We start from the raw sequence: 57,671 nt of genomic DNA on the forward strand, positions 1-57,671 counted from the left end.
TGATTACCTTGCGTCGGGAGCCAGATCTTCGGCCCACTCCAGGGCTTCCTCGATAGTCGTGACCGGCGGCGAGCAGGTGAAAGATCGACAGGTGTAGATCGTCGGCGCTCCAGATTCTGCCGTGCGGTCGTGCCAGATCGGCGGCGCTTCGTCCAGCTCCAGCGTGTCGAGCCACTCGGCCAGCCCGTCGGCCGTCGGGGGCCGTCGCGCGAGGATCCGGTTCGGCTGGTAGGTTTCTGCGAGGCGCTCGCACCACTCGTCCGGCAGCGAGTCGGCGGCGACGGTGAGTTCGAGGTCCCCGGTCCGCCGTCGATCGGCGGCCAGCGCCAGCGTCGTGTGCTCCAGCGGGCTCGACTCGATATGCTGGCCCTGTGTCGAGAGGACCGTCCCCGCGATCTCGTCGAACCGGTCGTGATCGACGAAGGGGTCGAGCGACAGCAAGACGTCAACGGCGACGCCGAGGCTCGACGGCGTCGACTGGTCGCGGCGCTCCTGTGGCCGGGTTACCAGCGACTCGCCGCTTTCCGGCGTGTAGTAGATCGTCTTCGCCGACTCGTCCCAGAACTCGGCTTCGATCGTCCGGGCGAGATCGAGCGCGAACGCGAGGTGGTCGACGTCACCGGTCGCCTGATAGCAGTCGAATGCACCGCGGGCGAGGAAGGCGTAATCTTCGAGATAGCCCTCACCCTTGATATCGCCGCCGTCTTCGGTAGGTTTGTACCGGCGGGCGAGTTCGCCAGTGTCAGCGTTCCAGAGCTGGTCGCGTACGAACGCAAGCGCGTCCTCCGCAAGATCGGTCCAGCGCTCGTCGAGAACCAGCCCACCCTCGGCGAGTGCGGAGATCAGCAGCCCGTTCCAGCTCGCGAGGATCTTCTCGTCACGTCCCGGGCGGATGCGCTCTTCGCGAGCCGCGAACACCTGCTCGCGTGCGTCAGCGAGACGACGCTCGACGGAGCTTTCGCCGAGATCGTACTCTTCTGCGAGCGACTCGACGCTCCGGGCGAGCGTCAGCACGGTCTTGCCCTCGAAGTTACCCGACCGGGTGATGCCGTATCGATCGCAGAACAGGTCGGCATCATCGTCGAGGATCTCCTCGATCTGGCGGGGCGTCCAGACGTAGAACTTGCCTTCCTCGCCGTCGCTCTGGGCGTCGAGCGTGCTGTAGAAGCCGCCGTGCTCGTGCTCGCCCACACCCTCCGCGTGAGTCAGCTCGCGCTCGACGAACTCGAAGGTCTCCTCGACAACGCGGGCGTAGCGATCGTCGCCGGTGAGCTGATAGCCCGCCAGATAGGCCCGCGGGATCTCTGCGTTGTCGTAGAGCATCTTCTCGAAGTGGGGCACGATCCACTCGCGGTCGGTCGCATAGCGGTGGAAGCCGCCGCCGACGTGGTCGTAGAGCCCACGGTCGGCCATCGCGTCGAGCGTTTCGATGGCGGCCTCGCGGAACGTCTCCCGGCCGGTACGCTCGTAGGCCCGCATGAGCAGGTGAATCCGTGTCGGCTGGGGGAACTTCGGGCCGTCCGGGCCAAAGCCGCCGTGGTCGCGGTCGGCCGCCCGGAGCGCCGTGTTTGCTGCGTCGGCGAGCACCGAATCGCCGACCTCGGCGGGCTGACTCGGTGTCTCCTCTAGCTGGCCTTTCGCGGCCTTCGTCCACTCCTCGGCGCGCGATTCCATCTCACCGCGTGAATCCTCCCACGAGTTTGCGATGTTGTCGAGCAGGTCGAGAAAGCCGGGCATCCCCTGGCGGCTCTCCCGCGGGAAGTACGTCCCCACGTAGAAGGGCTTTCCTTCGGGCGTGAGCCACACTGAGAGTGGCCAGCCCCCGCGTCCGCTCACCAGCTGGCAGACGGTCTGGTAGACGCTATCGAGGTCGGGCCGTTCCTCACGGTCGACCTTGATCGGCACGAAGTTCTCGTTGAGTTTCTCGGCGACCGTCTCGTCCTCGAAGCTCTCCGCTTCCATGACGTGACACCAGTGACACGCCGAGTAGCCGACCGAGAGGAAGATCGGCTGGTCGCGCTCCTCGGCGGCCGCGAGGGCCTCCTCGTCCCACGGCTGCCAGTTGACGGGGTTGTCCGCGTGCTGTCGGAGATACGGGCTCTGTTCCTCGTCGAGGCGGTTTCGACGGGTGGGATCGGTCATACCCCTCGTACGGGCTGGCGACCCTAAAGGGCGTCCTTGGCGACAGACGGGCACCCGCCTCACCGACGACGACCGCGGACCGAGAGTGCCCGCACCGGAGTCGTCGGCGGGGCCAGCACTCGACCGACGACCCGACAACCGGGCCGAGAGCACGGCCCGCGCGATAGCGTGGGCTCGTGCTCGACGGGGAAGGGCAGGCGTTGTGACGCCAGCAGAACACCTCTCCCGACGCTATCCTAACAGTGACCACGACGCCCTCGCCGATGTTACAATGTTACATTGTATACAAAGTCACAATCAGTACAATGTGACAGTCACAATCAGTACACTGCAACAGCCGTTCTCCCACCGTCGACCCACACAGCGATCCGTCTAGCGCGTCCCGGCGACGACTGCCCAGATGGCGACGAGCGTCACGCCGAGGGTAAGCGCCACCGCGAGCACGTACCCGTTCGTATAGGCGACGCTGGCGGCTCCGAGCGGCGGCATCGCCAGCGCTCCCACCCCGCCAGCGACGTTGAAGATCCCGACGATTGCCGTGTCCTTCTCGGGGTCGTAGACGCTCAACAGCAGTGGGATGTACAGCGTCGCCGAGCCGCCAAGCCCCATCCCGAGCAGGAAAATCGCCGGGGCGAGCATCGGTAGCTGTGGTGCAAACAGCAAGGCTACCCCTGCGGCCGCACAGGCAAGCGAGATGAGAAAGCCGCGTCGCGCCCCGATCCGGTCGGCAGCGTAGCCGCCGCCGATCCGCGAGATGATGCTCACGCCGCCGATGAGGCCGAAGGCGGTCGAAGCCGCCGCCTCGGTCAGTCCACGCGCGGCGAAGAGGTCGACGGCGTACGCCGCAAGCAGCTGATACCACGCAAAGGCAAGCGCCATGCCGACGAACAGCAACTGAAAGCGTCGCGTCCACACCAGCCCGCGGACCCAGCCACCGATCTCGCCGAGTGTCGACGCCGACGTGCCCGTCCAGGTCGGTCGACCGCAGACTACTCCGGCCGCGAGGAAGGTCACCGCCGAGACGCCCACGATGGACAGGAACGCCCGTTCGATTCCCACCGCATCGATCGCGTACTGCCACAGCGGCGGCAGGACGAACAGCCCCAGTCCGTTGCCCACGAAGATCAGGCCCGTCGCCGCCCCGCGACGCTCGTCGAACCAGCGCGGGATAACCGATGCCAGAACCACGAACACGGTCCCGAGCGCAAGTCCAAGGACGGCGAACACCACGAGCAGGCCAACAATCGAGTCGACTAGCAGGATCGTCGGCGCAAGGAGCCCTGTCGTCACCGCGCAGACCAGGACGATCCCGCGTGCCGGAAGCCGTGCCGCAACGACGCCGATCAGCCCAGAACCGATAAAGAACGTAAACAGCATGACGGAGAAGACGACCGACAGCTCGATAACGGGAACGCCGAAGGCGTCGGACAGCGGCGCTCTGAGGATGCCATAGGAGAGCGGTGTCCCGAAGGTAAACACCATCGCTACCGCGCCGACGACGGCAACGAACCAGCTATATCGGCTGTCGGGCGTCGCTCCGCGAGTGTCTGTCACTACAGATGAATTGTCCGCCAGATGCGAAAAAGATCCCGTCTTTCAGTGCTGCTCGAACAGTCCGTAGCGCTCCTGAAACGCGATCGTCACGCCGTTCGTCCAGCCGAAGCCGTCCTGTAACTCGTACTCGCCACCGCCGCCGAGCCGACCGTCGGCCGTCACGTCGTACTTTTCGACCATGCGTCCCGTGCGCTCGTAGACGGTACGGGCATGATCGACCCAGCGGGTAGCGATTTCACGCGCCAGCTCGTCGTGGCCGGCGCGTTCCAGTCCGAGCACCGCGAACCAGTGCAGCGGTGCCCAGCCGTTGGGTGCGTCCCACTGCTCGCCGCTCTCGGTGAGCGTGGTGAGGAGGCCGCCACGCCGGAGGAACTGTTCTCGGAGGTGGTCGGCGACGGCGGCCGCCTGCTCGTCGCTCGCGAGACCGGTGTACAGTGGGACAGTGGCCGCGAGCGTCCACTTGGTGGTCTGTTCGTCCTCGACGAAACTATAATCGAAGTAGAAACCAGCCTCGTCGTCCCAGCAGTACTGATCGATCGCTGCCGCCCGTTGCTGTGCTGCGGTGGCGTATGCCTCGCTCGCGGCGTCGTTTCCGACGGCGGCGTGCCAGTCGGCCAGATCCCGCTCCACGCCGTACAGCAGGGCATTCAGATCAACCGGTACCAGTTCTGTCGTGCGAATGGTCTCCATCGACGCATCCCGGTACCAGCGACTGCTGAAGTCCCAGCCTGATTCCGCGGCCGCACGGATGTCCCGGTAGAGTGTTTCCCGGTCACGGTCGGGGACTCGTTCGGCGAGTTCGACGTCCTCGTCGTAGGATTCCCGGCGCGGGCCGGCCGATTCGTCCCAGTAGCGGTTGAGTACGGCGTCGCCGAGGTCCACGACCCGCCGTGTCGCCGTTCCTGCCCCGTCGAGTTCGTCCCGGCCGTTCATCCAGAACTCGTATTCGGCGTCAAGGACGTCGAGGTACGGCTCCACGGCCTCGATCCCGCGCTCCCGTTCGAGAATCGTCACGGTTTCGGCGAACAGCGGCGGCTGTGTCCGGGAGGTCTGATACTCGCGGGTGGCGTTTGGAACGTAGCCAAACTCCTCGACGGCCCACGCGAAGTTCTCCACGATGTTTTCGACATCCTCGAGGCGATCGCTGGCCGCCAGCCCCTCCGCGGTGAAGTAGCTGTCCCAGTAGTAGAGCTCCCGAAACCGTCCGCCGGGCGTGACATACGGCTCCGGCGTTCCGATCAGCGAGCCGTATTCGATCGCCCGCTCGTCGTCGGGATGGTCGACGAGTCTGGGCCAGAGCCCCCGGATGTGCGCTGCCATCGATTCCGGCGTCGGCTCCGGGTCGTACGCGGCCCCCTCGCTCCCGTCGGGAACCTCGAAGTGCTCCTCGACGAACGCGCGGAGATCGAACGCCGGGTCGTGGCGCCGTTCCTGGAACCGCTCGTGGATCCGGTCGGGATCCATACGGGGGACGCTGTCGACGAAGGTCTTCGAGTCCGCGAAGATGTCGCTCCGCTGGACCGCCTCGAACAGCGGACCACGGAGTGGCGGAGAGGTGGTCATACTAACACAGTACGCCAAGTACGGTGTTTACTCTTTCGACTAATTGTGTATAGGTGTTGTAAACTGTCCGTCCGTCAGGGAGGCCGCGAGAGTACGGACAGCCACTGTACCGAGAACAGCAACTTTTACACTGTGCTGTAGCGGTGTTTCGGGTATGTCAGAAACCGTGCTGCTGGTCGGCGGTGGGGGTCGCGAACACGCTATCGCCCGCGCGCTCGAAAACAGTGACGCGACCCTGTACGCCTGTGCGGGGAACCGAAATCCCGGGATCAACGAGATCGCCGCCGGGTTCGAATCACTGGAGACGACCGACGCCGAGGCCGTCGTCGAGTACGCCGAGTCCGTCGACGCGACGCTTGCCGTCGTCGGCCCGGAAGCACCGCTGGCCGCGGGCGTCGCCGACGCGCTGGACGAGGCCGGTGTCTACGCCTTCGGCCCACAGGCCGAGGAGGCACGCATCGAGACGGACAAGTCGTTCCAGCGGGAGTTCATGGCCGAACACGATGTTCCCGGCTGTCCCGACTTCGAGGTGTTCGAGGATGGCGAGGCGGCCTGCGAGTATATCGACGAGTACGACGGCGATCTCGTCATCAAGCCCGCCGGGCTGACGGGCGGCAAGGGCGTCAAGGTGATCGGCGACCAGGTCACCGCCGAGGAGGGGAAAGCGTACATCCGTGACTCGGAGTACGACCGGATCGTCCTCGAGGAGCGCCTCGTCGGCGAGGAGTTCACGATCCAGGGCTTCGTGGCGAACGGCTCGCTCCGGATCACGCCCGCGGTGCAGGACCACAAGCGCGCCTACGAGGGCGACGAAGGGCCGAACACGGGCGGAATGGGCAGTTACAGTGACTCCAGCTTCCAGTTGCCGTTCATGACGAAAGCCGACTCGGCCGAGGCGCTCGATATCATGCGCTCGGTCGTCGACGCACTGGCTGGCTACAAGGGCGTCCTCTACGGACAGTTCATGCTCACTGCCGAGGGGGTCAAGGTCGTCGAGTTCAACGCCCGCTTTGGCGATCCCGAGGCGATGAACACCCTGCCCGTCCTCGAAACCGACTTCCTCGACGTGCTGACGGCGGCCCGCAATGGCAAAGCGCTGCCCGAACTCGCCTTCGACGCGCAGGCGACCGTCTGCAAGTACGCGGTGCCCGACGGCTACCCCACCGATCCCGATGCGGGCGCACTGGTGACCATCGACGAGGATTCTGCGGGCGATGCCCTGCTGTACTACGCCAGCGTCGACGCCCGCGAGGACGGCATCTACACGACGACGTCGCGATCCTACGCCGTCGTCGGCGTCGCCGATACGATCAGCGAGGCCGAGGAGATGGCCGAGGACGCCCTCGAACGCGCCGGAACCGAGGGACTGCGTGTCCGTCACGACATCGGCAAGGAAGATCTCGTCCAGCAGCGGATCGACCACATGGACGAGTTGCGCAGCGAGTAAGGCAGTTCGACGAGCGCCTGTTTTCAATCCGCCTGCGGGAGCGAGTACGCGCCGAGCGCGAAGAAGACGACCGCGAGGACCGAGAGCACCGCGAGATCGGCGAGCGGGTCGCCGCCGGTCGAGAGCGCCCGGACGCCGCGTGCGAAGTACGTGAGTGGGGATAGCTCCATCAGCGGCCCGAACCACTCCGGCAGGAGGTCGGGCGGGACGAAGGTATCCGAGAGAAAGAGGAGGGGAAGGCCGATCGAGTTCGAGGCCGCAATCGCGCCGTCCTGTGATTCCGTGTAGCTGCCGAGCATCGCGCCGACGCCACAGAACAGCACGACGCCAGCGACGATGAACGGAACCAGCAGTGGCGAGAGGGGAAGCGTCGCCCCCGTGAGGACGGCGACGAGCACGAGCACGAGCAGGCTGGCAATGCCGATAATCACGACGTTGACCAGCGTGTGTGCGGCCAGCCACTCAGTTTTCGAGAGCGGCGTCGTCGCCAGCTTCTCGAAGCGGTTCCCGTCACGGTGGCGGGCGACCGTCGAGCCGAGCCGGGAGAGGGGTGTAAAGAGGACGACGACGGCGACGTAGCCGGGGACGTAGTACTCCGCGGGCTCGGTGAAGAGCCCGCCGCCGCCCGGATCGGTCCGGACGAGCGCGCCGAAGATGATGATCAGCAGAACGGGGAAAAAGAAGGTGAAAAAGACGGCTGTCCGGCGGCGCAAAAAGGAGTGCCAGGAGGCGTGAAACTCTGATCGGATGCGGGTGAGTGTGCTCACACGTCACCTCCCACGGCTGGTGCTCCCCGTGACCGAACGTCATCTCGCGCTATTCCACCTTCTTCGTCACCCGCGAGGGTCATGTAGACATCTTCGAGGGTCGGTTCGCGCCACGTCAGGGCGGTGTAGGAAAGCCCCTCGGCGTCCAGCACGTCCACGACTCTCCCGATCTCGGTGGGCGCGATCCCGTGGACGGCGACGCCACGATGGGTCGTCGTGGCGTCGAACCCGCTCTCCGCGAGCATCGACGCGACAGTCTCCGCTTCGGCGTCGAGATCGATCTCGAGTCGGCTCTCACCGCCGTATTCGGCGAGCAGTTCGTCGGGAGTCCCGACCGCAACGAGTTCACCATCGGCGAGCAGTCCAACTCTGTCGGCGAGCGCTTCGGCTTCGGCCATGTCGTGGGTCGTCAACAGGACGGTCGTCCCGCCCGCGGCGAGCGTCTCGACCCGCTCGGCGACGGTGCGGCGACCCGCAGGGTCGATTCCGGTCGTCGGCTCGTCCAGAAAGAGCAGGTCGGGATCGTTGACGAGCGCGCTCCCCAGACAGACTCGGCGTTGTTGCCCCCCAGAGAGGTTCTCGTACCAGGTGTCGCCGGCGTCGCGCAGGCCGACCGTCGCCAGCACCTCCTCGGGGTCGAGCGGGTCGTCGTACAGTCCGGCGTAGTAGGTGAGAAGTTCGCGCGCAGTGAGCCGGTCGGGCGGGGAGAAGCTCTGTGGCAGGACGCCGAGGCGTCTCGCATCGATGTCTGCGGGCGACTCGCCGAAGACGGTTACCGTTCCGGCGGTGGGTTCGACCGTCCCCGTGAGCGCCCGGACGAGGGTGGTCTTGCCCGCGCCGTTCGGGCCGATCAACGCGAACACCTCGCCCTCACGGACCGACAGCGAAACGCCGTCGAGTGCCACGAGATCCCCATAGGACTTCGAGACGTCGTCGGCCGACAGCAGTGCGGTCATACTCGTTCTCGGCAGTCCGCCGGAAAACCCCCTTCGGTTCCCGATTGTGTGCACCCGTCTGCCCGCTGGTCTGGCCGTACTGTGGACCACAACTGGACCATTTCGCCGCCGATCGCCCGAGGAAGGTACGATATAGACGCCACAACGCCTATATATCGGGAGTAGCTTAGATTCGGATATGTCACGGTCTGCGCTCGTCGGCAACGTCGCGGCGATGCTCGAAGACGCAGGCTTCGCAGTGAGTGACCGCTGTGCAACACGCCCGCGAAGTTTCGATGTCGCGGCCCGCCGTGGCGACGAACTCGTGCTGTTGAAAGTGCTCGGTAACGTCGACGCCTTCGACGCCGAAACGGGCGAGGAGATGCGCCGCATCGGCGCGTATCTGGATGCCACGCCACTGGTAATCGGGCTCCGAACCAGAGACGAGGAGCTGAAACCCGAGGTCGTCTACTTCCGCCACGGGGTTCCCGTGCTGAGCCCCGACACCGCGATGGATCTATTTGTCGAGGGCGTCCCACCGCTGATCTACGCCGCGCCGGGCGGCCTGTACGTCAGCATCGACGGCGACATCCTCGCGGACAAACGCGAGGAGCGCGGCTGGAGTCTCGGCCAGCTCGCAAGCGAACTCGGCGTCTCCAGACGAACCGTCTCGAAGTACGAGGACGGAATGAACGCGAGCATCGAGGTCGCGATGCAGCTCGAAGAGCTCTTTGACTCCGGCCTGACAAGCGACGTCGACGTGCTCGATGGGGCCGAGGACGTACGGGACGCCGACCCGACCCCCGACGCGCCCGATGCCGACCCCGACGACGAGCGGATCGTCACGGTGATGACCCGCGCTGGCTACGAGGTCCATCCTACCCTGCGCGCGCCGTTCAAAGCCGTTAGCGAGGAAGAAGACGACGCCGATCCTGTCGAGGGGACGGTGCTGACGGGCCACTCGGAGTACACCCGGACCGCCGAGAAACGCGCCCGGATCATGGGATCGGTCGGGCGCGTCGTCGGCACGCGGTCGGTCTACTTCGTCGATAGCGCCAAACAGACCTCGATCGAGGGGACTGCGCTGATCGAACGCGAGGAAGCAGAAGCGATCGACGATCCCGACGAGTTCCGCGATCTCATCCGCGAGCGCGGCGAGTACGAAGAAGAACCTGCCTAAAGTGTTTTCAGGGCTCGGACCCAGTCACCAGTGCACCCGACTGCCCGGCTCTCTTGAAATCCTCAAGCGGTGATTGGTTTCCTGCGTCGTGCTGTATACAGAGGATGAGTTCAGCACGGGGACTTCGTCTGTTTCGTACTGGAGACCTTGAACCAACTGCTCAGTAAACCTGCGGGCTGTTCGGTGAAGAGTATGACAGATAAGGATTCTATTTGTACTGGTATACAAGATAGAGGCGCATAGTCAGCAGCGAAGCCGACCGATAGAGAGTTAGGAGTTTCTTTTCTCGTCATATCGGTAATTGTCTACCTGATTTTGATGGAGGATTATTACACCCCCGTCATTTGGCATTAACTATCGAAGTTCGATCTTGCAAAGCACATTCACGAATGACGAACTTGGCGACAATGCAGGAAGTACCGTGATTATAGTGTGAGAGAGACCCTTATGACGCCTGCAAACAAATAAATTATAATACAGAAGTGTGTGAATTGATCCATGGACGATCAAACTGCCGTTAAGTATTTTGAAATAATAACATCTGCGTTCATAGCACTTTGCGGAATGGTACTAATACTTACGTGGATGATATTAGAATACCCAAATAATACCCTGATTTCCATTAGGGTTATTTCAGGTACAATATTCTTGTGTATAGGTGTTATAGGGTTAATCAAGTTATTCAGTGACGGTTAGATGAGGGACCTCCTTTATTGACCGATCTAATCAGGTAGCTTTCCGCGAAGCCTCTCTGCAAGACTCGCGCCCTGTATTCAGCACACCGTTCGTGTCAGTTTTAAATGATTTCAACAGAGCCGACTGCCCGAGTCGTATCGACTATCCGCAGTGTGAGGGATACGAGACCTAGTCGTAGTGTTCTTCAAGGTGGGCGACGATATCATCGCTTTCGGGCATCCCGTGGACGCCCTGAGCCTCGTCGATCAATACCGGCACGCCGGTCTGGCCACTGACCTCTTCGACCTCGGTTCGCTCGGAGTGGCTTCGCGGCACCTCACGGGACTCGTACTCCAGGTCGAGTTCGTCTAGTTTCGACGTTACTTTCGCACAGAACGGACAGCCCGTGAGTTCGTACAGTATCAGGTCCGACATTCACCCGTAGTTGGGGAGTGACGAGTAAGAAAGCGTTGGTGGTGTGCGTTGGCGACGCCTCAGAGGATGAACCCGCCAGTCTGGAGCACGTAGTAGGCGATCAGCAGCACCGCAAGCACCCACTGGCCGAGCCGGACGTCCGGACCTTCGCCCATCGCGGCCTTGACGATTGGGTACGCGATGATCCCGGCTGCAAGACCATCCGCGATAGAGTACGTCAGAGGCATGATCGTGATCGTGAGCGTGCCCGAGATGGCCCACGCGGGGTGGGTCCAGTCGATGTCGGTGACGCCCTGGAACATGATGACGCCGACGACGACCAGCGCGAGGAACGAAGCGTAATCGGGGATGACTGAGACGAGCGCGACGAATGGAAGCGCCAGCACGAAACAGGCGGCGACTACGAGCGCTGTGAACCCGCTGCGACCGCCTTCCTCGATCCCAGTCGAGGACTCGATGTAGGTCGTCACGGTCGAAGTACCGACCATCGCACCGAAGGTCGTACCGACTGCGTCAGCCATGAGGGGTTTTTCCATCTCCGGTAGCTCGCCTTCGTCGTCGAGGAAGTCACCGAACTGGGCGACACCGATCAGCGTCCCTGCTGTGTCGAAGAAATCCACGAAGAAGAACGTCAGCATCACAAAGAGGAAGGTGACTGGATCGATGTCACTCAGACCATCAACGAACGCCCCAGCGAGAGGAGTGATGTCATACTGGACGGTGACTACCAGCTCCCAGAGGCCTGTCAGAATACCGTCCTGGCTGAACGTTGTGTACAGTCCTTCATCGACCACGTTCTCGGGATCCGTGAGGTTCGCCGCAGCGACGAGCCATCCAGCGACAGTTGTCGCGAGGATACCGATAACGATCGATCCTGTAACGTCACGCGACCAGAGGATCAGCGTAAAGGCGATCCCCAGCACGCCCAGAATTGCGAAAGGATCCGAGGCAATGTCACCGAGCTGAACGAGGGTCTCCGGCTCGGAGACAATGACATTCATCTCCTGAAGTCCAATAAAGAGCAAGAAGACGCCGATACCGGCCCCGACAGCATATTTGACCGGTTCCGGAAAGAGATTGATAACGTACTTTCGTGCACCGACTGCCGTGAGGATAATGAACAGAATACCCTCAACAAACACCGCTGCAAGTGCTGTCTGCCATGGAATACCGAGACCGACGACAACCGTGTAGGTAAAGAACGCGTTCAGACCCATCCCCGGGGCGAGTCCGAACGGTCGCTTGGCGTACAGCGCCATAACGAGCGTCGCCACCACCGACGCCAGGATTGTCGCGATGGCAATCATCTGGAAAATCTGTGTTTCGCTGTAGTTTTCTATCTCGATAGCAGTCGAGAGAATTGCTGGATTGACGACGATAATGTACGACATCGCCAGGAACGTCGTCACGCCAGCCAGTATCTCGGTTCGTATGTCTGTGTCGTGCTCCTCGAAGCCGAAGAAGTTCGCTACTTGATCCACTGCCATTGGATGATTGTGCAGTCGGCGAAGACACAACTTAAATATTTTCTTCTCGATTGGACGTTACTATACACGTTCATGCCCAACAGTTCGGTCTGACACCGACCCGACGAGTGGACATAGGAATCAGTATGCGGACACAGGCCGGTGAGGAAATCTGAACCGCTCGCTCGTCACGTTGTCTCGGCTTCACCTCCGTTCACCGAAGCGGCGAGCCGCTTCGAGCCAGCGCTTAGACCGTAGGTGATAGCTTCACAGAAACAAGCCGGTGGGGGGATTTGAACCACCTGAACGTCGGTCGCATTGCTCCCTCGTTCCGTAGTTCAAATCCCGCACATGCCTCTTTCGTCCTCACTGTCGTTCGGACAGAATAGAGCCGGTGGGGGGATTTGAACCCCCGGCCTAATCCTTACGAAGGATTCGCTCTAGCCAGTCTGAGCTACACCGGCGCTCACTCAATGGTACGACGCAAAACCCCAATAAGGGTTGCGAATTACGCCCGGGTCAGTCGGACGTCGAGACAGACGTTGAGCTCGTGGGGCGCGTAGGATCGGACCCTCTGGGTGTGCCCGACCGTGACGTCGTACGCCGGTTCTGCGGCCGCACGGATCGCCCGCTCGCCGGGCCCGTACGGGTCGTCCTCGTGTTGAATGTCGTAATAGTGGATCACGCAGTCCTCCCCAGCGAGTTCGACCGCAGTATCGAGGAACTCGTCCGCACTGTGGGGGAGATTCATCACGATACGATCGGCCCAGTTCTCGTACTCCGCGGCGACCTCGCGGACGTCACCCGCAATCGCCGTCACGCGCTCCTCGACGCTATTTCTGCGGGCGTTCTCGCGGAAGTACTCGATCGCGCGCTCGTTGATGTCCGTACCGACAACCGTCGCACCGCGGGCCGCCGCGGGGATCGCGAAGGGGCCGACGCCCGCGAACATGTCGAAGACCTGCTCGTCGGGGGCGATTTGCTCGACGACGCGATGGCGCTCGGTGGCGAGTCGCGGTGAAAAGTAGACCGCGTCGAGATCGAGCGCGAACTCACAGCCGTACTCGCGGTGGACCGTCTCCGTACTCTCGCCGACCAGCACCGTCCAGTCGCGGATGCGCTGTTCGCCCTTGATCTTCGAGGCACGGTCGAGCACCGTCTCCACGGGGAGGGCGGACTCGTCGACGGCGTCGGCGATCTCGCGGGCGCGCTCCGGGTCGTCCTCGTCGAGAATCACGACGTCGCCGAGCCGTTCGTAGCTCGGTTCGTAGCCCAGTATGTCGGCGGGCATCTCCGGGAGCGATCGCTCGGGGAGATCGCGCACAACGAGGTCGTACTCCGCGGGGACTCCCTCGGGCTCGACGACCGGGATGTATATCGCACCGTCCTCGGCGACGATTTCGACGTCCTCGGCGACCAGATCAGCCTCGGCGAGCGTGCGACGCGTCTCCTCGCCGCGCTCTCGGGGGACCCGCACGCAGTGGGCATCCATGGGCTATCGTGGACGCGCCCCGGAAGTAACGGCTTCGCTTCTCACTCGATGCTGACGGGGCCGTCGTCGCTCTCGCCGGGTTTCCACTCGAGCTCGAACTCGATGCTCAGCTCCTCGTTTGACTCGGTACCCTCACGCTCGGCTTTGATCTCGAAGGTCGGATTGGCTGGCGGGTCCATATCGACGGACTGGTTGCCCGCCGAGAGAGTGATCGATTCGCCGGCGTCCAGTTTGTCCGCGACAGCGCGGAGGGTGTCGGCGATCTCGGCACGGCTCTGCTTGCGTTCGGTCTCGAATAACACTTCTTCAGGCATGCATGAGAGTACGGGCCGCAAGGATATAACTCTCTGCGTGGTGTGGGCGATCAACAGACGTGTCATATTATTAGTGAGTAGATAGTATGAGTTCGGTATCTTCAGATATCACTGTTTCGCCCGGCATAGCACGGTCTAAACGGTATTACCCAGAAGGCGACACACTTATTTTCATCTGCCAGTTAGTACTAAATCGTTATACGATGTACGATCTAACAGGATTCCAACGTGATCTACTGTACGTCATCGCCGGGAAAGACGAGCCCCACGGCCTCGCAGTCAAAGACGAATTGGAGCAGTACTACGAGTCGGAGATCCACCACGGTCGACTCTACCCCAACCTCGACACGCTCGTCGACAAGGGCCTCGTCGAGAAAGGCGAACGCGACCGACGGACGAACACCTACTCGATCACGCGCCGTGGCCAGCGCGAAATCGATGCTCGAGAGGAATGGGAAGCCCGCTACACCGAGGAGTGAGGGTGGCGCTTAAGCGGCTGTAAGGAGTAGCGCAAGCGGTGCTCGAACACGTCGAGGTCGTGAGTGTCGTGGTTGCTTCCGCAACACCGCAGCCACTGGTGATGTCGTCACCACTCGACAGCACGGTCTTTCGGATCGCGCTCGCCGCTGCACTGGGGCTGTTTCTCGGCCTCGAACGGGAGTGGTCACAGAAGTCCGCAGGAATCCGGACCTTTTCGTTGATTAGCCTGCTGGGTGCGGTGTTTGTCGTCCTCGATCAGGTCGCCCTGCTCGTCGTTGGCGGCGTTCTCGTGATCGCTCAGGGCGTGTTGCTGGCCGTCGAGGGACTCGTCGAGGACAACGAGGAAGGGCTGAGCCTCACGACGTCCGTCTCGATGCTGGTCGCCTACGGCGTCGGCGCGCTCGTCGCCTCGGGCTTTCTGATCGAGGGCGTCACGGTGGCCGTGCTCTCCTCGCTGTTGCTCGTTCTGAAACGGGAGCTACACGATATCGCGTGGGGGCTCTCCCGTGAGGAGCTACGGTCGGCGACGGAGTTCGCCATTCTCGCGTTCGTGGTCTACCCGCTCTTGCCCGCCGATCCGATCGATATCGACCTCGGGACGACCACCGTGGCCTTCGAACCGCGTGTGGCCTGGCTGATGGTCGTCCTCGTCGCCGGAATCGGCATTGTCAATTACGCTGTTGTCGAGACCTACGGCGGGCGGGGCATCGCAGTGACGGGCTTTTTCGGCGGGCTCGCCTCCTCGGCGGCAGTGGTCGGGACAATGATCGACCACGTGAGCCAGCGCCCCGAGGCCACGGCGTACGCGGTTACTGCCGTCCTGCTGGCCAACGCGGCGATGGCGCTCCGGAACCTGGGGATCGCGGTCGTCTTCACCATCGACGGGGGGCTGCTATACGGCGCGATCGTCCCGCTCGGTGCGATCGTGATCGGATCAGTGCTGATCGCGCTCGTCGTTGCCGACTGGTCCGGCGAGGTCGAACTGGAGCTCGACAACCCCTTCTCGCTGCGAAACGCGCTGGCCTTTGGCGCGGTGTTTACGCTCGTATTGCTGGCCGGAGCCGTCGCCGAAGTCGAACTCGGTCGGCTCGGCTTTTACGCTACCGCGGCGGCGACCGGGCTCATCTCCAGTGCAGGTGCAACGGCCTCGGCCGTCCTGCTGTACCGCGTCGGCGAGATCAGCGCGGACACCGCCGTCATCGCCATTCTGCTTGCGACAGCAGCGAGCGTGCTCGTCAAGGTCGGCCTCGCTGCCGCCGGGCCGAATCGAGCGTTCGCGGTCCAGGTTGCAGGCTGGAGCGCGGTACTGCTGGCGGCCGCAGGCGGGGCAACCGCCGTTGTCGTGCTCGTCTAAATACCAACCAGAAATTTGCCCGGTTGCTTTAACATGCCATGAAGATAAGGTATAATTATGGACAGAGAGACAGCCGAGCCCGTCGTTACTGACATCCCCGGTGATCGGGCAGACCAGTGGGTCCAGTATCACCACGAGTTTGCCGCGCCGAGCACGTACGTCTACGAGTTCGTCTGGGACGTGACAGGCGAGTCGATCGGACCCTTCTGTACCGATGTCGACGGCAACGTCCTGCTGGATTTCACCGCTCACGTCGCCGCGTCGCCGCTGGGCTACAATAACCCGAAGATCACGCGCGCGATGGAGGGGTTCGATATCCCGGAACCGACGAAGATCGCCGGGCAAGACTTCTACGCCAGCGGCGGCTGGCCGCCCGAGGATCCCGAGTTCCCCGGCCCCACTCAACTGATGGAGCGACTCGTTTCTGCCTCGGACGGACTCGATCAGGTGTTCCTCTCGAACACGGGCGCGGAGGCCGTCGAGAACGCCATCAAGATCTGCTATGCCGACCGGGGCCATCGTGGCGTGACCTTCGATGGAGCCTTTCACGGTCGGACGCTCGGGGCGCTCTCGCTCAACCGCTCGAAGGCGGTCCATCGCAAGGGATATCCCGAGGTGCCCGGCATCATCAGCGTCCCCTACTGCACCTGCGAGGAGGAGTGTACCTGTGGGTGGGTTACCGACGGTCCTGCTGGCAACGCCCTGGGCGACAAACTGCATCCGGAGCACGGCGTCATCGACCCCGAGGAAGTCGCCTACATTATTCTGGAGCCGATTCAGGGCGAGGGTGGCTATCGGATCCCCTCGGATCGGTTTCTGGAAGATATCGCCGAAATCCGCGACCGGTATGGCATCCACGTCATCGCCGACGAGATCCAGTCAGGGCTGGGTCGGACCGGCGAGTTCTGGGCGATCGAGCACACGCCGCTCGAACCGGACGTCATCGCCAGCGCGAAGGGCCTGCGCGTCGGCGCGACCGTCGGGCGCGCGGAGGTCTTCCCCGACGAGACGGGACGGCTCTCCTCGACGTGGGGTGCGGGCGATTTCCTCTCGGCACTCCAGGGCGTCGCGACGATCGACGCCATCGAGGAGTACGACTTGCAGGAGAACGCGACCCGACGCGGGCGACAGGCAAAGGAACTGCTCTCGGATGCCTACCTGCCGGGTGTCGAGGACATCCGCGGGCGCGGCCTGATGCTCGCCGTCGAGTTCGACACGAAAGAGAGGCGTGAAGACGTGGTGCGTGCCGCGCTCTCTCGCGGCCTGCTGACGCTTGGCTGTGGCCACAAAACCCTTCGATTGCTACCTCCGCTCGACGTCACCGAGCGCGAGATCGAGCTGGGCGTGGAGTTGCTCGCCGCGGCAACACAGGACGCGGCCTGAAACTTCCCCACTCGTTCACCCGGTTTCGGCAGCTTATTTATTAGATAGTTACTCAAGACGTCCGTATGGTTACCGCTCCCCTCGGCAGCCTGATCTTGCTGCTTGCCTGGCTGGTGTTCGTTCTCTACTCCGTCTCGATTCTCACCTGGCTGGGACAGGTGTTCGTTCTCGGTCGAAACCAGCTCGTCTCCGAGGAGGAGCTGGCCTACGATCACGAGGACGTGCAAGTACGGATCCTCACCATCGGGGCCGAAGCCGTCGTCCAGGCGACGGTCGATTCCGTCCCCGACGAGGTCAAGGACGTCCACGTGATCGCCGAGCGCGACATCGATATCGACGGGGCGACTGTCCACGTAGTCCCCGAGGAGTTCGAGTGTACGGCCCGACACAAGGGGCGCGCGCTCGAATGGGCGCGCCGGCACGTTCCCTGCACGCGCGAGTTCGTCCTCTATCTGGACGAGGATACGATCGTTCAGAATTTCCGGGGCCTCCCCGATGCTGACATCGTCCAGATTACGGAGAAACCGCTGTTTACCGGCTCGTGGCTTGCCTTTTTCGCCGAGACGTTCCGGATCGGCTACCAGTACGAACAGCGCTCGTTCGGCTGGTTCAACTACCCACTGTACGCGTGGGGCGGCGGAATTGCGATCAGGAAATCGCTCGAAGACGAACTGACCTGGGACGCCGAGACGATTACCGAGGACACGAACTTCGTCTGGCGTGCCGCGGAGTCCCGTGATCTCGATTTCCGCGTATTGAATCTGAAGTTCCGGAATCAGGCCCCGCCGTCGATTCGGGGGATGTTCCGACAGCGCCGTCGCTGGTTTGCCGGAACACAACATTCGACAGGTCTGCTCCCAGCGCGATACAAACTTTTGTTCGCGTTTCGGATGTTCACGTGGGCGCTGTCACCACTGATTCCGCTGCTCTCGCTCGTCCTGTTTGCGTTTCCACAGTTCGTCCCCGAACCAGCCTACTATCAGATCGGCTCACTCACTCTCTTCGCGACGCTCTTTTTCATCACCTTGCTCGGGACGGTCGTCTATCTCCCCCGCGAGCGCATCACGTTGCTTGCGATCCCGCTCACGCCGCTGGTGGTCGTGTTGAACACCGCCGGCGCGCTGTGGGCACTCGTCTCCCCGGTGCACACCTTCGCCGTGACGGAGAAAGTCGCACCGGTCACCGAGCACGTCGATCCCGAAATCATCGAACAGGTGCATCCACAGCTCGAAGACGGGGCGTTCTCGGGTCACGACGGAGCCGGGCGGCTGATCACCGATGGTGGGGAGGATATAGCCACGGATGGCGACGAAACAGGAGACGATGACTGAGACGCTCGCCACACAGTCTTTATTCGATAGCCCCGCCTACTCCGATCCGTGATCGTATGCCGGTCGATCAGTCCCGCCGTCGGCACCTCCTCGTGACTCTCGGAGCCCTCGCCGGAAGCGGCTGTCTCATCGACGATGGTGGGGACGCCGCACCACCAGTGGGAGACCCCGAGAGGTGGCGACTCGTCGTCGACGAGCAGTGGGAGCGGTTCGACACCGACCGGTGGGCCGTCGGCTTCATCGACCGCGAGGAGTGGATTCCCGATGACGACGCGACGGTGAGCAGCGATCACGTCACCGTTCGCGACGGACAGTGTCTCCTCGAGGTCGAGTCGACGGGGGCCGGTCCGGAGGGCTGTTTTCAGGGCGTCATCAATTCGAGCGCTGGGGGCGAGCCACACCACCCGGGTGCGGGGATTCCGATCGATCCCGTCCCGGGGCAGTACGTGGAAGCGAGCTTCAAGCTTCCGGATCGTCGGGGCGTTCTCCCGGGGTTCTGGATGCATCCGGCGAACATGCACTGGCCGCCCGAGATCGATATCATCGAGTTGCTGCCCGACGGGGAATCGGGGCGTGGTGCCCACGTCGACGTGCACTGGAGTCGATCCGGTGAACCAGCCGACATGGAGACCCACGAGCATTCGCCCCAGTCAGTTGACGTCGATTCCACCGTGTCCGAGGAGTTCAACACCTACGGCTGTGCGTGGTTCGAGGACCGCATCGAGTGGTACGTCAACGATCGGCGAGTCCGAACCCTCTCCGGTCCGCCCGCGATGCTTGAGTCACTCACTGCCTCGGCGGCGCGTCCGTTCGGTCTGATCTTCTCCAATCACGTGAATCGCCTTGGCCAGGCACCGCTGGACAAGGAATGGACCGAACAACTGGTGATCGACTGGGTGCGGGTGTGGGAACGGACAGGATAGTTCGCTTCCCGCAGACAGTACGCGTGACCCGGCTCCTCCAGAACCGTCTCTTCGTCATCCTCGTAGTAGTTCGAGAAGACGCCGCGCTCGGCGTAGAGTCACGTCCACGACATCACGGTGTGGCAGGTGCCGTATCGCCAGCCTCTGGATCGAACGGGAGATTGATGACGAGTTCGTCGAACCAGACGACAGGCCGCTTGCTCTGGCCGTCTTCCTCGAAAAAGATGATGCCCAGCCGGGCGAGCCGACTGAGTTCCTCGTGGACGTTCTTCACGTCCCGCTCGACAATCCGAGCGGTCTCATTGATGCTGGATGGTGCTTCCTGGCGAACCGCTTCGATGAGGTCGAGGACACGCGGCGTCAGCGTCTCCATGAGATCGTCGTAACTGGTGAACGAGAGCGTCGGCGGGGAGTCCACTCCGTCGCCCTGTTTGAGCGCTTCGATGCCCTCACTGACGTCGTCCTGAAACTCACTGGACGACTTCACAGTCACGATAAGGGTTGATTCGGCCCGTAGCTGTTCGCGCTCCATCGGGTGCAGCGGTGGGGTAGTGTCGTTCATGGGTATCACCGTAGTGTGATGGCCTCACTCGACCTCGAACTCGGATTTCGGAATCTCGCTCCAGAACCGTTCCCAGCGTTCGAACATTCCGGGAAACTCGAGTATCTCCGGCTCGGGGTCCGGTGCGACGTGCAGTTCATGCCCTTTTGTCTTCTCGTGTGAGTTGTCGTACCGACGAATCGTTCCATCATCAAGCGTGCTGGGCGGGTCCGGCTCCGTCGCACCGTAGTGGAGCTTGTAGGCCCACCCGGACGGGTACGCATCACGGTCCGTCCGCATGCAAAACACGCGGACAACGGTCCCGTCAGAGTACTTTCGGGCCTCGCTCACGCCATCGAGGTCGTCCGATGAGGCCATCCTCGACTATTGGTACACAGACCAACGCAATAAGAGCATTGGTCAGGAGACCAATGCCACTCTCAATACCCTGCGTTTGTCCACCTATGGCACTCACTCCGCGTCCCGCAGACAGTAGGCGTGGCCCGGCTCCTCCAGAACCGTCTCTTCGTCATCATCGTAGTAGTTCGAGAAGACGCCGCGCTCGGCGTAGTAGACGCGGCCGTCGACCGGCACCGCCGCGCTGGTGACCCGACCGCGGTTCCGGACGCGCCAGCAACGCTCGCCGGTCTCGCGATCCAGCGCGTAGAGGTGGCTGTCGTACGAGCCCACGAGTACCTTCCCCGCCGTCGCGGTGAGCGCGCCGACCACGCGCCCATTCACGTCGGCGGTCCAGATCTCGTCGCCCGAATGGGCATCGAGCGCGCGCACGATGCCGCTGTCGCCGCCCGCGTAGACGATATCCTGCTCGGGGTCGACCGCGGGGTTGGACATGTTCGAGCCGCCGGTGTCGACCGCCCACTCCTCGCTGCCGTCCTCGAGATCGAGACAGTAGAAGTTGTTGTCCCACGAGCCGAAATAGCCGCGGCCGTCGTGGGCGGCAACAGTGCCTTTGATCTCCGCACCGGCGCGGAACTCGCCCCCCTCGCGTTCCTCGCCATCGGCATCGGCCTGGAACTCCCAGAGAAACTCCATGGAGGGGAACTCCCAGCAGTAGACGACGCCGTCGTTCGAGCCCGCGACGATCCGACCCAGATCGAGGTCGATCGTCGGCGAGGGATGGGGCTGGCCCCAGATCCGCCCATCGCTCCACAGCGGCTCGCCGGTCTCGGCGTCGAGTTCCCAGAGCGCCCCCGAGGAGGGGCTGCCGTACTCCGCGATCACGTACAGCGAGCCCTCGTAGTACGCCGGGCTGGAGCCGACCGCGAGCGTCCCGTCGAGCTCCGAGGAGGGCGTATGCCAGACGATCTCGCCGTCGTCGATATCCAGCGCGTAGACGTCGCCGTCGTAGCCGCCGATGTACGCGGTGTTGCCGACGATCGCCGCCGAGCCGTGAAAGCCAAGCTCCGTCGCACTGGTCTGGGTACTCCACTTTTTTTGCCCATCCGGGCAGTAGGCGTCGACCCGTCCCTTGTCCCCCGCGAAGACGATCGTCTCTCCGGCGGGCGTCGGAACCGGGCTGGACTTGGCCGCCGTATGCCCCGCGTAGTTGATCGGCATCGACCAGTTCACTTCCACTGACTCGGGGACGTGCTCGTCGGGATAGTAATACAGCCGCCGGAGCCCGCGGCCGAACATCGAGACGTCCTCGTCGGGATGGGTCGCGTACTCCGAGACTGAACTCGCCGGTTCCACGGGATCACAGTCGATCGTCTCCTGGGGGCTCGGCTCGCCGCCGAACTCCGCACAGCCCGCGAGTCCGGCCGTCGCCGCCACGCCCGCCGCCTGGAGGAGTCGGCGGCGGCTCGGTTCGTCCGTCATTATCGAGGAGACAGGCGGAGCGCGCAAAAACGTCACGGTCGGGAGTACAGTCTAGATCGTGTTCGTCATGGACATCGTTCGTCGTGAACCAGCCGATCAGGGCAGAGGAGATATCAAGGCAGGTCTTTGGTAGCGTTGAGGAGGTCTGTGTAGTCGGCGAGAATCCGGAATTCTGGGTATGTTAGGGTGTCATGGAACAGTTCACAAGGTAGTTAGTTTCAGAATCTCTCGGGACGGATCATCCGATTGGTTAGTCTGTGTATCGACCGGTAGTTTCAACTATCTTCGTAAGGAATTCTTACGCATGAGCGTAGACGACCCTGAAGTGACGACGGTTACCTCGAAGGGACAGATCACGATCCCCAGTCGGCTTCGAGATCAGTTCGGACTCGAAAAAGGAACGAAGCTGATGGTCGTTCCGACGGATTACGGTCTTGTATTGAAAAAAATAGAGCTCCCGTCAGTTGCGGAGTTCCAAGAGCGCGTTGCCGAACGAGCCGAGGATAACGAACTATCGCTCGGAGATGTGAATCAGCTGGTTCACGCCACGCGTGAGACCGACGAATGAAGGCTGTCCTCGACACGAACGTCCTTATTTCCGCAGCTATCTCGACCGGCACACCGCACGAGATCGTCATAGCGGGATATACGAACGAGTATCAGATCATCGCATCCGTACCGACGCTCATGGAGTTTCGAAAAACATTACAAAAATATCCCGAGCGCTTCGGATTGGATGATGAGGAGATTCAGACTGAAGTCGAAACGCTCCGATACTTTGCGGAATTCGTTGTCCCTGATGAAGACATTACGGCCGTCGAGGCTGACCCGGATGACGACAAGTTCCTTGAGGCAGCTGTGGCAGGCAATACGGATTACATCATCTCCGGTGACCAGCACTTACTCGATCTTGAATCGTTCCGTGGAATCGACATAGTCACACCAAGAGAATTTTTTGAGGTGCTAAATGATCGATGAATCTCCTGTATTGAACGATTCGGGAAGACAGAAGATGGGTATACCAATCGTTCCATGACACCCTCGTATGTGTTTTGCTGCAGTGATCGAATCGGTTACCGATTCAGTTATAACCGATTCGTATCTGGGCGAAATACTTAATCCGGTTCTCCCCAAAGTAGGGAATATGAGTACGCCAGACTACCCGTCGGGCGGGATCGATACGGTGCGGGAACGACTGAACGTCGTCACCCAGGAGACGCGATTCTCGCTGATTCAGGATATCCTCGGGCATCCTGCCCAACTGCCGACGCTGAAGGAACTGGACTACGTCAACCCGGGTAAAAGTCAGACGACGATTCGCCAGCACCTCCAGAAACTCGTCACCGAGGGCATCGTTGAGGAAGTCGCGCTACCGAAAGATCAGCGGCAGAACGACCTCCCGTACAAGTTCTACGGGCTTGGCGAGGATGGCCGTGAGTTCCTGGAAGAACACGGGCTACTCCGTGCGGAGGAAACGCTCGGGGAGATATACAGCACCATCGAAAAAACCGAGACTATCCAGCGGTACGAAACCGCACCGCGGCCCGGCCGCTAATACTTCAGTCAGTAGTCTGAGTGATACATTGGTTACCGCAAGTACTTATATAGCTAACCAATGCAGTAGTTGAGCCGACCGCCGTATATTGAACCATTCACTGGGCGAAACCGCCTCTATGCAAGAGGTCAAGCGGGGCCAGTGTTCTTGCAATATACCGGAGTATCCGGTCGAAAACGCGCCCCACGTGCTCAACGAGTTTCCCGTCACAAGACGTTGGGCTTCAGTGCGGTTTCGCGAACCCGCTCGAACGCGTCGGCGTTCTCCCATGCGAGCTCTCGCATCAGCCATCCAAAGTTCCATATGCTGGCGAACAGTATCTACAGGTGAGCGCAGAGGTGCTGCGTGGAGCCTGTGTGACCATGTCCCGCAAGCCTGGCGGCGCAAGCCAATAGGCGTCGAAGACGGACGTGGGCGCAGGAAATGTACCTGATTTCTACACATCCCCAGGATCAAGCCGTGGGACAAGTCCATCGAAATCGTCGTCGAAGCTCAGGACGTGATCGATATCGTGGCGACGCGTCAGCGCCACGATCGTCGCGTCGGTGAAGCTCAGCTCCTGATCGTTATACCGCTCGAAGACGTCAATGGCGTCGGAGAGCTCCGCTGGAGAAACGTACAGTAGTTCGAAGGCCTGCGGGTACGGATCGCCCCCTCGAAGTCGCTTTCCAAGGCGCTGTGCGAGCTCGAACGACCCAGTGCGGGTGCGAGCGAGTGTAATCGCTTCGTCGTAGATATACTCGGAAATGTAGGGATGTCCGTACTCCCCATCGTAGATGGTTTCCAGTGCCGCACTCGCGGTCTGGTGTCGTGTCGCATCAGTGTCGTGGTCCGCGTAGAGAACACCGGTATCGACAATAACAGTCATCCGTACAGAATCTCGTCGATATCCTCCTCGTCCGTCTCGATCCCGGAGCTACACCGTCCCTGGCGCATCGCCTCCTTTTCGGACTCCGAGAGCGGGACGACAGTCTCGCGAAACGAGCCGATGACGTCTTCCCGAGACTCGTAGGCACCGTCGATAAGATGCGACAGCAGCTCCTGCTGGGTTACCGACGTGCCAGTCCGGAGTCTGATCTCCGCCTGTAGCTCTTCGAGACGGGATTTCGCCTCCTCGTCGACTTTTACTGCTGTGGCCATACCTGTTGTAAACACTGTAACACAGTAAACGTTTCCACGGCATGGTGCAGTCAGGTAAGATGCTGGATTCGAGCCGGGCATCGTGGTTTGATGTCGCTGCCGCTCTCGGGTGGAGCACGCAAAAGAAAGGAACTGCAACGGGAACTCGACTCAGTTAGTCGAGTTTAGTTGTTGCGGCGGCGGGCGAGGAGTGCTGCGCCGAGCAGGGAGACGAGGGCAACCAGCAGGCCGAAGCCGGGCTGGTCGTCATCGTCTTCAGGCTCGCCGTCATCGTCGCCGTTCTCCTCACCGTTCTCTTCTTCACCGTTCTCCTCACCGTTCTCTTCACCGTTCTCTTCGCCGTTCTCCTCACCGTTCTCATCGTGGTCCACGACAACCGTCAGCGTCGCGGAGTCGGATTCGTCGAGGAGCTCGACTTCGAGGTCGTGGTCGCCTTCAGGGAACTCGTCCTCGTTGGTTTCGAGCGTGAAGGTGGCATCGTCACTGTTGCCCGCGTCAGCGGTCACAGTGGCGGTGCCCTCTTCCTCACCGTTGAGGAACAGCGTGACTTCCTCGTCATCGAGGCCATCTGCGCCGGCGACGGCGGTGGCGTCGATGTCGACGGAGTCACCCTGATCGACTTCGTAGGTGTCCTGACCGAAGTCGATGGACAGCTCGAAGTCGTCTTCCTCGGCTTCGACGAGTGTGGAGTCGAGTTCGTGCTGGTTCTCGCCATCGTTGGCGTCAGTAGCGCGGAGCGTGAACTCGGTGCCACTGGATTCCTCGCTGAAGTCGTAGGTGGCGGTGAACGTACCGTCTTCTGCGACCTCAACGGTGGTGCGGTCGACGAACTCACCGGGCGCGCGTGCTCGGGTGTCGACCTCAGTTCCGGGTGCGACGTTTGTCGTACCCGTCACATCTGCATTAGCAATGACCGGAACTTCGGACGCGCTCTCGTCCCACTCGATATCTCGCTCTTCCGAGGAGTAGGATGCAGAGGTGTCTTCCCAGTCATCGTAGAGCGGACTTGAGTCGGACATCTGTACGAAGACTTCGAAGTCAGACCCAACCGAAAGGTCTTCCTGCGGTTCGAGCAGGGCGATAAACTCACCATCGTCCTGATCAGCACTCACAATAGTCCCGACCAAGCCGCCGTCAAACCAAGTCCCGACTTCTTCTTGGTCGTCAACATTGAGTTCCTGTTCTGTACCTTCGATCCTCATCTGCATGTCGTTGATGATATGCTCATTATCATCAATACCACCGACGTTAGCTCCCTCTTCGACGAAGCCGTAGACGCTCTCGGCTTCAACTTTTACGAGCAGCTCATCGTCTTCGGCCACGGTATCGGTCTCCGTGAGCGTGGCATCATCTAGATCGCCTTCATCGTCGATTGAGTCTGCTGGAGCAGTCATAATAGATGCCGGTGCATCCCAGATCTCTTGATGCTCAGTAATGCGGACGAACGTCGTGTCTAATTCGTCCTCAAGTTCTTCTTCATTAGCATCATACCCTTCCGCAATGCTCATTTCGTAGTCAGCTGGGTCAAGGAATGGACCCTGCGGAAGTTCCACGATCTGATCGTGGACAGTCGCTTCAGCGTCGCTATCTTTGATGTCCCAGGCACCGGATTCAGAAGGCTCAGAATATGTGTTGAACGTAAGAACGACATCTTCGTCGTCTTCATGTTCCTCGAGATTGCTGATTTCGACGATCATCTCGAAGGCGACATCTTCCTCGTCGCCAAGCTGTACATAGAGGTTGTCGTCATAGTTGTCGACATCGATGTCGACATGTGCAACGTTCCCACTCTGAACTTCGTAATCTCCTTCGACGAAGTTCACTTCACCTTCTGTAGGTTCTACCACTTCGATCTCCGCAGCATCGGAGGCAGTCGAGTCAGCGACATCGGCAGTGAACTCGTAGTCGCCGAGATCACTATCGTCGTCAAACTCGGCGGGCATGACGTCACCTTCCTTCACGTCCTGGAAGGTTACTGTATTCTCGTCATCATTTTCGTCGTCAGCATCGAAGATGTCCGATAGCGTATCGGCCTCGATAGCATCACCGTCGTACTCGCCGCTGATGTGGAGATCAACGGCTTCCCCACGGTTATCTTCGGCAAACGATAGGTCAACAATCGAGCCCTGTTCGACGGTTTCCGCGTCGAACTCTAGCTCGATATCCTGTTGCTCGACGAAGAACTCACCGTAGACTGCCTCCTCGTCAGTACCTGCCTGCAGGTAGTGGTAACCCGAGAACTCGTCGGTTTCGAAGGTTACCGTTCCTTCGTGGTCGGTTTGCAGCGTGTCAACTCGCTCGGAATCACCGATGACCCCTTCGCGGAGCTGCACGGGTTCACCAGGCTCGAAGCCACCGACTCGTGGCTCCTGTCCTTGCCATACGGTCCGATCATTGAGGACCGTCCGTGGGATTGCATCGTCCGGAACGTCGAGTGTCACCTGCGCTTGGTCGGTTACAGGCGTCGGGAAGTCTTCACCGGCCTGCAGAATGGGCGAACCGTACGGCTCCCCATCGAAGTGAAGCATCGCGATGACGTCAGTATCTTCAGCAAGCGGGTCAATCTCTACCTCGACGCCGGATTCAGCACCATTCAGTGTCTCGGAGCTGCCGAGTACCGCTCGGTCTTCAGCAGCCTCGTGAATGACAATCTGGTAACCGTTTGCCGGATCGAGATTACTGGAGCTAACGGTCACAACATCTCCAGTGACTTCTTCGTTGTCAGCGTCCTCGATTGACACAGCCGCATCGTAGACAGTCGCTGTGTCAGCGGTGACAATGTTATCCAGAGTATCCGAAGAGACGATACCAGTATCGGAAGTGTCACTACTCAATTCATCAATGGCGTGAACTGTGTGTTCACCGGGTTCCCCTCCACGATCGTCAACCGGAATGTTGACGTACTGTTCTTCGTTCGCACCGTCAGCCGTACCTGCGACAACCGTATCGACGCCGTCCTCATACGTCAGTACAAGGGTGGCTTCGGCACTACCTGCCGTATTCACGTAGACCTCTTCATCATTCTCATTGAGCGCCTGATTGTCGAACTCAACGAAGGTCTCTGAGAGTGTAGCAGTATCTGTAATATCACTCAGCTCTCCGTCGCTGAGTTCCTGAATGACGTCTCCAGCACTGCCGTCATCTTCCGCTATATGCAGTTGAGCATAGACATCAGTGAATCCTGGATCAAGTGCCTCATCCAGTTCCACAGCAACCTCTTCATCACCGGTTGTTGGGTCGCTGGTTCCGAGGGTTGTATCGTCACCAGCATCAGAAACCGTCACAACGTACTCGTCATCGGGAGCGAGGTTCGCGTTGACTGTGACTGTATCGTCATCAGGTACCTGATCGTCTATCGACAGTTCGGCATCGTAGATTGTCGCAGTCGAGTCAGCTATAACCGCCTTTGCAGTCTGTTCAGGAAGGGGCTTATCATACTCAAAGTTCTCAACATCATATGGAATAATATGAATTGTGTGTTCACCGGGTGAGTCTACGTACGAATAGAGCTCTACGGAGTCGATGCTGCCAGGAGAAGCATCACCGTCATCGACGACAATTTGCTCGCCAGTACTGTCGTCAGTTACCAAATAGTAGCCGAACAAGCCAACATCTTCTTCAAGATACTGGCCAGTAGAGAGAATCTCATTTCCGTTCTCAGCGTCGAAGCTCTGTGGTTCGAGCTCAATATCAGCTTCTCGGATGTGATCTTGCCAGACCAGTGGTGCGTCATCCGATGCGATTGCGCTATCAAGTGTTGCAGTCGATATGGGGTCCGTACTGTCTTGATAGTCACCACTCACTGCGCTGGTCGGAACTGCATATACCGTGAACGCACCCGTCACATCACCATCAATTTCACGAGTTATCGTTGCTGTATCGTCATCCTCATTAATTTCAGTTATTCCGCGGAGGAACTGACCACCCTCTCCAAAGTCGGTTTCCAGCATGAGCGTGGCGTCCCCATCAACATCGATATTGGTGATTTCGATATCCTCAACCACACTGTCTTCCGTATCACCGACCTGTGCTTCAAACGTAAGTGTGCCCTCTGTAGCATCGCCCTCCGCCACAACTACTGCCGTATCAGCGTCGAGCGCATCGTCGGCAACCGTTTCGGTTACCTCATCGCCAACGCTCAGATCTGCGGCACCGGCAGTATCGTCATCAAAGACGTGAGCAGTGTAGGCCCCGTGAAGACCATCCGGATGGCCCCATTCGAGGCCAACATTGATGATCTCGTCAACATCGTTCGCATCTTCATCAATCGCCGCTACTGTCGTGGTATCCTCGTTCAGAGGATCATCATATGTCAGTACAACTGTTGCGTCTCCATCGGTCTCGACGCCGACGTCCACGGAGTCATCCTGTGCAAGTTCTTGGTTGTCGAACTGCACGGTCGCGTCCGTCGCCGCCGTCGCCACCGCCGCCCCCGGAAGGGTAGCGGTCATGGCGACCATCGAAAGTACCATGATCGCGGCCAGGAACACCGCACGTCCTGCCTCGCGATATGATCGTCTGTTTCGTGTCATATTGTAATCTGTTGTCGGTTGGTGGCAGCGGATCGCTCCCTCCGACCGATTCCGGCAAGGTATGCGACACCGACTACCACGGGTAGGGGTTGCAATCAAACGGTAAGTTTGCTATAAGTAATAATTTACGGTGTTATTGTTCTTCACAGAGTTACAAAACCCGTAGGAACCCTGAGGCGGTTTTATTCAATCGTTCGAAAGGGGCACCAATGAATGTTGAAAAATAACACAAAGATTAGCCTACGTCCGATCATCTAAACAATCAGGGGAATTGCCCCACGAAACTGTCGGCACTGTGTAGCTGGCGTCGCCAAAAAAGTCCGCGCGATGCGGAAAGGGGGAACTCGACTCAGTTAGTCGAGTTTAGTTGTTGCGGCGTCGTGCGAGGAGTGCTGCGCCGAGCAGCGAGACGAGGGCGACCAGCAGGCCGAAGCCGGGCTGGTCGTCATCGTCTTCTGGCTCGCCGTCATCGTCGCCGTTCTGCTCGTCGCCGTTCTGCTCGTCACCGTTCTGTTCGTCGCCGTTCTGCTCGTCACCGTTCTGTTCGTCGCCGTTCTGCTCGTCACCGTTCTCATCGTCTTCGACGACGATGGTCAGGGTAGCCTCGTCAGAGGCGTCGAGGAGCGTGACTTCCAGATCGTGGTCGCCCTCAGGGAAGTCTTCCTCGTTGGTGTCGAGCGTGAAGGTGACATCGTCACTGTTGCCCGCGTCAGCGGTCACAGTGGCGCTATCGACCTCGTCGTCGTTGAGGAACAGCGTGACCTCGTCGTCATCGAGGCCGTCCGCACCTGCGACGGCGGAGACGTCGATGTCGACGGAGTCACCCTGATCGACTTCGTAGGTGTCCTGACCGAAGTCAACGGACAGCTCGAAGTCATCCTCGTCGGGGTCGACGAGTGTGGAGTCGAGTTCGTGCTGGTTGTCGCCATCGTTGGCGTCAGTGGCGCGGAGCGTGAACTCCGTTCCACTGGATTCCTCGCTGAAGTCGTAGGTGGCGGTGAACGTACCGTCATCTTCGACCTCAACGGTGGTGCGGTCGACGAACACACCGGGCGCGCGTGCTCGGGTGTCGACTTCCGTACCGGGTGCGACGTTCGTCGTACCCATCACGTCAGCGTTAGCGACGGTTGGGACTTCAGATGCGCTCTCGTCCCACTCGATGTCGCGTTCGTCGTAGTCGAACTCGCCTTCAGCGGTTTCTTCAGCATCCTCGTCCTCGATGAACGGATTGTCTTCACCGATCGTGAAGGTGACATCGTATCCGGCGTCAGTCTCGAAGTCACCGTTATCCGATTCGAGGAGGATGATAGCCTGCTCCCCGTCGTTGCTGAGGGTGTAGACATTCAGCTCACCGTCGTCGAAGCTCCACGTCTGAGCATCGACGTTCGGACGTTCGTCCTGTGCCTCAACTTCGAGATTGATGTCGCTATCGAAGTTCAGGTCACCACCCTCGATATCAGTACTATCGAGGTACTCAGTATCAGGGAGGAACGAGGTCGTCCCCGTGGCCTCCAGACTGGTTACGATCTTATCCTCTTCAGCGACCGTGTCGGTCTGGCTCAGGATGTCGAGCAGTTCGTCATCCTCAGCAGCGTCGAACAGGTCATCAGCATCGTTGTCGGACGGTGCGGTCCACGTCGTCAGGTCTTCACCGATCGGCGTTCGGTCGGTGAGTGTCAGGAAGGACGTGTCGAACTCGTTGTCGACTTCCGCACCGATGACGTTGTCGTCGTCATCTTCGAGCACGGACCAGTCGTCACCGATGCTCAGTTCGTAGTCGGTTGCGGCAAGCGGCGCTTCATCGATCGTGCCACCTGCTGCTTCTAGATCGTCCGCGATCGCAACGTCGACATCGTCGGAGTTGTCTCCAACGATGTACCAGCTGCCTTCATCGTCCGGATCAGATGCCGTGTTGTAGCCGACGGTGACTTCGTCGTCCTCGTCGATATCATTGAGGCCGCTGATTTCCAGAACGTTCTCCCAGTTGACTTCCTCTGCGTCACCGACGGTGACGAAGACGTTGTCCTGGTCGTAGTTCTCAGCAACGAAGCTGAATTCTGCGTTGTCACCGAGCTCGGACGTGAAGTCGCCCGCGGTGAAGCGGACGTCAGCGTCCACAGGCTCGGTCACTTCGATCTCGGCGGAGTCGGATGCGGTCGTGTCGTCAACTTCGAGCGTGAAGTCGTAGTCACCGACATCCTGGTCGTCGAAGTCGAAGGTTTCGCCAGCAGCGTCGAAGTCCTCAATGATGACCGTTTCATCATCGTCGGTCTCCGAGTAGTTGTTAACGATGTCTTCGAGAGTGTCCTCGTCGAGGGCTTCCTCGTCGAGTTCACCGGAGACGACGACATCGACGAGGTCACCGCGGTTGTCCTCTTCGATCACGAGGTCAACCTGGGTATCCTCGGCGTCATCGCCGTCGAATGGGACCGCGTCGTCCTCGAACTCGAAGTCGATCTCCTGTTCGTCAACGAAGAACTGGTCCTGGTTCTCATCAGCAGTCTGCGTGCCTTCCTGCAGGTAGTAGTACCCCGAGAGGTCATCGGTATCGAAGGTCACTACACCGTCGGACGCACGCAGCGTGTCGATTCGTTCGGAGTCGTCGTCACCGGTCAGACCCTCTCGGAGCTGGACCGGACCGCTACCGTCGTTGTCCTGACGGACATCGAACACTTCGACAGTCTGGCCTTGCCAGATGTCAGTCTGTCCGAGCTGGCCGAAGGCGACGGAGATGTCACCGCCAGCCTCTCGGACGGTTGCGAGATCGTCGTCGATAACCTCACCGGCAGTTTCGGCGGAGACTGCGTCTCCAATACCGTACTCGCCACTGAGGCCGTCGTTAGCGATCAGGTGAGCAGTGTGCTCACCGGGGAAGCCACCGTCATCCTCGATGCTGACAGGAACAGCCTCGCTGTCGAGGTTGTCCGCGCTAGCCAGGCCAGCGATGATCAGTTCGCCATCGTCCTCGTACGTAACGACAACGACGGATTCCTGATCACTACTGACATCTGCGACGGTAACCGTACCGTCAGCAGCGAGGTTCTGGTTGTTGAACGTCAGTTCACCAGTGTACACGGGGTCCGCAACTTCGTATCCATCCTGACCGTCAGCGAACGGGCTCACCTGAGCAGTACCACCGAGGTCACCGCCGTCCTCGTGGAGGCTCAACGTGAACGTGGGTGTGCTAACGTCAGGGTTGGTGACATCCTGGATGTTGATATCCACGCTGTCTTCGTCGGTTACGTCCGTCCCGAACTCAATGTCCTCGCCGGAGCCGAGTTCGATCAGGAGTTCAGAGGCCGTGAGGTCACCTTCAGCGGTGGCCTCACCGTCACCTGACGCAGTATAAAGATCATCAACCTCGTAGTTATCGCCGTCGACACTAACGTCGTTGATGTTAACTTCGTCAAATGCGACCGATTCGTCGCCGAAGTCGGCGAGGATGTACTGTGCTGCCTCGCCGCCGTCAGTACTGACGATATCAAAGGTCACATCGTAGGTCGCCTGAGTGTTGGAGTCCTGTGGGTTCGGGTTATCAACGGTTACGTCGATATCGGACTCAGGCTCTTCGACAAGTTCGAAGTTCTGAGTATCGTCCTGACCCTCAACGTTAACAATCTCAGTACTAGACTGGAATCCGTCTGCGTTGGCGGTCACATCAGCTGCGTCAGCAGTGATGGGGCCGAGGTCGGAGACTTCGATACTGTAAAGACCATCTGTGCCGGTCGTGTCTGTAAGGGTACCCTCTTCATCGAAGGAAACGTCAGCACCATCAATGGCGGTCGAACCATCATCTTCAGTCACTTCGCCGCCGAGTGTGACTGACTCAATCGGGTATGGATCAGCTTCAATGATGTTGTCCACACCGGCAACAGTAGCATCGGCAGTGACGTCTACCGTACCGACATCACCGGTTGCGTCGGGGTTGGCAATGGCACTGACCTGAAGGTCGATGGAATCATCTGCACTGACTCCTGGATCGCTGTCTACATTGATGGTGAGAGTATTGTCATCAGAAGTGAGGGAGAAGTCCCCCTCATCATTCAGTACTGTTTCATCGGGTCCCTCACCGATGGTGAGAGATAGGTCACTCTCTGTGACCCCTGAAGCAACAGTAAGACCATCATCATAATCAACAGTCAACTCGTTGAGACTGTCTCCAGCGAGTTCGTCGTCAGACTGTGCTGTCCAACTAACTGTATGCTGTACACCGTCTGCTCCGATAAACGAATTATCGGAGGTAATCTCGGCATCTGCATCCGAGGTCGCAACGACCGCACCCGGGAGGGTAGCGGTCATGGCGACCATCGAAAGTACCATGATCGCGGCCAGGAACACTGCGCGTCCTGCCTCACGATATGATTTCGTGTCGTTTGTCATATGTTATGTTTATCTCGTTGTCTTCATCGGTAACAGGAGCTTTCTCACCGCAGGCACGCGATATGCCTGTAAGGTATTACTCACTTCTGCACCATGGGTAGGGGCATCATAAACACAGGATTCCATATACTTAAAGCTGGGTGGTACTGTTAGATATTCTTAGTGTTCGGTTTCCGGATAGTACTTGGATCATAATCACAGGAGGGCGACCCAATGGCGACTCTCCATGGGAGGTGTGCACACTCCTCTCAAACGGAGACTACTACCACATCGTGGACAGGAGTAGTATAAAAAAGGATCCTATTGCAAGCGCGCTGGTTCCTCACCCGCGAGTGGAGCTGTCGCTCACCGAGGTAGCACACGAAAGAAAGAATCCGCGCGATGCGGAAAGGGGAACTCGACTTAGTTAGTCGAGTTTAGTTGTTACGGCGTGCGAGGAGTGCTGCACCGAGCAGCGAGAGGACAGCGACCATCAGGCCGAAGCCGGGCTGATCGTCGTCATCCGTGGGTTCCTCGTCATCGTCGCCGTTCTCGTCGGTTTCACCGTTCTCGTCAGTTTCACCGTTCTCGTCAGTCTCGCCGTTCTCGTCAGCCTCACCGTTCTCGTCCACGTCACCCTCAACCGTCAGGGTCGCGGAGTCGGAGGCGTCGAGCAGCTCGACGTCGAGATCGTGGTCGTCAACGGGGTAGTCGTCCTCGTTGGTTTCGATGGTGAAGACCACGCTGTCGTGGTCGGAGTCACCAGCGTCGACCGTGACGGTCGTGCTGTCGAGCTCGTCACCGTTCAGGAGGAGGGTAACGGTCTCCTCGTCAAGGTCCTCTGCACCGGCGTCGACTTCGATGCCGACGTCGACGGAGTCGCCCTGATCAACCGTGTAGGTTGCCTGGTCGAACGCAACGGAGAGTTCGTCCTCTTCGTCGTCGTCAGCGTCAGCGTCGACGAGGACGGAGTCCTGCTCAACCTGGTTGTCGCCATAGTTTGCGTCAGTTGCACGGAGCGTGAACTCCGTACCGGACTCTTCACCACTGAAGTCGTAGGTGGCGGTGAACGTACCGCCCTCTGCGACCTCAACGGTGGTACGGTCGACGAACACACCGGGCGCGCGTGCTCGGGTGTTGATCTCCGTACCGGGTGCGACGTTCGTCGTACCCGTCACGTCTGCGTCAGCAACGTTGGGGACCTCTGCAACGCTGTCGTCCCAGTCGATGTCGCGCTCTTCAAGGTCGAAGTCGCCTTCAGCGACTTCTTCGTCATCCTCGTCGGCGATGAACACGTTGCCCTCACCGATCGTGAAGGTGACATCGTAGGTACTGCCAGCCTCGATATCTTCAGCCGTGTTCTCGAGGCCTTCGTCGATGTGGAAGATGACCTGCTCGTCATCGACCACTAGCACAGTGATATCGTTTTCATCAACGGTGAACTCTTCATCGGCAACGTTCGGTCGGTCGTCCTGATCTTCGAGGTCAACCGTGATGTCTGCACCGGCAGCGAAGCCGTCCTCCGCACTGATGAAGGAGCTGACACCCGTCGCGTCCATGCTGACGACGATGTTGTCGTTCTCGGCGATGGAGTCAGTCTGGGTCAGCACGTCGAACAGTTCGTCATCGTCAGCAGCGTCGGCGAGGTCGCCCGCATCGTCATCGGACGGTGCGGTCCACGTCGCCAGTTCGTCACCAATCGGCGTTCGGTCGGTCAGGGTGAGGAACGACGTATCGAACTCGGTGTCGGTATCGACACTCTCGATGTCGCCTTCATCCATCTCGACAGTGAAACCGTCAGCGATGCTCAGCTCGTAGTCGGTTGCTGCCAGCGGGAGATCGTCACCAGTGATGGCGCTATCGAGATCGTTGTCGACTGTGACAGTAGCGTCACTGTCACCGACGACTTCCCAGCCGGCGTTAGTGTCACTGGCGGTGTTGTACGCGACAGTGATCTCTTCGTCATCCTCGTCGACATCCGAAATGTCGATTTGGAGGATGTGCTGGAAGTTGACTTCGTCGAGGTCACCAACGCTCACGTAGATCTCGTCGTGATCGTAGTCCTCTGCAACGAAGCTGAACTCAGCGTCGTCACCGAGCTCGGACGTGAAGTCGCCCGCGGTGAAGCGGACGTCAGCGTCCACAGGCTCGGTCACTTCGATCTCAGCCGTGTCGGTTGCGGTCGTGTCAGTCACTTCGAGCGTGAACTCGTAGTCACCGAGGTCCTGACCGTCGAAGTCAGACGTGACACTCTCGGTTCCGTCGTTGAAGGTGATGATCGCGCTGTCGTCATCTTCGGTGTCCGCATCGTCGAAGATCTCGCTCAGCGTGTCATCATCGAGAGCCTCACCGTCCAGCTCGCCTGTGACGAGCACTTCGAGGTCGTCCTGGCCGTAGTCATCTGCACGGTTGTCCTCTTCAATTTCGAGTTCGACTGTGGTGTCGTCCTCAGCGTTGGCGACAGTACCCGAGCTGAACTCGAAGTCGATCTCTTGCTCCTCAACGAAGAATTCACCGTACTGGGTTCCGCTGGAGCCCTCTTGCAGGTAGTAGTAACCCGAGAGGTCGTCGGTCTCGAAGGTTACTTCGCCACCGGTGGCACGGAGCGTGTCAATTCGCTCGGAGTCACCCTTCAGGCCTTCACGGAGCTGGACTGGTCCATCTCCACCGCTACGAAGACCCTCAACGTGGACAGTCTGGCCTTGCCAGATGTCAGCACCATCCAACGCAGTAGCATCGGCATTCAAATCAAACGATACGTCGTGATCATCATTGTCCGCCGCAACGGAGCCGGGGAATACCGCGGCACCTGCGAAGACGGACAGAATCATAAGCGCGGCGAGGAACACTGCACGTCCCTTGTCGCGATATGAATTATTTCCTGTCATAGTTTGTTATCTCTGTATCGGTTTCAGCACCTTTCTCCTGGGCGGCGTCACGCCGACCCGTGATACTCGATACTGGCACCATGGTAGGGGTACATTACAACACAAGCAGATGGGGTTATAAGTGCTTTGTGGTGGGGTTAGGTGCGTGTTACTACGTGTCAAGAGGAGTATCAGGCCGGGTAACGGCAGATTAGAATTTCAACCTGGCAATAGAATCGACGTATTTGGTATATAAACGAAACCACCACCAGTACGGCGACGGAGCACCCAAAGCGGCGATCTACACGCTGGTTTCTACATCCGAACTGGCGGGTCGTGTCGACTTGTGGGGGTCAGTACCCGCCAGGGCTCGAACCGCTCGGCGGAGCCGGCGGGACCAGAACGGTTCCCAGGCCGTGGAGTCCGCACTCATCGGGGATGCGGGACGCTATCTCGCCCTGAAGAATGCAAAAACGACCAGCCCGCCGACTGCTACTCGCCGCCGACGCTGTTGAGCGCGCTGTTCAGCTCGAAGAGCTCCCGAACGATATCTGCAACCCGATACCGACGCGGGGACGTCTCTGGTCGATCAGTTCGACGTCGAGCAACAGGTCCGTGTAGTTGCCGGCAGTCTGGCGAGTGACGCCGGCGTGCTCGGTCTTGTTGAACTCGCGGTTTCGGGGTAGGTCGAGCAACTCGAACGATGGGTGCGGACACTGGCCGTCGAGGAGGAGTATGACCGACTCAGAGCTGCGTGATCAGGGCGGGAGATGCCGATCGTACACGTTTCGTCGGTGGCCGACCGCTTCGACAATCAGAACGTCGTCGTCACGATCCCACGTGATGATCGCCCGATAGTCGCCAGCGCGAAGTTTGTAGTACGGGTAGCCGGAGAGGCGCTCAAGCCGATGTTCCGTCCATTCAGTCGCCTCGTCGATCTTGTTCATCACGCGATCGGCGACGTGCGGATCGAGCGCTTCGAGCTGTTCGATCGCCTGTTCGGTGTATTCGACACTACTCATCGAGGCCGAGGCGCTCACGGACGTCGTCGGCCGAGTGCGTTTCTCCACGCTCTCGCTGCTCGCGGCTGTCTTCGAGCGCGTCGAGCACCTCCTCGGAGAGCCGCTCCGGCGGGTCGATCCAGTCCCGGAGCGCATCGCGGATCGCCTCCGACCGTGAGGTATAGCCACGACGCTCGTACTCCTTGTCGATCGCTTCGAGAAGCTGATCGGGAACACGTACGTCGATCTTGGACGTACCGTTGCCCTCCCCGGCGTCGTTAGTGTCAGTACTCATTATTGTGTGAGACGCCTGTCTCACAGATAAGTGTTTCCTGCATCGGCAACGGTGTTACGATTCGGAGAGTGGATCACTCGCCGCCGACAGCGTTGAGCGCGCTGTTCAACTCGAAGAGCTCCCGGACGACCGCGCTGCCTGCGACCCGGTACCGGCGTGGGGACGTGTTCGGTCGATCAGTTCGACGTCAAGTACTAAGCATTCAGCTGCCCCCACGCGCGAATATCGACCATGGCTGGCCACATGGCACTTTATCCACCTGGGGGGCGATCACCCACTATGGCCGGAATCGAACTCGTCGACGGCGAACTCGTCGTCGACCGGGCACCGAACGAACTCGACACACTGGCGATCGCGTTCACCCGGATTCTCGACGACCTCGGCATCGACCACGTCTACGTCGCGGGCTATCTGGCGATCCTGACCGGGCGTTCGCGCTCAACCGAGGATATCGACGTGTTGCTCGAACCGCTCGGCGAAGCCGAGAGCAAGCGACTGGCTGAGCGGCTGAAACGCGAGGGGATGTGGGGGCCAGCGATGCCGCTTGACGATCTGCATATGATGTTGAGCGACGGGGACAACATCTGGGTCGCGCCGGACGAACAGGTGATCCCACATATCGAGGCGAAGTTCGTCGACGACGAGGCGGATCGGGCATCACTCGACCAGGCGATCACGGCCCGAGTTGGCGACGCCGAACTGCCGGTTGGACCACTCGAACTGCAGATCCCATACAAGCTCTACCTCGGAACACGCACAGACATCGAGGATGCGGCCCACCTGCTGGCGCTGTTCGAGGAAAGTCTTAGGACGGATGAACTCGAACAATGGGTACGGACACTGGCTGTCGAGGACGAGTATGACCGACTCAGATCTTCGTGATCAACTGGACGAGAAACACGAGCGTAACCGGGAGCTCCGGCTCGACGCGATTCGTCGGTGGGTGGAGTTTATTGAGGAACAGCCACCGGAGGTGTGGGGGCCACAGCAGAACAGACTGATCGAGTCCCAGCTACAGTCCGCCCGCGAGTCCGGCCTCGACGCCGAGCATTACCGACGTGTCAAAGAGGCAGGCAACGACGGCGGGGAGTGACATCCCCCCACGGCTTTCGCCGTGGACTCTCTCCGTCAATCGCTGTAGTGACGCCATCGGCACATCTATTGGTGTGTGGGTTGTACACTGAACCAGCGGACATGTCCGGGAACACCGAACGCGACGAACGTGGACAGTTCGAGTCCGAACTGGAACCCGAGGACATCATGAGCTACTTCGCCGAGGGGCGTCCATTTCACACCGCCCAGGAGGTGGCTGACCGGTTCGATATCGACCGGTCAACTGCGTACCGACGGCTGAGTCGGCTGGACAACGACGGGCATCTGGAGAAGGTTTCACTCGGCAGTCGGACGGTTGTCTGGTGGTACACGGCAGACACGGCCACAGCGCCCGATGAGGTCGAGTCCGATGACCCGCTCTTCGCTGCTCCGACGTTCACGGTTGACGACCCCGTTGATGAAGACGAGATCGACGATGTTCTCTACGGCGAGATCGAGGGATGAGTGGGCCAGGAACCACGCCGCTGTTCGTCGATACTGGCGCGTTTTTCGCACACGTCGTGCAAAACTCTCCTCGGCACGACCGCGCTCGTGCGGTGATGGACGCGATTCGGGCCGGAGAGCTCCGATTTCGGCCGATATATACGACAGGATATGTCCTCAGCGAACTGACGACGCTACTCTTGCGGAAGAAGAGCCATGAGAAGGCCATGGATACGTTACAGCGCGTCCGGGAGTCACCAGTGGTGACTGTTCTTCATCCCGACGCGACTCAATTCGACGCGGTCTGTAGCGAATTTGGCCGCTTTGATGACCAGCAAATCTCGTTCGTGGACCATACGACTGGGGTGCTTGCAGGCGACGTTGACGCAGAACACATCTTCGCGTTTGACAGCGATTTTCGGACGCTTGGGTTTTCACTCGTCCCGGATGACATCGATCTCCCGGAACAGTGATACACGACGGGTCGTCGTTCGACGAAGACGGTGTCACAGTGGAGATCCTCCACGCCCCGATCTACAGGCGGAAGGGGCCGAAGTAGTTGACCGTGGAACAACCTCAGGAACTGTAGGGGACCACAGCAGAACAGACTGGTCAACTCACACGCGAGTCCGGCCTCGACGCCGAGCACTACCGGCGTGTCAAAGAGGCAGGCAACGACGGCGGGGAGTGAGTCACGCCCGTGCAAGCGATGCCGGGACGATCTCGCTGGACGAGATGCGATCCCAGACGACGATCGCGGAGGGCAACACGAGCACCGAGCTCAGCCACGCGTAGAAGACACCCAGTGCGAGCAACAGGCCAAACTCCATGATCAGCGGGATCAACGCCACGTAGAGGATGCCGAGCCCACTCACCGTCGTCAGCATGCTCCCGGTGAGCGCGCCACCGGTCCCGCGAACCGTCGTCCCGAGGGCGTCCTGCACGCTTTTCCCGCCCTCGAACTCGTCGACAAAGCGGTGCATGAAGTGGACGGTGTAATCGACGCCGAGCCCGATCGACACCGAGAGGATCGGCGCGTTGATCGGGGAGAGTGGGATATCGAACAGCCGCATCGATCCGGCCAGCAACGCCACGGCAAGCAACACCGGAACGAGATTGAGCACGCCGTAGACGGCGCGGCCTTCGAGCCACCAGTACGAGAGCACCAGAAAGACCATCGTGAGGACGAACGCGACGAGCAGGCTGTTCACCGACGCCTCTGTCGTTTCGTCGATGATCGACTCGAAGATGACGAGCTGGCCGGTCGCCGTCGCATCGAGACGCATATCTTCCGCGAGTGCGCGGGCCGCAGCCACCGCCTCGTCCTGTTCGGCATCGACGTCGACCTGCACGTCGACGATCGCGCCGGTGCGGTCGGTCGTCAGTCGATCCTGCGCACGGTCGCCCGCGGGCGAGTCGAACAGCTCATCGTACACCACGTCGACATCCCGGTCCGGGATCCCGTCACCGGAGGAGTCGTACCGTTCGACGGTTCGGGCGAACTCGGGATCCGCCGCTTCGTGGGACTCGATCACGCCGAGGATCGACTCGGCGTCAGCCTGCCGCCCATCCGCCTCGAAGGCCTCGTCGGGGTCATCGAGCGCGCGATCGATCTCCGTGAGGCCGCGATCCGACCGCAACTCACTGTCGTCAATATAGATCGTCACCGACCCCTCGAACCCCTGCTCGAAGTCCTCTTCGAGATAGGTGAGCACCTGTATGAACGTGTACTCGCCCGGCTGGAGCGGTCCGGGCAGCGACTCGTACTGCTCGATCCGATCCTCGTCGGGGAAGAAGGCCTCCTCGTCGAACTCGGTATCGACGCCGGTCCCGTACGCCGTTGCCCCGACACCGAGTGCCAGCACTGCGACGAGAAAGATCACCGGCGCGACTTTCGAGATCGACACACCGACGGTGAGCACTCGCCCCAGCGCGGAGTCTTCGTTTCCGAGCGGGCTCGTTCCGAACTCGGGGAATCGCGTTCCCTCGCGAAGCGTGTCAAAGCCCACCTTCCCGGCGGGGAGGAAGATCCCGAAGATGAGAAACGTGAAGATGATCCCGGCAGTACCGACGATCCCGAAGTCCCGGGTGACATCGCTGATGAGGTTCGCCATCAGGCTGAACACGGTCGTCAGCGTGACGATCAGGAGCGCAATGAGAAGCTGCTGGGTGGTAATCCGCATCGACTCCGTGATCTGTTTACCAAGCTCCCGTTCCTCCCGATAGCGATTGATGATGTGGATGCCAAAGTCGATCCCGACGGCGAGCAACAGCGCGAAGACGGTGATCAGTTGATCCGAAAAGGGGATGTCGGCGAGCGTCATGAAGCCGAACGTCCAGATAAACGTCAGAACGAGGGAGACGAGCCCCAGCATGAGATCGATCGGATCCCGGTACGCAACCGCCAGGAAGAAGATGATCAGGACGACCGCGGCGGGGAAGACGACGATCGCCGTGTCACCGAGCAGCTGGAGCGTCTCCTCTTCGATGATCGCATCGCCGAAGACGACGACGTTCTCGCCAGTCTCGTAGCCGTCAATATCGTTTGCGATCTCCTGGGTCTGGAACTGAAGGTCGGCCGTATCACTCGTCTCCGCGTTCGGCGGCGTATCGTACGTGATCGCCACCTGCGCCACTGACGCCGATCCCGACTCCGGTTTGAAGTCCGTGCTAACGGGCAGTCCAGCGGTCTCGTCGGCGTCCGCGATCGCCTGCTCGAGCTGGCGCTGTGGCGTGCGCTCGATCGTCCGATACTGCTCTTCGGCTGTCGTCGCCTCGGGATCGATCTGTTCTGCGACAAGCGAGGCCGGACTCGTCGAGGACTCGACGCGCAACCGGTCTTCCGTCTCGATACGATCCTGGAACGTCAACATCCGCAACAGCGATTGTTTCGACAGGACGTTCCGATCATCTTCCACGAACAGCTGTGCGGTTGTCCCCCCGGTGTCCCGTCCCTCGTCCCGGAACTCCTCCTGGATCTCGTCGAAGGCCTCCTGTGCGTCGGACCCCTCGGTGAACTGATCGGCACCGGCCTCTTCTTCGCCATCACTGAGGGCGATCGCTCCCAGGAAGCCGGCGGTAATCACGAGGAACACGAAGACGACTGTCCACGGCCGGGCGGTGATCGCCGTATTCACCCACCGTGTGAGACGATTGTCCTCCTCGGGTCCGTCAGTGGCTGCGTCACTCATTCGCTGGTTGCTCGCCGTCGCCACCACAGTCCAGCGATGCCGATGGCAGCAACGACACCGCCGAGCGGGAACAGCAGACTGAGCAGCCCACCGTCGTCATCGTCTACCCCCTCTTCGACATCGACAGGCAACTGATACGTGTCGGAGATTTCAGTATCACCGCGCTCGGTATCGTACTGGAAATCGAGTTCGACCGGATACGTCTGGACCGTGGCGTCGTCCGCCGCGGCCACATCGAATCGGATCTCGGCGGATTCATCCGGAGCAAGCGAGGGGACGAACGCCTCGTCGTCCTCACTTGCCAGTGGACTATCCGTGTACAGGGCAGCATCGATGTTCGAGAGCGTCTCGGGGCGCTGGTTCGTGATCTCGACGATCAGGTCGGCAGTTTCACCCTGTCGCACTGTCGTCTCGACGCCATCCAGCGAGAACTCGTCGGTTCGGGGATCGACCACGACACGCTGGGAGATCGGGCCATCCTGTGCGGTCGATCGGTCCCCGGAGCCGTATTCGACTGTGAACTGCAATTGGCGCGGTCCTTCATCGGCCTGCCCGCTCACATCGGTCGGATATCTGAACGACGTCGTCTCTCCGGCGTCCAGTTCTGGCAGTGCGTACCGCGTATCCTCGATGAACAGCGACTCGCTCTGGGGCTCGGCGATCAGTACTGCGTCGTCAACGCTCCGTGGCCCCTCGTTCGTAATCTCGCCGGTAACCTCGCCGTCGTAGCCGACCGACAGCGTATCCTCCAGGTTATCGATAGCGAACCGCTGTTCGGCTGCCGGAGCGAGACTGGCCGTTTCGGTCCCGGCCTGTCGTTCGATCCCGGCGTCATCTCGATAGCTGAGGTCGAGCTGGATGGGCTTTGCACCCTCACTCGTCGTCTGCGGGATCTCCACGTCAACCGTCACCGATGCCGAATCGTTCGCGTCGAGATCGCCGAGGAGTTCCTCGGCGGTGCCGCCGTCAACGACGACGCCGCCGCCACCGCTGATCGTTGCCTGCGTCGCGTTTGCGGCCTGGGCACCGACGTTTTCGACAGTGAGTGTTGCTGGGCCATCCCCACCAGGCTGGACATCCGTGTCAACAGCAGAGATAGCAAACCGTGGCTCGTCGGGAACGACGATCGTGAGAGTGAACCGATCACTGTCGGTCCTGTCCCAGCGCGATCCGGTGTTGTCCGACACCTGCCACGTGTAGGCATAGTCGGCTTCGACAGTGATCTCGTACTCACCCGGGTCGAGATCCTCGGGCGCTTCGATGCGCTGTGTCGCGCTGATGCTCTGGCCCTCGGGTAACGAACCCACTGAGGACTGGCCCGACTTCACGTCAAACGGCCCCTCATCAACGACCTCGACGGAGAGGCCACGAGCGGTTGTCACGCGCTCGCTCTGGGTGCCAGTATCAAGTTCGCCCTGATTCTGTAGCTGTATCTCGATGGATTCCTCGGTGCCAGCGTTGAGCTCCGGCTCGGGCAGGAAGGCGTCGAGGTCGGGCTCGCCCCGCGTCAGCTCGCCGGACGACGAACCGAACTCGTCCTCCTGAGCGAGGACGACCGGCACGGTAAGGGCAGCGGCCAGAATGAGAACCAGCGCGGCGACCACGACGACGAGTCGCTGACCCTCTGTCACTGCAACCACCTGCCGATTCGTCGATCAGCGTAACCCGTCGGGTCCGAACCCGCAGTATCGCTCATACCCACCTGTTTGATACCTGAGTCTTAAGCATTGTGATTGAACGTTCAATCACATTGTTTATCGCCCCCGGCATCGAACTGGGAGTATGCAACACCGGGGAGACACCTGCCGAGATGTCGGTTGTGCATCTAGCGAGAGAGAGCCAGCACCGACCCAGAGTAAACGACCGTGACCATGTCTGAAGACCCGTTTGCGGACACGGAAACGACCCAGGAAGAGATCCTTGCGGCAACCTACAGAGCACTGTGTACCGAGGGCTATGCCGATATCACCATCAAATCGATCGGTGAGCAGTTCGAGAAGAGTCCATCACTCATCTACCGCCACTACGAGGGAAAAGACGACCTCGTGCGTAGCTGTCTGGAGTATCTACTGGAGGGCTTCGAGAGTCAACATACCAGTGGAGAATTCGAAAAGCCCAGAGAGGAACTCGATGAGTTCGTCACGTCCATGACTGCAACCGACCTTGACGACGAAGAGCGCCAGTTCATGGCGACACTCGTCGCCCTCCGGGCACGGGGTGTTACCGACGAGGAGTACCGACAGCTGTTCACACGTAGTGATGCGATCCTGAAATCGCATCTCGTGTCGATTATCGAGTCGGGAATCGACACGGGCGAGTTCCAGCAGTGCACTCCCGAAAGCGTCGCCGAAACACTCCTTGCTATTCTCTCGGGGGTCTCGACCAGACAGGCCACATCTATGTCCGATGAGTGGGTCACCGGTGTCCGCTCGGAGGTCAACGAGTACCTGAAACTGCGTGTCTACGCCGAGTGAACTACCCGACCCTACTCAGCCACTGGTGCGGCTTCGTGTCAGTTCTCATTATTGTGTGAGACGACTGTCTCACAAAAATCGTTTCCTGTGTCGAACCGCCTACTGGAGAAGTCAGTACTCGCAAAGATGTACGTGTCTCGTGTACTCAACGGATAGAGATCTCACAGACCGAATTCACTCCAGTACACCGCGCTCCGACAGGTGCGTCCGCACCGCGATCAAAAAGTCCCGATACCGTTCGAGATCACCCAGCGCTTCGTATACTTCCTCGTGATTGATGGCACCACCATAGGTATGAGCGAGTACGTTCCGGAATCGTGCTGCTTCCGCCATCTTTTGGGTCGTCGTCTCATCGATGATATCCGCGTCCCCAAGCACAATCATAGCGGCTGGATTGCTCTTCGGGCGCTCGTCACGTTCGTCAACGGCCAGTGTTTTTGCGATGTCGAGTGCGGCTTCAGTCAACTTGACAAACCGCCGTTCAACGACGTCACGGGTTTCCGGATCGCTCCGGTAATCGGCAGCGGAAAGTGCCTGTTTGTCCGCCAGTACTGCAAGACTCGCTTCCATCGTTTCGACGGCAGTGACGATCCGCTCAATATCGCTCTCCGAGAGGCTCATGCCAGATGGTCCTCGATCGCCGCGAGGGCATCGTCGAACCGTTCAGTAGGCGATCGCTGACGGCCACGGTCCTGGCCAGCGTCGCGGAGCTCCTCACGAAGCTCCCTGGCCGCTTGTTCGGACCCAGCGATGCGATCTCCGTTTTGGAATACTGCACGAACCAGCGTCGGTGACGCCGATCGGAGGTCAACAATATCGATATCATCGGTGCCGAGGGCGAGGGCAAGATCGACACCAAGCGCGAGTCGCGCACGTCGCTGATTGGCCTCGGTTTCCTCGAAGGCCACTGCCACATCGATATCGCTTCCCGTGCTGGCCTCGTTGCGAGCCCGTGAACCGAAGATAAATCCGACTGCCACTGGGTGGTCAGTGAGGACGGACGCAACTGTCTCATAAACCCCCTCGTCATCGACGTCCGTGGTCATCATCTAAAATAAGGTCCCTGTATAGTATAAATCCGCTGCCCGCTTGGTACGCGACGACTTCGTATCGGGTCTCATTCCGGAGACCTGTTTACCGGGCGTCGATTGCGTCCTCGAGCAGCACCCGCGCTTCCTCATACAGCTCCGACGTCGTGACCTCAGTTCGACCCTCCGTAGTCACCCGAACCAGCGGCTGCGTCCCGCTGGCGCGCACGAGAAACCAGCCGTCCTCGCGCTCGACCCGGACGCCGTCGAGCGTCTCCACTGAGTCGTACTCCTCGTATGCACGCGCAGCAACCCGTTCCATGACCTCGCGCTTTGCCTCGACCTCCATGCTCTCTCGGCGAAGCGGGTAGCTCGGCAGCTCAGCGACCAGCGCCGACAGGGGTCCCTCCCGGTCGACCAGCACCGCGAGCTTCGCCGCGGCGAGCGGGCCATCCGGGGCGAGGGTCTCCTCGGGCCAGATCCACGCGCCGCTTGGCTCTCCACCGAAGACCACGTCATCCGCGCGTGCTCGCTCGGCGACGTATACATCACCCACGCGTGTGCGTGTGAGGCTGGCACCGACCTCCGCGAGCGTGTCGTCCACGGCGAGGCTGGTATTCAGCGGCGCAGCGACGACGCCGCCCTCGCCCACTGCGCGGCGACCGAACAGGGCAAGGAGGGCGTCACCGCCGAGGAACTGGCCGGTTTCATCGACCGCCATCATGCGATCACCGTCGCCATCGTGGGCGATCCCAAGGTCGGCATCGGTCGCACCGACCAGCGCCTGCAGTGTCTCACAGGCGTCTTCGGTCGGCTCGCTGGGTCGACTGGGAAAGTGGCCGTCCGGCTCGGCGTTGAGCGTCTCGACCGAACAGCCAAGATCGCGGAGCGCGCCCGCCGTGACCCCACCAGCACCGTTGCCGACGTCGACGACCACCGAGAGCTTCTCGATCGGGGCGACTGCGTCGACGATTGCGGCGTGGTGGCGTGCCGTCGCGTCGTCCCACTTGCTTGCGGTGCCGACGGCGTCCCACGTTGCGGGATCGTACTCGTCAACCTCGACGAGCGTCGCGATACGCTCCCGGCGCTCCTCGTCGAAGGCCATCCCCGAGGGCGTCCAGAGCTTGATCCCGTTGTCCTCGGGCGGGTTGTGCGAGGCTGTGATCATCACGCCCGCGTCCGCGTCACGCCACGCTACCGCTCGCGCGAGGGTCGGGGTGGCGACCATCCCACAGTCGACGATGTCCCCGCCGGACTCGCGGACCGCAGCCGAGAGCGCGTCAGCAAGGAGCGGCCCGGTCGTGCGTGGGTCCCGGCCGAGGACGATCCGCTCTGCGCCCTCAGCCACCAGTGCGCGTCCGATCGAGATGGCGAGGTCGACCGTCACGTCCGTCCCAAACTCCCCTCGAACACCGCTCGTTCCGAACATATGTCATCTGACGTGTCGATCCCTAACAGTCGTTGGCCTTCCACCCACGGAAGCCCGTGTCACGAACCGGAATCCTCGGGAGATTCGGAGTGTTGAACATGGTCTCAGCAACCTTTTTGTGACTCTCGTTGCGAATCAGAGCAGGTGAACAGGGTGACGGCACACGGGACAGACGACGGCCGCAACGAGGGAGCTACGCACGCAGGGACGGTGCCACGGGTAGGTGTCGACGTCGGTGGAACGTTCACCGACGTGGTGCTGGTCACAGAGGACAGAGTATGTACGGCGAAGGTCCCCTCGACCGAACCCCAGCACGAGGGGGTGCTGACCGGGATCAAAAAAGCCTCCAATCGGGCGGGGATCACCCCACGAGAGATCGAATCGTTCGTCCACGCGACGACAGTCCCGGTTAATGCCCTGCTGGAGCGGGCAGGTGCGGAGACTGCTCTCGTGACGACGGCGGGCTTTCGCGACGTACTCGAAATCGGTCGACAGACCCGTCCCGATCTGTACGATCTCGCTGCGGAGAAGACACCGCCGCTGGTGCCCCGGCATCGTCGGTACGAACTCGACGAACGCTCGACCGTTGACGGTGTCGAAGAGCCGATCGATCTCGGGCCGGTCGACGAACTCGCCGAGGCGCTGTCGGACATCGACAGCGTCGCCGTCTCGTTTCTTCACGCGTACCGTCACCCGACGAACGAAGCCAAGGTCGCAGCGACGCTCAGGGATCGGCTGGACGTGCCGGTGTCGGCTTCCAGTGAGGTCCTGCCGACGTTTCGTGAATACGAGCGGACATCGACGACTGTGGTCGACGCCTACCTGCGCCCGGCGATCGACTCGTATCTCGGCGAGCTGGTCGCGGGGGCCACGGAGATCGGCCTTCCGGAACCGCAGGTGATGCAGTCAAACGGCGGGATCGCCGATCCGGACCGGGTCAGGGAGCGCGCCGTTACAACCGTGCTTTCCGGCCCTGCCGCGGGCGTCGTCGGCGCGAGTGCAAGCGCAGACGGCGTGCTCGACACTGCGGGCGTCGAGGGGATCGTCACGTTCGACATGGGCGGGACCTCCAGCGACGTGGGCGTCGTCAGGGAGCGCGGCATCGCGCGGACGACCGACGCGACGGTCGCCGGACAGCCGATCGGAACCCCGATAGTCGACATCGAAACAGTTGGCTCCGGGGGTGGGAGCATCGCCTGGGTCGACGAGGGAGGCGCGCTCCGCGTTGGACCCGAATCCGCCGGTGCGGATCCCGGACCGGTCTGTTACGGCAACGGCGGCGATCGGCCCACCGTCACCGATGCGAACGTCGTGCTCGGTTATATCGGCGCTGGCACGGAGTTCGGCGGCGAAGTTACGTTGGACGAGGCAGCCGCCCGTGAGGCGCTCGCCGATCTGGCCGAGGAAGCAGGTCTTTCGTCGGCCGTCGAGGCCGCCGAGGGGATCTACAGGGTTGCGAACGCGACAATGACCCGGGCGATCCGCTCGGTGACGATCGAGCGCGGCCACGATCCGCGCACGTTCGGCCTCGTCGCGTTCGGGGGGGCCGGGCCGATGCATGCGGCCGCGCTCGCCGAGCAACTCGATATCGACCGCGTAGTGTTCCCGCTGGCTGGCGGGGTACTCTCCGCTTACGGCCTGCTGGCAGCCGACGAGAAACACGATGCAGTGCGGACCCGGCGGGTCGAACTTTCGGACGCGGATCCGGAGACGCTTGCGAGGATCTACGAGGAGCTGATCGCCGAGGTCGAGTCGAACGCCACCGCCGATGCGGCTCCCGAGATCGAGCGGACGGCGGCGCTACGCTACCGCGGTCAGAGCTTCGAGCTGGACGTCGACGTTGACGAGCGGTTCGATCCCGCGACCGTCCGCGAGCGCTTCGTGGCGGCTCACGAACAGGCATATGGCTACGCGATGGACGACCCCGTCGAGCTTGTCACGCTTCGAGTAACCGGGACTGTCGAGAACGAACCGCCCCGGACCCGGTACCGCCCCCAGACTGCAGAGTCGGCGGAACCGAACGAACAGCCGACCACGCGATCGGTCGTTTTCGACGGCGAAGAGCGGACTGCAACCGTTTCCGGCCGAACCGCATTCGAACCGGGAACGACGATCGACGGCCCAGCGATCCTCGAAGGCGAGGAGAGCACAACGGTGATCCCCCCACGCTGGACGGGAGACGTTCGACGGGACGGTGCCATCGTCTGCAAGCGCGGTGATCAGCCATGAGCCTCGATGCGGTAACGCTGGAAGTACTGCGAAATCAGCTCGTTGGGGTCGCCGAGGAGATGGGTGAGGTACTGATTCAGAGCGCGTACTCGCCAAACATCAAGGAGCGTCAGGACTGTTCGACCGCGCTGTTCGATGCCCGCGGTCGGATGGTCGCGCAGGCCGAACACATCCCGGTCCACCTGGGTGCGATGCCCGAGGCGGTCTCGGCCGTCCGTGAGCGCGATCCCGAACCGGGAGAGGCCTACGTGCTGAACGATCCGTTCACCGGTGGGACGCATCTGCCCGACATCACGATCGTCTCACCGCTCGGGCTCGACGGGGATATCCTCGGATACGGCGTCACGCGGGCACACCACGGCGATGTCGGCGGGATGGCTCCGGGGAGCATGCCCGCGGGTGCGATGGAAGTCTACCAGGAGGGAGTACGGCTTCCCCCAACCTGTCTCGTCCGCGACGGTGAGATCCGGGAGGAGCTGCTCTCGCTGATCCTCGCTAACGTCCGGAACCCCGACCAGCGTCGGGCGGATCTGCGCGCCCAGCTCGCCGCGAACGATCGTGCTGACCTCCGCCTTCGCGAACTCGTCGACGAGCACGGCAGAGAGACCGTCGAGACCAGCTTCGACGAGGTGATCGAGTACTCGCGCAAGCGGATCGAGGCCGAAATCGAGGCAATCCCGGACGGCGAGTACGTCGCCGAGGACGTCCTCGAAGGCGACGGTGTCGTCGACGAGGATATTCCGGTCGTCGCGACCGTCTCGATCGACGCCGCGTCGGTGACGGTGGATTTCGAGGGGAGCGCCGACCAGATGCCCGGGAACATGAACGCGCCGCTGGCGGTCGCAAAAAGCGCAGTCTACTTCGTTCTCCGTGCCGTGACCGACCCCGACATCCCACCCAACGCGGGCTGTTACGAGCCTGTCGAGGTATGCGTCCCGGAGAGGTCGATTCTGAACCCGCGCCCGCCCGCCGCAGTCGTCGGTGGCAACGTCGAGACCAGCCAGCGAGTCACCGATGTCGTTCTCTCGGCGTTCGCCGAGGCAGCCCCCAATCGAGTTCCCGCACAGGGGCAGGGGACGATGAACAATCTGATCATCGGGACGCGGGACACCGACGGCTTCACGTACTACGAGACGATCGGCGGCGGCTTCGGCGCACGGCCGGATCGGGACGGTATGGACGGCGTGCAGGTCGGCATGACGAATACGCTGAACACGCCGATCGAGGCCTTGGAGAACGAGTATCCGTTCCAAGTGCTCGAATACTCGCTTCGCAACGGGAGCGGCGGCGATGGCCAGTATCGGGGCGGAATGGGACTCACTCGCTCGCTCCGGCTAGAGGAGGAAGCCACGGTTTCAGTACTGACCGAGCGGCGACGACTCGCTCCGCAAGGGCTCGACGGCGGCGAACCGGGTGCCACCGGCGAGAACCTGATCGACGGCGACCCGATCCCCGCGAAAACCACCGTCGATGTCGACGCCGGATCGACGGTCACGATCAACACACCCGGTGGAGGGGGGTACGGTGATCCCACCGAGCGAGCGACGGAGCTTCGTGAACGAGACAGTATCGACGGACGCGGAGATGTGGACGACAAGTGATTCAACGAGCGACGGAGAGCCGAGCGATTCGCGTCCCTCGTGGCGGCTCGACGAGTGGACCTGAGAAGACGTCGGAGAGTACGTCAAGGATGACCTAGGGAAATCCCGTGAGGGGGCCCCACAATTTTGAGACTGGGAGGAGGTCAGAAGTGTGGGCCGACGATTTCCGTCGGCGTAAACAGTGAGACGTCTGGACGGTCGGCGGCAGTCTTTTCGAGTCCATCGGAAAAGCCAGAGCGACAGAAACAACAGTAGTGATACGAGACATCCCTACCGTCCGGCGGCGTCCACTCCACCTGGTCCGCACTTCGTTCGAGATCTGCCAGATCCCCTTCGTGCATCTCCCGATTCGTATACTTGCACTCGCCAGCCACGATCGTCCCATCGCTTGCAAGTCCGACGACATCGAGTTCATGATGTGTGTGCCACCAGTAGCCAATCCTGTGGTAGGTCTTCGGTACCAACTCGGGGAGAGCGTTCTGACAGATGTGCTCGAAGGCTGCACCCATATAGTCGGTGAACGAGGGCGCAACGATCTCCTCGTACGCCTCAGAGGCCAGTTGTGTAAGCTCTCCTTCCCGTCCATAGACGTACCGAAACCAGAAACGAAACAGCGGCTCAGTCAGTCGATACCGACTCCTCCGCGTTGCGTTCGGGTTTGCGGTTACGGGGATATCACGCTCGACAAGTCGGAGCCGACGGAGTTTCGTGAGGTACGACCCGAGCGCGTTCGAGTCGACCCCAGCGAAGGTCGCAATCTCGTTTGCCGTGCGTTTCCCCATTGCGATAGCCCGGAGGATCGTATAGTACGTCTGCGGTTCGCGGATCCCGAACTCGGTTCGCAAGAGGAACTCCGGTTCGTTGTGCAAGACGCCGTGCTCTGAAAGAATAACTGACTGGATATTCTCGGGGAGGCTCCTGTCCTGAGACAGCGCCTGTAGGTAGTATGGCGTCCCACCGAACACACCCCATGCCTGAAGTGTGGCGTCGGGATCGTCGACAGGGTACAGTTCGCGAGCGTGTTCCAGATCGAGTGGTGGCAGATCGATCGTCGCGGTTCGACGCCCATACAGTGGACTCCCGCCATCCAGAACTTTGTCCTCCATGACCGAAATAGACGATCCCACGAGCACGAGTGTCATTTCGGTCTCTTGCAGATGGAGATCCCAGACGCGCTGGACCTTGGATGGAACTGCTCCATCCGACTCGATCAGATACGGAAATTCGTCAAGAACGACAACGGCGTCCTCACGACCCATCGCTCGCAGCAGGGCTTCCCAGTCCCGTTGGATGTCGTCGACGAGACCAAACGTCTGGCTGGCCGTGTCGACGAAGTTCGATAGCTGGACGTCAGCAGTCTCTTCCGTCGCCTGCCAGTAGACTGCGTCCTCTCGCCCCTGAATTGCGGCACGGACCAACGCGCTCTTGCCGAGTCGTCGACGCCCATAGATGACGATCAACTCCGCGGAATCGCTCTCGAACGACGACTGGAGCGTACCGAGTTCGGTGTCTCGATTCACGAACGCTGGGCTGGCCATGAACTCAGTACCATTCACATCACAATAATACTATTGATTATCTAAATCGCGCTTTTACTAATCGTGCTTTTACTAATCAAGAACCACCGGTAGTTCCGGACGCGGAGCCGATTCGTGGCGTTCGATTTTTGCGGTCTTCCGCGTGTTCTCGTAGAGGGCGCGAGCGACCGCAGACCGGTAGCGAGCAGCGCTTGGCACCGGCTGGATCTGCTCTCAGAGGTGTTGCTCGTGCTCGCGATGGCCAAAATCTGTCTTCGAACCGCTACTCGGCTTCTGCAGTGGCGGCTTTCTCTTCTTTCTCTTGAAGTCGTGTTTCGGCTTCGTCGCGGTCCTCGAGGTATCCCACGTCGATACGCCGAGTGACTGCGTCACTCGAGGTCCCGCTCGTGAACTCGCGAGACCGCCAGCCGTCAAGGCCGATCGCGTCGATCGTCCGGCCGGACTGGATCAGCAGGTCGATCGCCTCGCTGATCTCGTACTCACCCTGACTGGTGAAGTCCAGACCGTTCACCAGCATCCCAGGCACATACCGACTATCACAGGTTTAATTTAACCCGAGAAACCTGATTGTACAGTGACACGGGATTATCGATTTGGACGGCGAACGGTACTGGCTGGAAGCGCGCTCGCACTGGCCGGGTGTGTCGAAGACGAGACCCCTACCGATATCGACGACGAGAACGACGATAGCAATGGGCAGGACGAGAACGGCCAGGAGGAGGACGGCGGAGTCACCGAGGACGACGATGCCAATGGCGAAGAACGGAGCGAGGAGGATGAGGACGAAGACGACGAAGCGGATGCAGAGACCGGCGAGGGCGACCTATCGGTCTGGCACGATTTCAACAGTACTACGGAAACGTCGTTCACACACTGGACCGATGAGTTCGAAGCCGAGACCGGACTGGATATCGCCGTCACTGAGGTCGCGGACCTCGAAGACCGTATCGAGACGGGCGTTCCATCCGGTGAGGCTCCCGAGATGTGGCCGTGGTTGCACGACTGGGTCGACAACCACTGGGACCGTGGCTTCCTTGCGGACGTCTCCGGCGACCTGACGATCGACCTCGATGCGGAGTTCACCGACGCAGCCGTCGAGGCAGTCCAGCCGTCAGGTACCGATGCCGTCGTCGGGCTCCCGTATGCAGGCGAGACGATGACCCTGTTCTATAATCCCGAGCTCATCGACGAGCCGCCGGAGACGTACGATGAGATGCTCACCATTGCCCAGGAGTTCCACAATCCACAGTATGGCGAGTACGGCATCACGCATCCCGTTGATGTCTACTTCATCAGCTGGGCCCTGCAGGCCTTTGGCTCCCGGATCTTCGAGGTCAATGATGCGGGGGAGCCACAGCTCGGACTCGAAGAGGACAGTATGCACGAGGGGATGGCGCTGTTCCGTGAGCTGTATAATTATATGCCACGGGATTTGTTTTACGACCCACAGATATCCGCGTTCGCCAACGGCGACGCACCGCTTCATTTCAACGGCCCCTGGGCGGTGCGGGACTTCAACGACCGGGACACCGAGTTCGCTGTCGCGGAGTTACCCGCCATCGAGGGTGGGTCGGCGACACCGTTCGCCGGGATCGATGTCTGGTACTTCTCGAGTATGATCAACGAAGATGACGATCGGAAGGAGGCGAGCATCGAGTTCGGCGAATGGTTCACGACCACCGATGAGATCGTCGAACACCACGCCGAGGAGTACGGACACGTTCCGGTCACCACAAGTGTCAACGAGAACGAACTGCCCGACGATGTACGCGGGTTCTATCACGCCATGGAACAGGGTGTCCCGATGCCTGCCGACCCCCGAATGAATCAGGTGTGGCAGCCGCTTGAGGATGCCATCAGCAATATTCTCATCGACGATGCCGATATTGCCGATGAGTTCGGAGCGGCTGCAGCGTCGATCAGAGCAGCCTGGGAGTGAGGGGCCCTCACTCGAACACTGCTGCGATGTCGACGTGGTCAACGTATGGCTCGACGAGATACCAGCACAGGCTCACCGAGATCGACGCTGCGTTGATGACAACGTCCGTGAGGGCCATGTGTCGCTCCGGGACGAATCCCTGCGCGAGTTCGATGAACGCGCCGTAGCCGTGGCGAGGACGAAGACGAGCAGTGCCTTGCGTTTTCGTGAGATCGGATAGTCCGTGAGGGGTCCACGATCGAGAGGCCAAGCACGACGTACCCGAGGAAATGTCGCCAGGTGGGGAGGTCTGCGAGCGTTGATTCGACCGACACTGTCGAGCCATCATCAACGACAATTAACTCGATCGGCTCGTACGTCTGGGCGAGCACGCTACGCACCGCTCGGACGAGCATGGTCGGCCTGTCTTTGGTTGGGATGACGACACTGACCAGCGGTGTCGACGGCATCTTCGTCGTAGATTATCGTTTCTGTTTACCCTGATCACGTACACCCACCAGCCCGAACAGAAGGGCCTGTCACACGCCCTGCTCACCGCCGAGGAGCATATCGACGATGACCTCATGCTCATCTTGGGCGATACCATCTTTGAGGCGAATCTCGACGACGTCGTTCACCGTCAGCAGGAGTCCCGCGCGGATGCCGCCTTCCTCGTCGAGGAAGTGCCGTGGGACGAAGCCTCCCGCTACGGCGTCTGTGACATGAACGACTACGGGGAGATCACGGACGTCGTTGAAAAGCCCGATGACCCGCCGTCGAACCTCGTGATGACCGGCTTTTACACGTTCTCACCAGCCATCTTCCACGCGTGCAGGCTCGTCCAGCCGTCCAATCGCGGCGGTCCCGTGAGTGAACGCGAACGGGACCTCGCGAGAGAACGGGACGAACGAAGTGAGTCGAGTGGACTTGCGGCGAGTACGAGATCAGCGAGGTGATCGACCTGCTGATCCAGTCCGGCCGGACGGTCGACGCGATCGGCCTCGACGGGTGGCGGTCCCGCGAGTTCGCGAGCGGGACCTCGAGTGACGCAGTCACTCGGCGTATCGACGTGGGCTATCCCGAGGATGGGGACGAGGCCGAGGAGCGTCTGCAGGCAAAAGAAGAGCGAGCAGCGCTAGCGGAAGCTGAATAGCGGGTTAGAGGATTTCGTTTCGATTTCTCAGACGGAGTGAACGGTCTGTGCAGGCTTCTGTATCCAGTCCTAGCGAACACGATATCGCTTTTTTCAGGACTCGATGTATCTCCACTGGAGTGTGAGAGGACGTTTCGTGTGCTTTCTCTATCGAGCGAACAGATCGTAACCCCAGTTCGGGAACACGGAGAGAGTACATTTCGTGTGCTTTCTCTATCGAGCGGGAAGAGATAGATCGTAGTTGACCAACACAGAGAGAGAGAGAGAGTACATTTCGTGTGCTTTTGACTGCGAGGGCCCATCCTACAGTCTGGTCCCCTCGATCGTTTTGCGCGTCTCGATGACGATCTCGGCGTTGAGGTCCAGTTCGTACTCGTAGTACTGCCCGCCGCTCAGTCCCTCGTTGCGCTCGAACCGCTGAAGGAACCCGAGCATGTGGAGATCCGAGAGGTGGTCCTGAATGCTCTTCAGTGTCGTCAGTGGATCGTCCCCGCATTCGGCCGCGACGTCCTGATAGAGATCATAAATTTCCTTCGAGCGTACAGGTGTCTCGTCGCGCTCTTCGAGATAGGCGATCGTCTCCAGAATGTACTGGCCGTGGATGGTCTGCTCACGGATTCGGTTGTGTAGCCGACCGCGCTGCACTCGTTCTCGTGCCGCTCCGATGTGGTCGTCCGTGACGCAGTCGGCTTCCTCGCGAAGTGCGACCTCCCCGCCGACCCGAAGCAAATCGATCGCCTGCCGAGCGTTCCCCATATCCTGTGCAGCAAGCGCCGCGGCTCGACGTATCGCGGACTGATCACAGGCGTCTTCGGCGAACGCTTGTTCTGCGCGATCCTGCAGGATGGTACCCAGTTCGTTTGCGTTGTACGGACCAAAAGAGATTTCAGTCTCCATCAGCGTGTCCTTCACTTTCGGCGAGAGCGACGTCCGGAACGTGTAGTTGTTGCTGATCCCGATGATACCCACCTGTGCATTGATAATGTGGCCGTTGGCGCGTGCTCGTGGGAGTTCGTAGAGCAACGTGTCGGCGTCGTCGAGGTGGTCGATCTCGTCGAAGACCATCAAGTGGGTCCCGCCGATTCGATCGAGTTGCTCGTAGAGCTCGGTGAAGGCATCGCCAGTTCCGAGCCCTCGCTTTGGAAATTTGCTTGCATTCGCGGGGAGTAGTGTGTTGACGAGCTGTCTAACGACCATGAAGACGGTCTTGCCGTTGCAGTTGATCTCGTGTATGTGCAGTTCGTCAGCTTCGTTCCGGGTTTCAACCTCCGTTTGCAGTGCCTCCAGAATGTAGGTCGTTACCGCCGTCTTTCCGAGACCGGCTTTCCCGTACAACATTACGTTTTCAGGCTCTCTTCCAAACAGGACGTCCTGCAACGCGTAACGATATTCCTCGATCTCATCGTCCCGTTCCAGGATAGTCTCCGGCTGGTAGCTCTCTGTTAGCACTTCCTTGTCCGCAAAAATCGTGTCCATCATCCCGCCGAACGGATTACCCATTTACTAGTGAATATTTGTTAGACTATTTAAAACCTGATGTTGTTAGTTTCGTTTGCTTTTCGTTGCTCTCTTGCTTCTTCGTATCCCGCTGTACAGCGATGGTTTTGTCCGGCAAGATTACAGAAAGCACACGAAACGTACTCTCTCACACCTCGGGGCCAACCACCCCATAGCACACGAAACGTACTCTCTCACACCTCGGGGCCAACCACCCCATAGCACACGAAACGTACTCTTTGGCCCCTCAGATTGGATCCACTATCCGACGAAAAGCACACGAAATGAACTCTGTGATTCTGCTCTCTCACACCCCCGGGGTCAACCACCTCAGAGCATACGAAATGTACTCTCTCACTCAGTTAAGTCGAGCCAGTCGAAGCAGACGAAACGTACTCTCTGGCCTCTCAGATTGGAGCCACTATCCGACAAAAAGCACACGAAATGTACTCTCTCACACCTCCGGAGTCAACCACCCCAGAGCACACGAAACGTACTCTCACTCTC

The 57,671-nt window shown here is 60.5% G+C and carries 45 protein-coding genes, 1 tRNA gene and 4 pseudogenes (1 of these 50 running past the window's edge); 20 read left to right on the plus strand and 30 right to left on the minus strand.

From position 1 onward, the window contains the following. Positions 1-3 carry the 3' end of an AI-2E family transporter gene (locus AArcSt11_RS07205; RefSeq protein WP_250595880.1) on the plus strand. It extends 1,212 nt beyond the left edge of the window, so only the last 3 of its 1,215 coding nucleotides appear in the window; its start codon lies beyond the left edge, outside the window; its stop codon occupies positions 1-3. On the opposite strand, the gene AArcSt11_RS07210 is transcribed toward AArcSt11_RS07205, so the two are convergent. The 3 genes from AArcSt11_RS07210 to treF all read right to left on the minus strand — a co-directional run bounded on the left by AArcSt11_RS07210 (position 4) and on the right by treF (position 5,259). Next, complete coding sequence (locus tag AArcSt11_RS07210) at positions 4-2,142, minus strand: thioredoxin domain-containing protein (protein WP_250595882.1); 2,139 nt, start codon at positions 2,140-2,142, stop codon at positions 4-6. A gap of 372 nt (positions 2,143-2,514) precedes the next feature. After that, on the minus strand, positions 2,515-3,696 hold the full coding sequence (locus tag AArcSt11_RS07215; protein ID WP_250595884.1) for an MFS transporter: 1,182 nt from the start codon (positions 3,694-3,696) through the stop codon (positions 2,515-2,517). Positions 3,697-3,738: 42 nt separating this feature from the next. Further along, positions 3,739-5,259 carry an alpha,alpha-trehalase TreF gene (treF, locus tag AArcSt11_RS07220; RefSeq protein WP_250595886.1) on the minus strand — a complete coding sequence of 507 codons (1,521 nt, stop codon included), beginning with the start codon at positions 5,257-5,259 and terminating at the stop codon, positions 3,739-3,741. 154 nt (positions 5,260-5,413) lie between these two features. Between treF and purD the strand changes: the two genes are divergently transcribed. Next, complete coding sequence (purD, locus tag AArcSt11_RS07225; protein ID WP_250595888.1) at positions 5,414-6,706, plus strand: phosphoribosylamine--glycine ligase; 1,293 nt, start codon at positions 5,414-5,416, stop codon at positions 6,704-6,706. Positions 6,707-6,729: 23 nt separating this feature from the next. Here the strand turns inward: purD and AArcSt11_RS07230 are convergent, their stop codons facing one another. Further along, on the minus strand, positions 6,730-7,473 hold the full coding sequence (locus tag AArcSt11_RS07230) for an ABC transporter permease (RefSeq protein WP_250595890.1): 744 nt from the start codon (positions 7,471-7,473) through the stop codon (positions 6,730-6,732). Continuing rightward, entirely contained in the window at positions 7,470-8,429 is a 960-nt protein-coding gene (locus tag AArcSt11_RS07235) for an ABC transporter ATP-binding protein (protein WP_250595892.1), read from the minus strand. The genes AArcSt11_RS07230 and AArcSt11_RS07235 overlap by 4 nt, the downstream gene beginning before the upstream one ends. A gap of 178 nt (positions 8,430-8,607) precedes the next feature. Between AArcSt11_RS07235 and AArcSt11_RS07240 the strand changes: the two genes are divergently transcribed. Next, complete coding sequence (locus tag AArcSt11_RS07240) at positions 8,608-9,588, plus strand: transcriptional regulator (protein ID WP_250595894.1); 981 nt, start codon at positions 8,608-8,610, stop codon at positions 9,586-9,588. 864 nt (positions 9,589-10,452) lie between these two features. Here AArcSt11_RS07240 and AArcSt11_RS07245 read toward each other — a convergent pair. The 5 genes from AArcSt11_RS07245 to AArcSt11_RS07265 form a co-directional block, all read right to left on the minus strand. Continuing rightward, positions 10,453-10,698, minus strand: a complete 246-nt coding sequence (locus tag AArcSt11_RS07245) for a glutathione S-transferase N-terminal domain-containing protein (protein WP_250595896.1) — start codon at positions 10,696-10,698, stop codon at positions 10,453-10,455. 59 nt (positions 10,699-10,757) lie between these two features. Beyond that, positions 10,758-12,185, minus strand: a complete 1,428-nt coding sequence (locus AArcSt11_RS07250) for an NCS2 family permease (protein ID WP_250595898.1) — start codon at positions 12,183-12,185, stop codon at positions 10,758-10,760. A 368-nt stretch (positions 12,186-12,553) separates the two neighbouring features. Continuing rightward, positions 12,554-12,628, minus strand: a tRNA-Thr gene (locus AArcSt11_RS07255). A gap of 44 nt (positions 12,629-12,672) precedes the next feature. Continuing rightward, positions 12,673-13,656 (minus strand): class I SAM-dependent methyltransferase, encoded by a 984-nt coding sequence (locus AArcSt11_RS07260; protein WP_250595899.1) that lies wholly within the window; start codon positions 13,654-13,656, stop codon positions 12,673-12,675. 41 nt (positions 13,657-13,697) lie between these two features. Then, positions 13,698-13,970, minus strand: a complete 273-nt coding sequence (locus tag AArcSt11_RS07265) for an amphi-Trp domain-containing protein (RefSeq protein ID WP_250595900.1) — start codon at positions 13,968-13,970, stop codon at positions 13,698-13,700. A 203-nt stretch (positions 13,971-14,173) separates the two neighbouring features. Between AArcSt11_RS07265 and AArcSt11_RS07270 the strand changes: the two genes are divergently transcribed. The 5 genes from AArcSt11_RS07270 (at position 14,174) to AArcSt11_RS07290 (ending at position 19,441) form a co-directional block, all read left to right on the plus strand. Further along, a complete protein-coding gene (locus AArcSt11_RS07270) occupies positions 14,174-14,449 on the plus strand; it encodes a PadR family transcriptional regulator (protein WP_250595901.1) in 276 nt (91 codons plus the stop codon). Positions 14,450-14,550: 101 nt separating this feature from the next. After that, positions 14,551-15,804, plus strand: coding sequence for an MgtC/SapB family protein (locus AArcSt11_RS07275; RefSeq protein WP_250596309.1), 1,254 nt, complete (start codon positions 14,551-14,553; stop codon positions 15,802-15,804). A 57-nt stretch (positions 15,805-15,861) separates the two neighbouring features. Beyond that, entirely contained in the window at positions 15,862-17,187 is a 1,326-nt protein-coding gene (locus AArcSt11_RS07280) for an aminotransferase class III-fold pyridoxal phosphate-dependent enzyme (RefSeq protein ID WP_250595902.1), read from the plus strand. Positions 17,188-17,252: 65 nt separating this feature from the next. Further along, the gene (locus AArcSt11_RS07285; RefSeq protein WP_250595903.1) at positions 17,253-18,518 is read left to right on the plus strand and encodes a glycosyltransferase family 2 protein; all 1,266 of its coding nucleotides are present in this window, start codon (positions 17,253-17,255) and stop codon (positions 18,516-18,518) included. 56 nt (positions 18,519-18,574) lie between these two features. Continuing rightward, on the plus strand, positions 18,575-19,441 hold the full coding sequence (locus AArcSt11_RS07290; protein ID WP_250595905.1) for a glycoside hydrolase family 16 protein: 867 nt from the start codon (positions 18,575-18,577) through the stop codon (positions 19,439-19,441). 112 nt (positions 19,442-19,553) lie between these two features. Here the strand turns inward: AArcSt11_RS07290 and AArcSt11_RS07295 are convergent, their stop codons facing one another. The 3 genes from AArcSt11_RS07295 to AArcSt11_RS07305 all read right to left on the minus strand — a co-directional run bounded on the left by AArcSt11_RS07295 (position 19,554) and on the right by AArcSt11_RS07305 (position 21,821). Continuing rightward, the gene (locus AArcSt11_RS07295) at positions 19,554-20,003 is read right to left on the minus strand and encodes an HVO_A0114 family putative DNA-binding protein (protein ID WP_250595907.1); all 450 of its coding nucleotides are present in this window, start codon (positions 20,001-20,003) and stop codon (positions 19,554-19,556) included. A gap of 24 nt (positions 20,004-20,027) precedes the next feature. Next, positions 20,028-20,360 carry a toxin-antitoxin system TumE family protein gene (locus tag AArcSt11_RS07300; protein ID WP_250595909.1) on the minus strand — a complete coding sequence of 111 codons (333 nt, stop codon included), beginning with the start codon at positions 20,358-20,360 and terminating at the stop codon, positions 20,028-20,030. 93 nt (positions 20,361-20,453) lie between these two features. After that, the gene (locus AArcSt11_RS07305) at positions 20,454-21,821 is read right to left on the minus strand and encodes an outer membrane protein assembly factor BamB family protein (RefSeq protein ID WP_250595911.1); all 1,368 of its coding nucleotides are present in this window, start codon (positions 21,819-21,821) and stop codon (positions 20,454-20,456) included. A 304-nt stretch (positions 21,822-22,125) separates the two neighbouring features. Between AArcSt11_RS07305 and AArcSt11_RS07310 the strand changes: the two genes are divergently transcribed. From AArcSt11_RS07310 to AArcSt11_RS07320, 3 genes are all read left to right on the plus strand, one after another. Beyond that, on the plus strand, positions 22,126-22,389 hold the full coding sequence (locus tag AArcSt11_RS07310) for an AbrB/MazE/SpoVT family DNA-binding domain-containing protein (protein WP_250595913.1): 264 nt from the start codon (positions 22,126-22,128) through the stop codon (positions 22,387-22,389). Continuing rightward, positions 22,386-22,799, plus strand: a complete 414-nt coding sequence (locus AArcSt11_RS07315) for a putative toxin-antitoxin system toxin component, PIN family (RefSeq protein ID WP_250595915.1) — start codon at positions 22,386-22,388, stop codon at positions 22,797-22,799. Before AArcSt11_RS07310 ends, AArcSt11_RS07315 begins: the two co-directional genes overlap by 4 nt. Before the next feature lie 166 nt (positions 22,800-22,965). Continuing rightward, positions 22,966-23,376, plus strand: coding sequence for a helix-turn-helix domain-containing protein (locus AArcSt11_RS07320; protein ID WP_250595917.1), 411 nt, complete (start codon positions 22,966-22,968; stop codon positions 23,374-23,376). A 436-nt stretch (positions 23,377-23,812) separates the two neighbouring features. Here AArcSt11_RS07320 and AArcSt11_RS07325 read toward each other — a convergent pair whose 3' ends face one another. The 8 genes and pseudogenes from AArcSt11_RS07325 to AArcSt11_RS07360 all read right to left on the minus strand — a co-directional run bounded on the left by AArcSt11_RS07325 (position 23,813) and on the right by AArcSt11_RS07360 (position 37,570). Continuing rightward, entirely contained in the window at positions 23,813-24,244 is a 432-nt protein-coding gene (locus AArcSt11_RS07325; RefSeq protein WP_250595918.1) for a type II toxin-antitoxin system VapC family toxin, read from the minus strand. Beyond that, positions 24,241-24,516, minus strand: coding sequence for a hypothetical protein (locus AArcSt11_RS07330; RefSeq protein ID WP_250595920.1), 276 nt, complete (start codon positions 24,514-24,516; stop codon positions 24,241-24,243). Before AArcSt11_RS07330 ends, AArcSt11_RS07325 begins: the two co-directional genes overlap by 4 nt. 164 nt (positions 24,517-24,680) lie before the next feature. Beyond that, positions 24,681-29,048 carry a BGTF surface domain-containing protein gene (locus tag AArcSt11_RS07335; protein WP_250595923.1) on the minus strand — a complete coding sequence of 1,456 codons (4,368 nt, stop codon included), beginning with the start codon at positions 29,046-29,048 and terminating at the stop codon, positions 24,681-24,683. A gap of 363 nt (positions 29,049-29,411) precedes the next feature. Continuing rightward, positions 29,412-33,428: a BGTF surface domain-containing protein gene (locus AArcSt11_RS07340; RefSeq protein WP_250595925.1), complete on the minus strand. Its 4,017-nt coding sequence runs from the start codon at positions 33,426-33,428 to the stop codon at positions 29,412-29,414. Between the two features lie 416 nt (positions 33,429-33,844). Further along, positions 33,845-36,295 (minus strand): BGTF surface domain-containing protein, encoded by a 2,451-nt coding sequence (locus AArcSt11_RS07345; RefSeq protein WP_250595927.1) that lies wholly within the window; start codon positions 36,293-36,295, stop codon positions 33,845-33,847. Between the two features lie 471 nt (positions 36,296-36,766). Continuing rightward, a pseudogene (locus AArcSt11_RS07350) lies at positions 36,767-36,969 on the minus strand (hypothetical protein); the annotation flags it as partial. A gap of 63 nt (positions 36,970-37,032) precedes the next feature. Continuing rightward, on the minus strand, positions 37,033-37,296 hold the full coding sequence (locus AArcSt11_RS07355) for a type II toxin-antitoxin system RelE family toxin (protein ID WP_250595931.1): 264 nt from the start codon (positions 37,294-37,296) through the stop codon (positions 37,033-37,035). Further along, positions 37,289-37,570 carry a ribbon-helix-helix domain-containing protein gene (locus AArcSt11_RS07360; protein WP_250595933.1) on the minus strand — a complete coding sequence of 94 codons (282 nt, stop codon included), beginning with the start codon at positions 37,568-37,570 and terminating at the stop codon, positions 37,289-37,291. The genes AArcSt11_RS07355 and AArcSt11_RS07360 overlap by 8 nt, the downstream gene beginning before the upstream one ends. A 279-nt stretch (positions 37,571-37,849) precedes the next feature. Here AArcSt11_RS07360 and AArcSt11_RS07365 point away from each other — a divergent pair, with 279 nt between their 5' ends. The 4 genes from AArcSt11_RS07365 (at position 37,850) to AArcSt11_RS07380 (ending at position 39,579) form a co-directional block, all read left to right on the plus strand. Further along, positions 37,850-38,452, plus strand: coding sequence for a hypothetical protein (locus AArcSt11_RS07365; protein ID WP_250595935.1), 603 nt, complete (start codon positions 37,850-37,852; stop codon positions 38,450-38,452). Next, positions 38,430-38,663 carry a DUF8150 family protein gene (locus AArcSt11_RS07370; RefSeq protein WP_250595936.1) on the plus strand — a complete coding sequence of 78 codons (234 nt, stop codon included), beginning with the start codon at positions 38,430-38,432 and terminating at the stop codon, positions 38,661-38,663. Before AArcSt11_RS07365 ends, AArcSt11_RS07370 begins: the two co-directional genes overlap by 23 nt. A 101-nt stretch (positions 38,664-38,764) precedes the next feature. Continuing rightward, positions 38,765-39,127 (plus strand): helix-turn-helix domain-containing protein, encoded by a 363-nt coding sequence (locus AArcSt11_RS07375; RefSeq protein ID WP_250595937.1) that lies wholly within the window; start codon positions 38,765-38,767, stop codon positions 39,125-39,127. Beyond that, the gene (locus AArcSt11_RS07380; RefSeq protein WP_250595938.1) at positions 39,124-39,579 is read left to right on the plus strand and encodes a type II toxin-antitoxin system VapC family toxin; all 456 of its coding nucleotides are present in this window, start codon (positions 39,124-39,126) and stop codon (positions 39,577-39,579) included. Before AArcSt11_RS07375 ends, AArcSt11_RS07380 begins: the two co-directional genes overlap by 4 nt. Before the next feature lie 219 nt (positions 39,580-39,798). On the opposite strand, the gene AArcSt11_RS07385 is transcribed toward AArcSt11_RS07380, so the two are convergent. Both AArcSt11_RS07385 and AArcSt11_RS07390 read right to left on the minus strand, forming a co-directional pair. Beyond that, positions 39,799-42,297: an efflux RND transporter permease subunit gene (locus AArcSt11_RS07385; protein WP_250595939.1), complete on the minus strand. Its 2,499-nt coding sequence runs from the start codon at positions 42,295-42,297 to the stop codon at positions 39,799-39,801. Further along, complete coding sequence (locus AArcSt11_RS07390) at positions 42,294-43,928, minus strand: COG1361 S-layer family protein (RefSeq protein WP_250595940.1); 1,635 nt, start codon at positions 43,926-43,928, stop codon at positions 42,294-42,296. Before AArcSt11_RS07390 ends, AArcSt11_RS07385 begins: the two co-directional genes overlap by 4 nt. Positions 43,929-44,168: 240 nt before the next feature. Between AArcSt11_RS07390 and AArcSt11_RS07395 the strand changes: the two genes are divergently transcribed. Next, positions 44,169-44,771 carry a TetR/AcrR family transcriptional regulator gene (locus AArcSt11_RS07395; RefSeq protein WP_250595942.1) on the plus strand — a complete coding sequence of 201 codons (603 nt, stop codon included), beginning with the start codon at positions 44,169-44,171 and terminating at the stop codon, positions 44,769-44,771. 174 nt (positions 44,772-44,945) lie between these two features. Here AArcSt11_RS07395 and hepT read toward each other — a convergent pair whose 3' ends face one another. The 3 genes from hepT to glmM form a co-directional block, all read right to left on the minus strand. Then, entirely contained in the window at positions 44,946-45,392 is a 447-nt protein-coding gene (hepT, locus tag AArcSt11_RS07400; RefSeq protein WP_250595944.1) for a type VII toxin-antitoxin system HepT family RNase toxin, read from the minus strand. After that, positions 45,389-45,820 (minus strand): type VII toxin-antitoxin system MntA family adenylyltransferase antitoxin, encoded by a 432-nt coding sequence (gene mntA, locus AArcSt11_RS07405; RefSeq protein ID WP_250595945.1) that lies wholly within the window; start codon positions 45,818-45,820, stop codon positions 45,389-45,391. Before mntA ends, hepT begins: the two co-directional genes overlap by 4 nt. Before the next feature lie 85 nt (positions 45,821-45,905). Further along, positions 45,906-47,228 carry a phosphoglucosamine mutase gene (gene glmM, locus AArcSt11_RS07410; RefSeq protein WP_250595947.1) on the minus strand — a complete coding sequence of 441 codons (1,323 nt, stop codon included), beginning with the start codon at positions 47,226-47,228 and terminating at the stop codon, positions 45,906-45,908. 153 nt (positions 47,229-47,381) lie between these two features. Here glmM and AArcSt11_RS07415 point away from each other — a divergent pair, with 153 nt between their 5' ends. Both AArcSt11_RS07415 and AArcSt11_RS07420 read left to right on the plus strand, forming a co-directional pair. Further along, positions 47,382-49,457: a hydantoinase/oxoprolinase family protein gene (locus tag AArcSt11_RS07415; RefSeq protein ID WP_434803496.1), complete on the plus strand. Its 2,076-nt coding sequence runs from the start codon at positions 47,382-47,384 to the stop codon at positions 49,455-49,457. Beyond that, positions 49,454-51,058, plus strand: coding sequence for a hydantoinase B/oxoprolinase family protein (locus tag AArcSt11_RS07420; protein WP_250595948.1), 1,605 nt, complete (start codon positions 49,454-49,456; stop codon positions 51,056-51,058). The genes AArcSt11_RS07415 and AArcSt11_RS07420 overlap by 4 nt, the downstream gene beginning before the upstream one ends. Before the next feature lie 143 nt (positions 51,059-51,201). Here AArcSt11_RS07420 and AArcSt11_RS07425 read toward each other — a convergent pair whose 3' ends face one another. Beyond that, complete coding sequence (locus tag AArcSt11_RS07425) at positions 51,202-52,596, minus strand: ATP-binding protein (RefSeq protein WP_250595949.1); 1,395 nt, start codon at positions 52,594-52,596, stop codon at positions 51,202-51,204. A 262-nt stretch (positions 52,597-52,858) separates the two neighbouring features. Continuing rightward, positions 52,859-53,089 (minus strand): annotated as a pseudogene (locus AArcSt11_RS07430) (hypothetical protein); the annotation flags it as partial. A gap of 81 nt (positions 53,090-53,170) precedes the next feature. Here AArcSt11_RS07430 and AArcSt11_RS07435 point away from each other — a divergent pair. Further along, the gene (locus AArcSt11_RS07435; RefSeq protein WP_250595950.1) at positions 53,171-54,535 is read left to right on the plus strand and encodes an extracellular solute-binding protein; all 1,365 of its coding nucleotides are present in this window, start codon (positions 53,171-53,173) and stop codon (positions 54,533-54,535) included. 305 nt (positions 54,536-54,840) lie between these two features. Here the strand turns inward: AArcSt11_RS07435 and AArcSt11_RS16940 are convergent. Continuing rightward, positions 54,841-54,984: pseudogene (locus AArcSt11_RS16940) on the minus strand (glycosyltransferase family 2 protein); the annotation flags it as partial. A 33-nt stretch (positions 54,985-55,017) separates the two neighbouring features. Here AArcSt11_RS16940 and AArcSt11_RS07445 point away from each other — a divergent pair. Continuing rightward, positions 55,018-55,667 (plus strand): annotated as a pseudogene (locus AArcSt11_RS07445) (sugar phosphate nucleotidyltransferase); the annotation flags it as partial. Positions 55,668-55,970: 303 nt separating this feature from the next. Here the strand turns inward: AArcSt11_RS07445 and AArcSt11_RS07450 are convergent. Continuing rightward, positions 55,971-57,167, minus strand: coding sequence for an orc1/cdc6 family replication initiation protein (locus AArcSt11_RS07450; protein WP_250595951.1), 1,197 nt, complete (start codon positions 57,165-57,167; stop codon positions 55,971-55,973). Positions 57,168-57,671 lie beyond the last annotated feature (504 nt).

Source organism: Natranaeroarchaeum aerophilus, from assembly GCF_023638055.1.
Taxonomy (GTDB): domain Archaea; phylum Halobacteriota; class Halobacteria; order Halobacteriales; family Natronoarchaeaceae; genus Natranaeroarchaeum; species Natranaeroarchaeum aerophilum.

Bases quoted from the DNA above. Each gene is read 5' to 3' on its own strand.
- AArcSt11_RS07245 (WP_250595896.1), bottom strand. From the start codon at position 10,698: ATGTCGGACCTGATACTGTACGAACTCACGGGCTGTCCGTTCTGTGCG.
- AArcSt11_RS07425 (WP_250595949.1), bottom strand. From the start codon at position 52,596: ATGGCCAGCCCAGCGTTCGTGAATCGAGACACCGAACTCGGTACGCTC.
- AArcSt11_RS07290 (WP_250595905.1), top strand. From the start codon at position 18,575: ATGCCGGTCGATCAGTCCCGCCGTCGGCACCTCCTCGTGACTCTCGGA.
- AArcSt11_RS07340 (WP_250595925.1), bottom strand. From the start codon at position 33,428: ATGACAAACGACACGAAATCATATCGTGAGGCAGGACGCGCAGTGTTC.
- AArcSt11_RS07345 (WP_250595927.1), bottom strand. From the start codon at position 36,295: ATGACAGGAAATAATTCATATCGCGACAAGGGACGTGCAGTGTTCCTC.
- glmM (WP_250595947.1), bottom strand. From the start codon at position 47,228: ATGTTCGGAACGAGCGGTGTTCGAGGGGAGTTTGGGACGGACGTGACG.
- hepT (WP_250595944.1), bottom strand. From the start codon at position 45,392: ATGAGCCTCTCGGAGAGCGATATTGAGCGGATCGTCACTGCCGTCGAA.
- AArcSt11_RS07280 (WP_250595902.1), top strand. From the start codon at position 15,862: ATGGACAGAGAGACAGCCGAGCCCGTCGTTACTGACATCCCCGGTGAT.
- AArcSt11_RS07335 (WP_250595923.1), bottom strand. From the start codon at position 29,048: ATGACACGAAACAGACGATCATATCGCGAGGCAGGACGTGCGGTGTTC.
- AArcSt11_RS07375 (WP_250595937.1), top strand. From the start codon at position 38,765: ATGTCCGGGAACACCGAACGCGACGAACGTGGACAGTTCGAGTCCGAA.
- AArcSt11_RS07330 (WP_250595920.1), bottom strand. From the start codon at position 24,516: ATGGCCACAGCAGTAAAAGTCGACGAGGAGGCGAAATCCCGTCTCGAA.
- AArcSt11_RS07265 (WP_250595900.1), bottom strand. From the start codon at position 13,970: ATGCCTGAAGAAGTGTTATTCGAGACCGAACGCAAGCAGAGCCGTGCC.
- mntA (WP_250595945.1), bottom strand. From the start codon at position 45,820: ATGATGACCACGGACGTCGATGACGAGGGGGTTTATGAGACAGTTGCG.
- AArcSt11_RS07240 (WP_250595894.1), top strand. From the start codon at position 8,608: ATGTCACGGTCTGCGCTCGTCGGCAACGTCGCGGCGATGCTCGAAGAC.
- AArcSt11_RS07380 (WP_250595938.1), top strand. From the start codon at position 39,124: ATGAGTGGGCCAGGAACCACGCCGCTGTTCGTCGATACTGGCGCGTTT.
- AArcSt11_RS07275 (WP_250596309.1), top strand. From the start codon at position 14,551: ATGTCGTCACCACTCGACAGCACGGTCTTTCGGATCGCGCTCGCCGCT.
- AArcSt11_RS07370 (WP_250595936.1), top strand. From the start codon at position 38,430: ATGACCGACTCAGATCTTCGTGATCAACTGGACGAGAAACACGAGCGT.
- AArcSt11_RS07395 (WP_250595942.1), top strand. From the start codon at position 44,169: ATGTCTGAAGACCCGTTTGCGGACACGGAAACGACCCAGGAAGAGATC.
- AArcSt11_RS07310 (WP_250595913.1), top strand. From the start codon at position 22,126: ATGAGCGTAGACGACCCTGAAGTGACGACGGTTACCTCGAAGGGACAG.
- AArcSt11_RS07365 (WP_250595935.1), top strand. From the start codon at position 37,850: ATGGCCGGAATCGAACTCGTCGACGGCGAACTCGTCGTCGACCGGGCA.
- AArcSt11_RS07385 (WP_250595939.1), bottom strand. From the start codon at position 42,297: ATGAGTGACGCAGCCACTGACGGACCCGAGGAGGACAATCGTCTCACA.
- AArcSt11_RS07285 (WP_250595903.1), top strand. From the start codon at position 17,253: ATGGTTACCGCTCCCCTCGGCAGCCTGATCTTGCTGCTTGCCTGGCTG.
- AArcSt11_RS07360 (WP_250595933.1), bottom strand. From the start codon at position 37,570: ATGAGTACTGACACTAACGACGCCGGGGAGGGCAACGGTACGTCCAAG.
- AArcSt11_RS07250 (WP_250595898.1), bottom strand. From the start codon at position 12,185: ATGGCAGTGGATCAAGTAGCGAACTTCTTCGGCTTCGAGGAGCACGAC.
- AArcSt11_RS07260 (WP_250595899.1), bottom strand. From the start codon at position 13,656: ATGGATGCCCACTGCGTGCGGGTCCCCCGAGAGCGCGGCGAGGAGACG.
- AArcSt11_RS07325 (WP_250595918.1), bottom strand. From the start codon at position 24,244: ATGACTGTTATTGTCGATACCGGTGTTCTCTACGCGGACCACGACACT.
- purD (WP_250595888.1), top strand. From the start codon at position 5,414: ATGTCAGAAACCGTGCTGCTGGTCGGCGGTGGGGGTCGCGAACACGCT.
- AArcSt11_RS07305 (WP_250595911.1), bottom strand. From the start codon at position 21,821: ATGACGGACGAACCGAGCCGCCGCCGACTCCTCCAGGCGGCGGGCGTG.
- AArcSt11_RS07300 (WP_250595909.1), bottom strand. From the start codon at position 20,360: ATGGCCTCATCGGACGACCTCGATGGCGTGAGCGAGGCCCGAAAGTAC.
- AArcSt11_RS07420 (WP_250595948.1), top strand. From the start codon at position 49,454: ATGAGCCTCGATGCGGTAACGCTGGAAGTACTGCGAAATCAGCTCGTT.
- AArcSt11_RS07235 (WP_250595892.1), bottom strand. From the start codon at position 8,429: ATGACCGCACTGCTGTCGGCCGACGACGTCTCGAAGTCCTATGGGGAT.
- AArcSt11_RS07210 (WP_250595882.1), bottom strand. From the start codon at position 2,142: ATGACCGATCCCACCCGTCGAAACCGCCTCGACGAGGAACAGAGCCCG.
- AArcSt11_RS07315 (WP_250595915.1), top strand. From the start codon at position 22,386: ATGAAGGCTGTCCTCGACACGAACGTCCTTATTTCCGCAGCTATCTCG.
- AArcSt11_RS07320 (WP_250595917.1), top strand. From the start codon at position 22,966: ATGAGTACGCCAGACTACCCGTCGGGCGGGATCGATACGGTGCGGGAA.
- AArcSt11_RS07295 (WP_250595907.1), bottom strand. From the start codon at position 20,003: ATGAACGACACTACCCCACCGCTGCACCCGATGGAGCGCGAACAGCTA.
- AArcSt11_RS07270 (WP_250595901.1), top strand. From the start codon at position 14,174: ATGTACGATCTAACAGGATTCCAACGTGATCTACTGTACGTCATCGCC.
- treF (WP_250595886.1), bottom strand. From the start codon at position 5,259: ATGACCACCTCTCCGCCACTCCGTGGTCCGCTGTTCGAGGCGGTCCAG.
- AArcSt11_RS07355 (WP_250595931.1), bottom strand. From the start codon at position 37,296: ATGAGTAGTGTCGAATACACCGAACAGGCGATCGAACAGCTCGAAGCG.
- AArcSt11_RS07450 (WP_250595951.1), bottom strand. From the start codon at position 57,167: ATGGGTAATCCGTTCGGCGGGATGATGGACACGATTTTTGCGGACAAG.